Source organism: Pseudozobellia sp. WGM2, assembly GCF_017810075.1.
In the GTDB taxonomy this organism is placed as follows: Bacteria; Bacteroidota; Bacteroidia; order Flavobacteriales; family Flavobacteriaceae; genus JADNYK01.
Window position 1 is genome coordinate 1 of the sequence record NZ_JADNYK010000010.1, and the last position, 57671, is coordinate 57671.

53 protein-coding genes (1 of these 53 running past the window's edge) are annotated in these 57671 nt (G+C 37.7%); 21 read left to right on the forward strand and 32 right to left on the reverse strand.

What is annotated here, in order from left to right:
* Window positions 1–102 precede the first annotated feature (102 nt).
* Window positions 103–1020: an SMP-30/gluconolactonase/LRE family protein gene (locus tag IV512_RS18020; protein ID WP_209405914.1), complete on the reverse strand. Its 918-nt coding sequence runs from the start codon at window positions 1018–1020 to the stop codon at window positions 103–105.
* A 38-nt stretch (window positions 1021–1058) separates the two neighbouring features.
* On the reverse strand, window positions 1059–1892 hold the full coding sequence (locus IV512_RS18025; RefSeq protein WP_209405916.1) for a sugar phosphate isomerase/epimerase: 834 nt from the start codon (window positions 1890–1892) through the stop codon (window positions 1059–1061).
* Between the two features lie 136 nt (window positions 1893–2028).
* Here IV512_RS18025 and IV512_RS18030 point away from each other — a divergent pair, with 136 nt between their 5' ends.
* From IV512_RS18030 to IV512_RS18055, 6 genes are all read left to right on the forward strand, one after another.
* Window positions 2029–3090, forward strand: coding sequence for a putative zinc-binding metallopeptidase (locus IV512_RS18030; RefSeq protein WP_209405918.1), 1062 nt, complete (start codon window positions 2029–2031; stop codon window positions 3088–3090).
* Between the two features lie 66 nt (window positions 3091–3156).
* A complete protein-coding gene (mazG, locus tag IV512_RS18035; protein ID WP_209405920.1) occupies window positions 3157–3966 on the forward strand; it encodes a nucleoside triphosphate pyrophosphohydrolase in 810 nt (269 codons plus the stop codon).
* A 45-nt stretch (window positions 3967–4011) separates the two neighbouring features.
* A complete protein-coding gene (locus IV512_RS18040) occupies window positions 4012–5388 on the forward strand; it encodes an MATE family efflux transporter (RefSeq protein ID WP_209405922.1) in 1377 nt (458 codons plus the stop codon).
* 49 nt (window positions 5389–5437) lie between these two features.
* Window positions 5438–5665: a hypothetical protein gene (locus tag IV512_RS18045; RefSeq protein ID WP_100869189.1), complete on the forward strand. Its 228-nt coding sequence runs from the start codon at window positions 5438–5440 to the stop codon at window positions 5663–5665.
* 12 nt (window positions 5666–5677) lie between these two features.
* Window positions 5678–6247, forward strand: coding sequence for a phosphatase PAP2 family protein (locus IV512_RS18050; RefSeq protein WP_209405924.1), 570 nt, complete (start codon window positions 5678–5680; stop codon window positions 6245–6247).
* Window positions 6244–7893 carry a glycosyltransferase family 39 protein gene (locus IV512_RS18055; protein WP_209405926.1) on the forward strand — a complete coding sequence of 550 codons (1650 nt, stop codon included), beginning with the start codon at window positions 6244–6246 and terminating at the stop codon, window positions 7891–7893. The genes IV512_RS18050 and IV512_RS18055 overlap by 4 nt, the downstream gene beginning before the upstream one ends.
* Here IV512_RS18055 and IV512_RS18060 read toward each other — a convergent pair.
* The 4 genes from IV512_RS18060 to IV512_RS18075 all read right to left on the reverse strand — a co-directional run bounded on the left by IV512_RS18060 (window position 7890) and on the right by IV512_RS18075 (window position 11409).
* Window positions 7890–8756, reverse strand: coding sequence for a lysylphosphatidylglycerol synthase transmembrane domain-containing protein (locus tag IV512_RS18060; RefSeq protein ID WP_209405928.1), 867 nt, complete (start codon window positions 8754–8756; stop codon window positions 7890–7892). The two genes, IV512_RS18055 and IV512_RS18060, sit on opposite strands and share 4 nt — an antisense overlap.
* Window positions 8740–9699 carry a glycosyltransferase family 2 protein gene (locus tag IV512_RS18065; RefSeq protein WP_209405930.1) on the reverse strand — a complete coding sequence of 320 codons (960 nt, stop codon included), beginning with the start codon at window positions 9697–9699 and terminating at the stop codon, window positions 8740–8742. Before IV512_RS18065 ends, IV512_RS18060 begins: the two co-directional genes overlap by 17 nt.
* A 109-nt stretch (window positions 9700–9808) precedes the next feature.
* Window positions 9809–10852: a methylmalonyl Co-A mutase-associated GTPase MeaB gene (meaB, locus tag IV512_RS18070; protein WP_209406072.1), complete on the reverse strand. Its 1044-nt coding sequence runs from the start codon at window positions 10850–10852 to the stop codon at window positions 9809–9811.
* Window positions 10849–11409 (reverse strand): DUF2911 domain-containing protein, encoded by a 561-nt coding sequence (locus tag IV512_RS18075; RefSeq protein ID WP_209405931.1) that lies wholly within the window; start codon window positions 11407–11409, stop codon window positions 10849–10851. Before IV512_RS18075 ends, meaB begins: the two co-directional genes overlap by 4 nt.
* 211 nt (window positions 11410–11620) lie before the next feature.
* Here IV512_RS18075 and IV512_RS18080 point away from each other — a divergent pair, with 211 nt between their 5' ends.
* Window positions 11621–12046 (forward strand): organic hydroperoxide resistance protein, encoded by a 426-nt coding sequence (locus IV512_RS18080; protein ID WP_209405933.1) that lies wholly within the window; start codon window positions 11621–11623, stop codon window positions 12044–12046.
* 53 nt (window positions 12047–12099) lie between these two features.
* Here the strand turns inward: IV512_RS18080 and IV512_RS18085 are convergent, their stop codons facing one another.
* The gene (locus IV512_RS18085) at window positions 12100–13002 is read right to left on the reverse strand and encodes an aldose epimerase family protein (RefSeq protein ID WP_209405936.1); all 903 of its coding nucleotides are present in this window, start codon (window positions 13000–13002) and stop codon (window positions 12100–12102) included.
* A 119-nt stretch (window positions 13003–13121) separates the two neighbouring features.
* On the opposite strand from IV512_RS18085, the gene IV512_RS18090 reads away from it, so the two are divergent.
* The 3 genes from IV512_RS18090 to IV512_RS18100 are packed head-to-tail and all read left to right on the forward strand — an operon-like array spanning window position 13122 to window position 15586.
* On the forward strand, window positions 13122–13670 hold the full coding sequence (locus tag IV512_RS18090; RefSeq protein ID WP_209405938.1) for an RNA polymerase sigma factor: 549 nt from the start codon (window positions 13122–13124) through the stop codon (window positions 13668–13670).
* Window positions 13654–14238, forward strand: coding sequence for a hypothetical protein (locus IV512_RS18095; RefSeq protein ID WP_209405939.1), 585 nt, complete (start codon window positions 13654–13656; stop codon window positions 14236–14238). The genes IV512_RS18090 and IV512_RS18095 overlap by 17 nt, the downstream gene beginning before the upstream one ends.
* Window positions 14210–15586 (forward strand): hypothetical protein, encoded by a 1377-nt coding sequence (locus IV512_RS18100; RefSeq protein ID WP_209405941.1) that lies wholly within the window; start codon window positions 14210–14212, stop codon window positions 15584–15586. The genes IV512_RS18095 and IV512_RS18100 overlap by 29 nt, the downstream gene beginning before the upstream one ends.
* Before the next feature lie 48 nt (window positions 15587–15634).
* Here the strand turns inward: IV512_RS18100 and msrA are convergent, their stop codons facing one another.
* Window positions 15635–16321 carry a peptide-methionine (S)-S-oxide reductase MsrA gene (msrA, locus tag IV512_RS18105; protein WP_209405943.1) on the reverse strand — a complete coding sequence of 229 codons (687 nt, stop codon included), beginning with the start codon at window positions 16319–16321 and terminating at the stop codon, window positions 15635–15637.
* Window positions 16322–16448: 127 nt separating this feature from the next.
* Window positions 16449–17474 carry a malectin domain-containing carbohydrate-binding protein gene (locus IV512_RS18110; protein WP_209405945.1) on the reverse strand — a complete coding sequence of 342 codons (1026 nt, stop codon included), beginning with the start codon at window positions 17472–17474 and terminating at the stop codon, window positions 16449–16451.
* A 282-nt stretch (window positions 17475–17756) separates the two neighbouring features.
* On the opposite strand from IV512_RS18110, the gene IV512_RS18115 reads away from it, so the two are divergent.
* Window positions 17757–18404, forward strand: coding sequence for a peptidoglycan DD-metalloendopeptidase family protein (locus IV512_RS18115; protein WP_245224939.1), 648 nt, complete (start codon window positions 17757–17759; stop codon window positions 18402–18404).
* Between the two features lie 71 nt (window positions 18405–18475).
* Here IV512_RS18115 and IV512_RS18120 read toward each other — a convergent pair whose 3' ends face one another.
* On the reverse strand, window positions 18476–19177 hold the full coding sequence (locus IV512_RS18120) for an arylesterase (protein WP_209405947.1): 702 nt from the start codon (window positions 19175–19177) through the stop codon (window positions 18476–18478).
* A gap of 95 nt (window positions 19178–19272) precedes the next feature.
* On the opposite strand from IV512_RS18120, the gene IV512_RS18125 reads away from it, so the two are divergent.
* Both IV512_RS18125 and IV512_RS18130 read left to right on the forward strand, forming a co-directional pair.
* Window positions 19273–19962, forward strand: a complete 690-nt coding sequence (locus tag IV512_RS18125; RefSeq protein WP_209405949.1) for an ABC transporter ATP-binding protein — start codon at window positions 19273–19275, stop codon at window positions 19960–19962.
* Window position 19963: 1 nt separating this feature from the next.
* Complete coding sequence (locus IV512_RS18130) at window positions 19964–22513, forward strand: ABC transporter permease (RefSeq protein ID WP_245224941.1); 2550 nt, start codon at window positions 19964–19966, stop codon at window positions 22511–22513.
* A gap of 70 nt (window positions 22514–22583) precedes the next feature.
* Here IV512_RS18130 and IV512_RS18135 read toward each other — a convergent pair whose 3' ends face one another.
* Entirely contained in the window at window positions 22584–22769 is a 186-nt protein-coding gene (locus IV512_RS18135) for a hypothetical protein (protein WP_100869172.1), read from the reverse strand.
* A 269-nt stretch (window positions 22770–23038) separates the two neighbouring features.
* On the opposite strand from IV512_RS18135, the gene IV512_RS18140 reads away from it, so the two are divergent.
* Window positions 23039–23278, forward strand: coding sequence for a hypothetical protein (locus IV512_RS18140; RefSeq protein WP_209405951.1), 240 nt, complete (start codon window positions 23039–23041; stop codon window positions 23276–23278).
* An 8-nt stretch (window positions 23279–23286) separates the two neighbouring features.
* On the opposite strand, the gene IV512_RS18145 is transcribed toward IV512_RS18140, so the two are convergent.
* Complete coding sequence (locus IV512_RS18145) at window positions 23287–25044, reverse strand: FAD/NAD(P)-binding protein (protein ID WP_209405953.1); 1758 nt, start codon at window positions 25042–25044, stop codon at window positions 23287–23289.
* Between the two features lie 245 nt (window positions 25045–25289).
* Here IV512_RS18145 and IV512_RS18150 point away from each other — a divergent pair, with 245 nt between their 5' ends.
* The gene (locus tag IV512_RS18150; protein WP_209405955.1) at window positions 25290–25529 is read left to right on the forward strand and encodes a hypothetical protein; all 240 of its coding nucleotides are present in this window, start codon (window positions 25290–25292) and stop codon (window positions 25527–25529) included.
* A 308-nt stretch (window positions 25530–25837) separates the two neighbouring features.
* Window positions 25838–26092 carry a hypothetical protein gene (locus IV512_RS18155; protein ID WP_209405957.1) on the forward strand — a complete coding sequence of 85 codons (255 nt, stop codon included), beginning with the start codon at window positions 25838–25840 and terminating at the stop codon, window positions 26090–26092.
* A 193-nt stretch (window positions 26093–26285) separates the two neighbouring features.
* Here the strand turns inward: IV512_RS18155 and IV512_RS18160 are convergent, their stop codons facing one another.
* The 10 genes from IV512_RS18160 to IV512_RS18205 all read right to left on the reverse strand — a co-directional run bounded on the left by IV512_RS18160 (window position 26286) and on the right by IV512_RS18205 (window position 40458).
* On the reverse strand, window positions 26286–27506 hold the full coding sequence (locus IV512_RS18160) for a sensor histidine kinase (protein ID WP_209405959.1): 1221 nt from the start codon (window positions 27504–27506) through the stop codon (window positions 26286–26288).
* 135 nt (window positions 27507–27641) lie between these two features.
* Window positions 27642–29036: a Gfo/Idh/MocA family protein gene (locus IV512_RS18165; protein WP_209405961.1), complete on the reverse strand. Its 1395-nt coding sequence runs from the start codon at window positions 29034–29036 to the stop codon at window positions 27642–27644.
* 79 nt (window positions 29037–29115) lie between these two features.
* A complete protein-coding gene (locus IV512_RS18170; RefSeq protein WP_245224943.1) occupies window positions 29116–29934 on the reverse strand; it encodes a sensor histidine kinase in 819 nt (272 codons plus the stop codon).
* Window positions 29935–30618: 684 nt separating this feature from the next.
* Entirely contained in the window at window positions 30619–31836 is a 1218-nt protein-coding gene (locus IV512_RS18175; protein ID WP_209405965.1) for a sensor histidine kinase, read from the reverse strand.
* Window positions 31837–31997: 161 nt separating this feature from the next.
* Entirely contained in the window at window positions 31998–35360 is a 3363-nt protein-coding gene (gene secA, locus IV512_RS18180) for a preprotein translocase subunit SecA (RefSeq protein ID WP_209405967.1), read from the reverse strand.
* Window positions 35361–35653: 293 nt separating this feature from the next.
* A complete protein-coding gene (locus IV512_RS18185; protein WP_013994285.1) occupies window positions 35654–35878 on the reverse strand; it encodes a DUF2795 domain-containing protein in 225 nt (74 codons plus the stop codon).
* 193 nt (window positions 35879–36071) lie between these two features.
* Window positions 36072–36635: a cob(I)yrinic acid a,c-diamide adenosyltransferase gene (locus IV512_RS18190; protein WP_209405969.1), complete on the reverse strand. Its 564-nt coding sequence runs from the start codon at window positions 36633–36635 to the stop codon at window positions 36072–36074.
* 251 nt (window positions 36636–36886) lie between these two features.
* A complete protein-coding gene (locus tag IV512_RS18195) occupies window positions 36887–37387 on the reverse strand; it encodes a hypothetical protein (protein ID WP_209405970.1) in 501 nt (166 codons plus the stop codon).
* Between the two features lie 11 nt (window positions 37388–37398).
* On the reverse strand, window positions 37399–39276 hold the full coding sequence (locus tag IV512_RS18200; protein ID WP_209405972.1) for an ABC-F family ATP-binding cassette domain-containing protein: 1878 nt from the start codon (window positions 39274–39276) through the stop codon (window positions 37399–37401).
* A gap of 3 nt (window positions 39277–39279) precedes the next feature.
* A complete protein-coding gene (locus tag IV512_RS18205) occupies window positions 39280–40458 on the reverse strand; it encodes a DUF4105 domain-containing protein (RefSeq protein ID WP_209405974.1) in 1179 nt (392 codons plus the stop codon).
* Between the two features lie 103 nt (window positions 40459–40561).
* Between IV512_RS18205 and IV512_RS18210 the strand changes: the two genes are divergently transcribed.
* On the forward strand, window positions 40562–41314 hold the full coding sequence (locus tag IV512_RS18210) for a phosphatidylcholine/phosphatidylserine synthase (RefSeq protein ID WP_209405975.1): 753 nt from the start codon (window positions 40562–40564) through the stop codon (window positions 41312–41314).
* On the opposite strand, the gene lptB is transcribed toward IV512_RS18210, so the two are convergent.
* The 3 genes from lptB to IV512_RS18225 form a co-directional block, all read right to left on the reverse strand.
* On the reverse strand, window positions 41311–42051 hold the full coding sequence (gene lptB, locus IV512_RS18215; protein ID WP_100869159.1) for an LPS export ABC transporter ATP-binding protein: 741 nt from the start codon (window positions 42049–42051) through the stop codon (window positions 41311–41313). The two genes, IV512_RS18210 and lptB, sit on opposite strands and share 4 nt — an antisense overlap.
* Window positions 42052–42142: 91 nt before the next feature.
* Window positions 42143–42985, reverse strand: coding sequence for a twin-arginine translocase subunit TatC (gene tatC / locus IV512_RS18220; RefSeq protein ID WP_209405977.1), 843 nt, complete (start codon window positions 42983–42985; stop codon window positions 42143–42145).
* Window positions 42985–43950 (reverse strand): SIS domain-containing protein, encoded by a 966-nt coding sequence (locus IV512_RS18225; RefSeq protein WP_209405979.1) that lies wholly within the window; start codon window positions 43948–43950, stop codon window positions 42985–42987. Before IV512_RS18225 ends, tatC begins: the two co-directional genes overlap by 1 nt.
* Window positions 43951–44204: 254 nt before the next feature.
* Here IV512_RS18225 and recQ point away from each other — a divergent pair, with 254 nt between their 5' ends.
* On the forward strand, window positions 44205–46415 hold the full coding sequence (gene recQ, locus IV512_RS18230; RefSeq protein WP_209405981.1) for a DNA helicase RecQ: 2211 nt from the start codon (window positions 44205–44207) through the stop codon (window positions 46413–46415).
* A gap of 6 nt (window positions 46416–46421) precedes the next feature.
* On the opposite strand, the gene IV512_RS18235 is transcribed toward recQ, so the two are convergent.
* The 7 genes from IV512_RS18235 to IV512_RS18265 form a co-directional block, all read right to left on the reverse strand.
* On the reverse strand, window positions 46422–47471 hold the full coding sequence (locus IV512_RS18235; RefSeq protein ID WP_209405983.1) for an LD-carboxypeptidase: 1050 nt from the start codon (window positions 47469–47471) through the stop codon (window positions 46422–46424).
* An 89-nt stretch (window positions 47472–47560) separates the two neighbouring features.
* On the reverse strand, window positions 47561–48892 hold the full coding sequence (locus IV512_RS18240; RefSeq protein WP_209405985.1) for a carboxypeptidase-like regulatory domain-containing protein: 1332 nt from the start codon (window positions 48890–48892) through the stop codon (window positions 47561–47563).
* A gap of 161 nt (window positions 48893–49053) precedes the next feature.
* The gene (gene rluF, locus IV512_RS18245; RefSeq protein WP_209405987.1) at window positions 49054–49785 is read right to left on the reverse strand and encodes a 23S rRNA pseudouridine(2604) synthase RluF; all 732 of its coding nucleotides are present in this window, start codon (window positions 49783–49785) and stop codon (window positions 49054–49056) included.
* A 54-nt stretch (window positions 49786–49839) separates the two neighbouring features.
* Window positions 49840–51075 carry a DUF3999 family protein gene (locus IV512_RS18250; protein ID WP_209405989.1) on the reverse strand — a complete coding sequence of 412 codons (1236 nt, stop codon included), beginning with the start codon at window positions 51073–51075 and terminating at the stop codon, window positions 49840–49842.
* Window positions 51072–53450, reverse strand: coding sequence for a DUF2339 domain-containing protein (locus IV512_RS18255; RefSeq protein WP_209405991.1), 2379 nt, complete (start codon window positions 53448–53450; stop codon window positions 51072–51074). Before IV512_RS18255 ends, IV512_RS18250 begins: the two co-directional genes overlap by 4 nt.
* Window positions 53451–53560: 110 nt before the next feature.
* The gene (locus IV512_RS18260) at window positions 53561–54694 is read right to left on the reverse strand and encodes a serine hydrolase (protein ID WP_209405993.1); all 1134 of its coding nucleotides are present in this window, start codon (window positions 54692–54694) and stop codon (window positions 53561–53563) included.
* Between the two features lie 9 nt (window positions 54695–54703).
* Window positions 54704–54940, reverse strand: coding sequence for a hypothetical protein (locus tag IV512_RS18265; protein ID WP_209405994.1), 237 nt, complete (start codon window positions 54938–54940; stop codon window positions 54704–54706).
* A gap of 190 nt (window positions 54941–55130) precedes the next feature.
* On the opposite strand from IV512_RS18265, the gene IV512_RS18270 reads away from it, so the two are divergent.
* The 3 genes in view from IV512_RS18270 to IV512_RS18280 are tightly spaced (at most 4 nt apart) and all read left to right on the forward strand, a layout consistent with a single transcriptional unit that may run on beyond the window.
* The gene (locus IV512_RS18270) at window positions 55131–56021 is read left to right on the forward strand and encodes a peptidyl-prolyl cis-trans isomerase (protein ID WP_209405996.1); all 891 of its coding nucleotides are present in this window, start codon (window positions 55131–55133) and stop codon (window positions 56019–56021) included.
* Window positions 56014–57453 carry a peptidylprolyl isomerase gene (locus IV512_RS18275; RefSeq protein WP_209405998.1) on the forward strand — a complete coding sequence of 480 codons (1440 nt, stop codon included), beginning with the start codon at window positions 56014–56016 and terminating at the stop codon, window positions 57451–57453. Before IV512_RS18270 ends, IV512_RS18275 begins: the two co-directional genes overlap by 8 nt.
* Window positions 57454–57457: 4 nt before the next feature.
* Window positions 57458–57671, forward strand: partial view of a MoxR family ATPase gene (locus IV512_RS18280; protein WP_209406000.1) — the 5' end (the start) only. 740 nt of this gene lie beyond the right edge of the window; the window shows 214 of its 954 coding nt (coding positions 1–214); its start codon is at window positions 57458–57460; the stop codon falls past the right edge of the window.

Below are 57671 nucleotides of genomic sequence, written 5' to 3' on the forward strand. Positions count from 1 at the left end.
ATAAGCTTCAATAGGTCCGTAGATAATTCCAAGGTCGGTCGTTTTTACGCAAAGATCGGACTCCTATATCAATCCGCACACAACTTTTGAGATTGATCCATTTTACCACCGTACGCCATGAACTGCCATGTCTAGCGTGTAAACTGAATCCATTGCGGTTATGAACAATATATTTTGATCAGGGCCGGCAAAGGTCACATTGGCCGTCCATTTTTCGGGTACGTCGATATGTTCTATTTTCTCTCCCTTTGAGTTGAAGACGGTTACTCCGTCTCCGGTCAAATACACATTGCCTAAGTTGTCAACGGTCATACCATCACTACCCATATCGGCAAAAAGTCTTTTATTACTTAGGCTTCCATCTTTTTCAATGGTATAGACATATGTTTTTTTTGCGCCATTATCAGAGACATATAGTGTTTTGCCATCTGCTGATCCAATTATGCCATTGGGCTGTTCATAATTATCATCGATGACAATTCTGGGTGAAGAGCTGTTCAGTTCTAGATAATAAACGCGTCTGGCAGATTGTTCTGGTTCTGTATGTTTCCACCAAGGTCGTTTATAGAAAGGGTCGGTGAAGTAAATACCACCTGACTTGTCGCTCCACAGGTCATTTGGACCATTGAATTTCTTATCCTTAAAATTTTTAAGAAGAACGGTTACTTCTTTGTTCTTGTCAATACGCCAAAGTTCATTTTTTTCATCTGCGGCAGCCAAAAGGTTGCCATCATGATCGATGTAAAGTCCGTTTGAGCGCCCTGCAGGTTTCATATAATCAGTGACCGTATTATTTTTTGAATTCCATTTTACAATACGGTCGTTAGGTTGATCGGTAAAATAAACGTCTCCATTTTTATCGGATGCCGGACCTTCGGTAAATTCAAAAGTGTCAGCCACTAAATTAAGTTCGGCACCTTTGGCAATTATAGAATTAGATTTTATTTGAGCTTTACACGATATGTTTAATGATAATGCTAAAATTAATGCGAAAGCGGGTGCTTTAAAATGGTTTTTCATAATGTTCGTTTAGCCCTGACACTTTTGTTTTCTAAGCGTTATATTTTTTTCAGGAATTTCATATTGTGTTTCATGCTTTCTAGAGGTGTGCTTGCGTATTCTTCTTGTTCTATAAAAATGTGCTTTACCCCTGATGCTTTCTGATTGTTCATCATGGTTTTTATGTCAAGTACGCCTTTACCGAATTCAGTACTTTCTTTTTCATGCATGTTCATGTCTTTCAAATGCCAAAGTGGAAAACGCCCGGGGTATTTTTCAAAATAATCTAGTGGGTCTTTACCAGCAACGACTACCCAACCAAGATCAAGCTCCATATGAACTAGGTCAGGCTCGGTTTGGTCCATTAAAACATCATAAAGTACATGACCATTGTCAGATTCGAATTCATATCCATGATTGTGATACCCAAACTTTAATCCCAATTTTTTGCAAGACTCTCCTGCTTTGTTAAATGCTTCCGCTACTTTCTTATAATTGTCGATCGTTTGACCTTTACTGGGCAGCGAAGAACAAATAAGATATTCTTGCCCAGAGGCTACAGCTTGTTCCATAGTTTTTTCAAAATCATCATCTAAAGCGACGTGTCCACTGGTCAATTGCATTCCTAAATCTTCACATGTTTTTTTCATTCCTTCTGGTGATAGCCCATAGTAAAGACCCTTATTGCTTCTTGCCGACTCTATTTTTTTGATGCCTATATCAGCAATTTGTTCGAGAGTGGCTTTCGCATCCTTCAACATATCATCCCTAAAAGAGTATAATTGAACACCGTATCGGGGCTGATTAGGTGTATTAAAAGAAAATGAGGGTATTAGCAGGGTAGAGGCACCGGCAATCGAGGTTCGTTTAACGAATTGTCTTCTTGAAATCATTATATAGAAATTTATAAGATCAAGATAGCGAAATAGAATGAAAACTAGTTTTCAAATACGTTCAAAATAAATGTGAAAATTGTATTTGAATGCTGAGGCTTGGTATATATTTGAGTATGTTGTTATTTAAATCGCTATGAAAATTTTTAGCTGTCAAAACTGTAGAAACCCCTTGTATTTTGAAAACACGGTTTGTTTGGTCTGCGGTAGTCAAGTCGGATACCTTGAGGAAACCTTTTCTTTGGTCAATTTGACCCAAGCTCATTCAGGTTTCAGTCTGGGCACTAATAACGGTAAGTTCTATCGATATTGTCAAAATGCACAATATGACGCTTGTAACTGGTTGGTCGACATGAGTAGTTCAAGCACGTTCTGCACTGCTTGCTCATTGAATAAGACCATACCTAGTCTGGAAATAGAAAAAAACTTGACGGAGTGGCGAAAAATAGAAATTGCCAAGCATCGATTAGTCTATGCTTTATTGCGTTTTGGTCTACCGGTTGTAGATAAAGATTGGGCGCCCGATGAAGGTCTGGCCTTTAACTTTCTTTCCGATACATCTCATGGTAACAATAATGCACCTGTACGAACGGGCCACCTGAACGGCTTGATTACGATTAATATTGCAGAGGCCGATAGCGTACACCGTGAATACATGCGCAAGCAAATGGCCGAGCCCTATAGAACTTTGATAGGTCATTTTCGACACGAAGTAGGGCATTATTACTGGGAGCGTTTAATACGCAATAATTTTCAGGAAGAACAAAATTTTCGAGCCGTATTTGGTGACGAACGTGCTGACTATGGTCAAGCATTAGAAAAGCATTACGCTCAAGGGGCGCCCAAAAACTGGAATTACAACTACATTAGTGCCTATGCCGCATCTCACCCGTGGGAAGATTGGGCCGAAACTTGGGCGCATTATCTTCACCTAATAGATATGCTAGAGACTGCCTTTTATTTCGGCATTAAGATTGGGGACGATTTTGGCAATACCGCACCAATAAAAATGGAAGCAGTTTTCGACCCTTATACCCAACCTGACTTTGAAGCGATAATCGAATCTTTCTTACCATTAACGTTTGCCCTTAATAGCCTCAATAGAAGTATGGGCCAACCTGATATTTACCCGTTTGTAATACCGGATAATGTCATTGGCAAGTTGAGATATGTGCATCAACTTCTGCACAAGAAATAAATTATTTTGTCTTCGTCAAGTTAGAATTAGCTATATGAGATGCTTACTTTTGTGAAAAGTTAGGCAATGAATTCTAGAAAGAAACAACTTCAAGCATTTGATCGGTTACTGACTATTATGGATGAGCTTCGAGCCCAATGCCCATGGGATAAGAAGCAGACCATGCAGACCTTGAGACATTTGACCATTGAAGAAACCTATGAGTTGGGTGATGCCATTTTAGATAATGATTTAGAGGAAGTGAAAAAAGAACTTGGTGATGTTCTTTTGCATATTGTTTTCTATTCGAAAATAGGTTCAGAAACCAAAGATTTTGACATTGCCGATGTCTGTAATACTATATGTGATAAGCTTATCAACAGGCATCCTCATATTTATGGTGATGTAAAGGTTGAAGATGAAGAAGACGTAAAGAGAAATTGGGAGAACATCAAGCTCAAAGAAGGCAAAAAAAGCGTTTTAGAAGGTGTGCCGAACGGGTTGCCATCTTTGGTAAAGGCTAATCGAATTCAAGATAAAGTCGCAGGTGTAGGTTTTGACTGGGAAAAACCGGAACAAGTCTGGGAAAAGGTTCAGGAAGAACTATCTGAGTTTCAAGATGAAGTTGCTGCTGGCGATAAGAATCAAATGGAATCGGAATTCGGCGATGTGATGTTTTCTATGGTCAATTACGCCCGATTTTTAGAGATCAATCCGGAAAACGCGTTGGAGCGCACCAACAAAAAATTCATGGCCCGATTTCAGTATTTAGAGAAGAAAGCAAAGCACATTGGCAAGTCACTAAAAGAAATGACCCTTGAAGAAATGGATGTATTCTGGGAAGAGGCCAAACGGGTTCAAAGCAATGGTCTAAAGTCAGAGACAGAAACCGAATAATAAGACCACTTTCTTCTTTGAGGTCAATCGCTAATTTACATCGCTTTGTTTGAACAATACACGAAAGAATTTAGATATAATATAAAACTCTCTGTACCAGTGATCATGGGTATGTTGGGCCATACTTTTGTACAATTGGCCGATAACATTATGGTGGGGCAATTGGGTACCGCTCAATTGGCGGCCGTTTCATTAGGTAACAGTTTTGTTTTTATAGCGATGTCTATCGGAATAGGTTTTTCTACTGCGATTACACCCTTGGTCGCCGAAGCCGATGGTGCCGGTAATAAGGCCGACGCCAAGAGCGCTTTAAAACATGGCCTGGCCCTATGTACGGTTATAGGGCTTTCTCTTTTCGGCATCATATTACTGGCCAAACCGCTGATGTATATGATGGAGCAGCCCCCTGAAGTTGTGGAGTTGGCCATTCCATATCTTGATTTGGTAGCTTTTTCGTTGGTTCCGCTCATTGTCTTTCAGGCATTCAAACAATTTTCTGAAGGGCTTTCTCAAACGAGATACCCGATGTATGCTACTATAATTGCCAACATAGTGAACATTGTTCTTAACTACCTGTTGATATTTGGGGCATTCGGTTTTCCTGAAATGGGCATCGTCGGTGCGGCGATTGGTACTCTTGTTTCCCGATTTGTCATGGTATTTTATCTTTGGTTTTTGTTGAAGCGTAAAAAGAAATTTCACGACTATGTAACCGGATTTAATTTCCGTAATCTCGAAAGAAAAGTAATCGATAAGATTATTAGCTTAGGTTTTCCCTCAGCGCTGCAAATGCTGTTTGAAGTAGCGATTTTCACGGCAGCTATATGGCTTAGTGGAGTTTTGGGTAAAAATGCCCAAGCCGCCAATCAAATAGCCCTAAACTTGAGTAGTATGACATTCATGTTCGGGATGGGACTTGGTGTGGCCGCTATGATTCGAGTGGGCAATCAAAAAGGCCTTAAGAATTTTACAGAGTTGAGACGTATCGGGCAATCAATATTTTTTCTGACCTTTTTATTGGAAATCGTCTTTGCTCTTTTATTCTTATGGGGCCGCCACTGGTTTCCCACCCTTTACCTCGATGTTGATGATGTAATCAATATGGCTGACAATACCCAAGTGATTGCACTGGCCGCTGAATTACTTTTGGTCGCTGCGGTTTTTCAAATTTCCGATGGGGTACAAGTAGTTGTTTTAGGTGCTTTGCGTGGTATGCAAGATGTGAAGATTCCGACCCTTCTCACATTCATTGCTTATTGGGTTATTGGTTTTCCCCTAAGTTATTATTTAGGCCTTCATACCGACTTTGAAAGTACCGGAATATGGATCGGACTTCTGGTAGGGCTTACCGCATCAGGTATTATGTTGTATATTCGATTTAATTATTTAACCAAAAAAATGATTGCTGAGACATCCCATTAAATTGTATGATGATGGATGTTTTCCAATTTAAAAGTATATTATAAACGAAATGGAATTTCCAAAATTTTTACTAGGGGATAATACCGATTACCCAACCGCAATATTCGTCGTTCACACTGAGTACCCGAGGTTTATCATTAATCTTGAAAATGATGAAGTCGAATGGTTAGAAGATTTTACTTCGGAAGATGAAAAGGAGCTAGAAGCGGAAGCGGAAAACCTTATCGAACAGGCCAATTCATTTTATGACAGAGAGATTTCTAGATACGAAGACTAGAAAGCAGAAAGTATGTGGGAAGAATTGATTCAATACGATAAAGAACTTTTTCTTTTACTGAATAATTTAGGAAACCCAAGTTGGGATGCCTTTTGGATGTTTATCACCAACAAACTTTCCGCAATACCTCTGTATATAGTTCTTCTATTTTTAACTTATAAACAGTTCGGAATTAAGAAAACCGTACTTTTTGTAGTCGCGGTCGCTTTGATGATATTGGTAACCGACCAGTTGTCTAACTTTTTTAAATATGGAGTTCAACGCTTGCGGCCTTGTTACGATTCTGATTTAGACGGTCTGGTCAGACTGGTGAAAAAATCGTGTGGAGGTAAATTCGGATATTTTTCTGCACATGCGGCCAATAATTTTGCGGTAGCCTTTTTCTTTACATTCTTGTTGAGGTCAAAATACCGTTACCTAGGAATTTTCTTGATATTCTGGGCGATTTTGGTTTCCTATAGTCGAATTTATATCGGGGTACATTTTCCTTTAGATGTATTCTCAGGCGCTTTAATCGGACTGGTTTTTAGCTGGTTATTTACAAAGTTGGTTATATTTGCAGTCGACAAAATACCTATATGATATCTAACTCTAGATATTGGTTTTTAGTGTTCTTGGTTATTCTGGTGTACTTCGCCGGTATGTTCGTAACCCTTTTCGAAAATGACTCTGCGCAATTTGCTGTTATGGCCATGCGAATGGTTCAGGAAAATGATTTTTTGAACCTTTTTAAGGGTACTGAAGAATATTTAGATAAACCACACCTACATTATTGGCTTGCCGCTTTTTCATACCTCGTTTTTGGTATTGAAGATTGGGCATACCGCATACCCGGTATTTTGGCTTTGTTGTTAGGGGCCTATAGTAGCTATGGGCTAGGCAAATTATTATACTCTAAAGATATTGGTAAGATTTCGGCCCTTATTTTTATGACGGCCCAGACCATAGTTCTTGCAGCTATCGATGTTAGAACTGATGCTGTTTTGACCGGCTTTGTCATTTTGTCGATTTGGCAACTTGCCACCTATATCAATACACGATCTTTAAAGGCGCTTCTGCTGGGCTCTATAGGTGCCGGATTGGCATTTTCGTCCAAAGGGCAACTGGCGATATTGGTTATTGGTCTGGCAATACTCAGTCATTTGGCCTATCGAAGAGATTGGAAAGCACTAGTGAATTGGAAAGTGGTTCTTGGTTTGCTTGCTTTTGCAATAACCATTGCTCCTATGCTTTACGCATATTATCATCAATTTGATGTGCATCCTGAGAAAATTATTAGGGAAAAGAGTAATCGCAGTGGTATCTTCTTTATTTTTTGGGAACAAAGCTTTGAAAGACTCAGTGGTGAGGGTATGGGTAGCAATAGTAGTGACTACTTTTTCTTTTTTCATACCTATTTATGGGTGTTCTTACCATGGACGTTCTTGGGCATTATGGCCTATGTCAAAAAAATCAAGACACTTTTTAAATTGAAGTTTAAATACGTAGAAGGTCAAGAGTTTTTGACTTTGGGCGGTATAACTTTTTTCTTTCTCATAGCGAGCTTTTCCCAGTTCAAATTACCACATTACTTAAATAGCATAATCCCGCTATTTGCGGTTTTGACGGCATCTTACCTATACAAGGTAAGTGAAAGGAAAACTTTGAGAACACTCTTAGGTATTCAGTACTTCGTGCTGAGCGTAGTTTTTATGGCTACGGTACTACTTTGTTTTTTAGTTTTTGAATTTGAGAATATTTTTGCCTTAGCGTTTCTTTTGATTTTTCTTTTGGTCATTATTTATTTCTGCCTCAAGAGGGAAGGCTATACACGACGTTTGGTTACAATTTCGGTGTACTCATCGCTGCTTTTGAACGCTACACTGAACCTCCATTTTTATCCAAATCTTTTAACTTATCAAGCAGGTTCAAGTATGGCTGAAGTTGTACATGAAATGGAAATTCCTACGGACAAGATTTACAAAATAGGTGATTATCATACCTGGTCTTTAGATTTCTACAACAAGAAGCCTGTGAAAATTACTTCCTACGAAGCTATTAAGAATAAGAAAGATATTTGGATTTATGCCAATGATGATCAACTTCGTGAACTTCAAGACCGTGATTTTGACTGGAATATTCAATATACACGGGCGCAATTTAGAATTACCCGTTTGAGCTTAAAGTTTTTAAATCCTTCGAAACGAAAAAAGACTTTGAAAAAAATGCATTTGGTGCATATTTACTAAACGGTATGTAGTTGCGGTTTCTTGAAGTGATAGACTATCCCCATAAGAGAAGTCAGTGCGGTAATCAAGAAGAAAACCATGCTTATGGTTATAGATATATCTTGCTCAAGACCCAGCCAAATCGAAAAATAGTAAAAGGTTACTTCTCTACTACCTATACCACCAACCGTTAACGGTAAAACTGCTACAATCGAAGAAATCAAGAATACAAAAAGATACGAAGTGGTTTCGATTGAAATACCCATAGCGAGAAGTATGAACCATACACTAACCAACTGCGCTAGTTGAACCATGGCCGAAAATGCTGTAGATTTCCAGAATACGGGAAAAACAAACTTGAAAAAGCTGCGATTTAACCACCAGAATATTAGAACACTAAGTACTATCAATGGAATAACTAAAAAGCGGTAAGAAACGAAAATTTGATGTTGTAAAAGCAGGGCAAGAATGCAAGCGTAAACGAATAAAAGCAATAAACCGCTCAACCTATCTAAAAGTAAAACGGAAACTACTTTTTTTGTTTTCAATTGAAATGTTTTCTTGATTAGATAGCCTTTATAGGCATCGCCACCTATACCCCCAGGTAGAAATAGATTATAGAACATACCCAAGAGGTATAGTTTTATATTGCTTACGTGCGAGAGTGGAATTGCTAACTCGTGAAAATAAAGGTTCAACCGAAAAGCAGAGAGTAATTTAGATATAATGAAGAAAACTAGGGCAGCCGTTAGAAAAATGGGGTCGATACTTTTTAAAATTCCCCAAACTTCGACAAAGTCGACTTTGGTAAAGACCAAATAAATCAAGAGTGCACTGAAGGCTATCTTCAGAGCGGTGATTACCTTTTTACGCAGATTTGCCACCTACGGATACTTTTTTGATTCGATATGGTCTCTTCTGTTGCGACTCGTAGTAGGTTCGTATCAAAAGTTCCATAACAATACCGATAGTGAACAATTGTATACCTGCAAGAATGAACATTAATCCGAAGATCAATAAGGGTCGGGTTCCGATATCTTCACCGAACCCAAATTTGACCACTAACAGATAGGCGTTTATAATTAACCCGAGAAGAATTAATAATACCCCGAATATTCCGAATAAATGAATAGGTCGCTGAAAATATTTTCTAATGAATAGCAGCAACATCATGTCGGCAATCACCTTGAAGACACGCTCTAGCCCATATTTAGAGACGCCTGCATGACGCGCATGATGTTTGACGGGCACTTGTTTGATTTGGGCTCCTTCAAGGTAGGCGAGCAAAGTTATAAATCGATGCATTTCGCCATACAGGTTGAGGTCTTTGGCGATATCTCTCGAAAAAACCTTTAGAGCACAACCATTATCTTTAATGTCAAGGTTGGTTACGCGTCTCACTAAAAAGTTAGCGATTTTAGAAGGTATTTTTTTGACTAATGAGTCTTTTCTTTTCTGGCGGATACCGGTGACCAAGTCGTATTCTCCATTTACCGCATATTCTAACATTTGCGGAATATCGGTCGGGTCATTTTGAAGGTCCCCATCCATAGTAATAATATATTCTCCTTCGGCATAATCAATACCTGCTGCCAAGGCCAGACTTTGACCATAATTCTTTTTGAGGGCTATGAGGTGCACCTTCTCATCATTCATCTTGTTAACGATTTGACGTGTGCCATCAGATGAGAAGTCGTCGACATATATAATCTGATAGTCGTAGCCTTGTAAGCTTTCGTGAATTTTTTGTGTCAAAAGACTAACATTGTCCGCCTCATTGTATAGAGGCACTACTATAGAAAGCAAAGAATCGGTAACAGGACTCATTTAGTAAGAATGATTTTCGGCAAATTTAGGGTTTTATTGAATAGTGGCAGTTTTAAACAATAGGGTATGTGAAAATGCCTTGCGATGTAATTACAAAATGGCTTATAAATCAATCTTCTTCAGAAAGTTTTAGAAGTTCTTCAGCAGCCTTAAAGGGCGAAATTTCTTTGTCAATCACCTTTGCTATATAAGAATTTAAAGCCGCGATAACCTTTTTATTATCATAAAAATTAATCTTGAGTTGCTCTTCAATAGTTTCTAAAAGCCAATTTTTATTCTGTAGCTCTCTTTTTTTGTAGAGCAGAGACGTTTGTTTCATCGCTTTGACATAGTCTTCAATAATTTTCCAGATAGAAAGAACACTTTTGCTATCTAAAGAGGAGCAAGTAGCGACCTTAGGTTTCCACCCATCCATTTTTAAAGGGTAAAGGTCAAGGGCTCTTCTAAATTCTATTGCTGCTAATTTGGTGTTTTTAATATTCTTACCATCCGACTTATTTATGACTATGGCATCGGCCATTTCTATTATACCTCGTTTTATACCCTGTAATTCATCACCTGCACCTGCAATCTTCAACAATAGAAAAAAGTCTGTCATGCCATGAACAGCTATTTCACTTTGACCTACGCCTACGGTTTCTATTAGAACAATATTGTAGCCTGCAGCTTCACAAAGTATAATTGCTTCCCTGGTTTTACGGGCAACTCCTCCTAAAGATTTGCTTGACGGTGAGGGCCGTATAAAGGCATTTTTTTCTCGAACCAAACTCTCCATTCGAGTTTTGTCACCTAAAATACTTCCTTTACTTTGGTTACTCGTAGGATCTACAGCTAAAACAGCTACTTTATTACCGCTCTCGATTAGTTGTTTACCCAAAGTTTCGATAAAAGTGCTTTTACCAACACCGGGCACACCGGTAATACCCACGCGAATGCTGTTATTTTTCTTTTTCAGGCATTGTTCCAAGACCTCATTTCCTTTTTCAATATCGGATTTCAAAGTACTTTCGATCAGGGTAATGGTCTTAGAAAGTAGTGTCGTATTGCCACTTAGTACTCCCCTGACCAAGTCTTTGACCTGATATTCGTTTTTTCTAATTTTACGAATATTGATTTTTTCTCTTCTGCCTGATTTATCGATGCCTGATTTTATTTATTGATTGGTATTTTGACCTTTGTTCTATCCCAAGCGAAAAACATAAAAAGTTCGCCATTATCTTCAAAGTCGATAGTGAATTTTTCGATGGTATTACGAAGCTCCTCTTTGGGTACTTCAACGGTTAGAACATCATCTTCAGGTCTACGACTGGTTTCTTTACCACCACTTAGTACGGTCACGCCCCAGTCGGGTATATTCTTGTTAAAAATAACACTCCACGTGTCCTCACCAGGTATTGTCCATAAAGAATAAGTGCCGGCAGGTAAACTTTTCTCTGCGATTCTAATGTTTGTTTCGGTTGCAAAGGTAGTAGGTTCATTGGCACCTGTGCGCCATACCATACCATAGGGCACTAAATTCCCGAAAATTTCCCTTTCTTTTTTCGACGGACTCGAATAGTTAACTGAAATATTGAATTCATTTTTTTGGTAGGTTCTGGTTACCTCTGGACTATGCGTTTTCGTTTGCTCCTTCATGTACGGCTCTAGAACAAAGACAAAAAGAAGTCCTAAAATCACCGATATTAATAATGTCCATTTAAGAATTTTCATGGTAAATCTGATTATTTATATTTTATCAAAATTAAATTAAAATCCAATTTGAACAGTAAAATGCAGAACTAAAGCATCAAACTTTATATTGAAATTCTTTTAATAAAATTTCGCAGCTCAAAAATTGCGTTTTCACACTAATTTAATATTTCATTTTATGTTTTTGTTTTATTGGTACGTATCTTAATTGAATAATCAAAATAGAAAGAAAATGAAAACTATTTTCAAAACAAGAGCTACTAACAGTGGAGGTAGAGATGGGCATGTAAAAAGTGAAGATGGGGCAATTGATTTAGGCATAAAAATGCCAAATGCTCAAGGAGAGACAGACGGGAAGTCGACAAACCCTGAACAATTATTTGCAGCTGCTTACTCAACCTGCTTCGCAGGAGCGATACAGGCTATTGCCAAGGATCATGATGTAGATGATTTGGGAGATTTTAATGTTACTGCCGTGGTAGGTTTCAATAAAGATGAAGACGGATTTTTTATTGATGCCACCTTAGACTGTTGGTTGCCGACCGTTGATAAAAAGAAAGGTGAAGATTTAATTAATGCAGCCCATGAAATATGCCCTTACAGCAAGGCGACTAGAGACAATATTACTGTTGAATTGAATCTATTGGTCGAAGCATAAGATTTATAAGTATGCAGATAAACGAGGGGGTTTCTTAACAGGATACCCCCTTTTTAGTTTTTTGAAAACCTGAACTCCGAAATATTACGATACCGTTCTTTTGGTCGTAAGATGCAATTGGGGAAATGGCTGTGATTAGGTGCGTCGGGCACATTTTGGGTTTCAAAACAAATAGCAGCAAAATCCTGAGGGGTGTATACGACCATTGACGGTTGATTTGTGGCAACCTGCATAGTGATGCCTGATTTTTTTGAACTACATTCAGCAGCAATAGTAGACTTGGCGTCGATTACAAAAGGGGTATCAAAGTTTACTTTGGCAATGGGCTTAGCGGTAGAGAAATCGAAATGCGAGTCTTTCGTTGCTAAAACCCTACCTGTCGGTAAGAGATTGTTTTTAGTCTCTAAGTATTGGGGGCAATTGAGTTTTAGACGATAATCGCTTACCGAATTTTCAGTATCCAAACGAAAATATGAATGATTGGTCAAGTTTACTATAGTTGTGCGATCGGTAGTCGGTTCATGTATAATTCTTAAAGCATTTTGTTTCAATACATACGTGACAGTGGTTTTCAAGTTGCCTGGGTAGCCTTCTTCTAGATGTGGGCTGAGATAAGAAAGTTTGACATAAGGTTCTTCACCTTTATGCACTTTTTCGAATTTCCAATATTTCTTACCAAAACCCTCTTTCCCTCCATGAAGATGTACGCCCTTTTCATTATATAACGGGTAGGTCTCTCGGTCTAGAACGAATTCTTTCGAAATACGGCCCGCAAATCGACCAATACAAGCTCCTAAAAACTTTTCATCATCTAGGTAATGGCTGGGGTACTCATAACCGACAACAACATTAGTAAAACTACCATCACTATTTCTTAGCATGAGCTTTTGAAGGGTAGCGCCATAGTCAAGAACAACTAAAATGATATTCCCGTTTTGAATTGTAACTTGTTTCAATAGGTTTATTTAAAAAATTCACTCAAAATTACTCGTTTTTTGCAACATCCAAATATTTGTTTCGTCTTTAAAACAAGACCATACTATTGAGTCAACTGAAACCGACAACTATCTGACCCATGTTTCATATTGATATAGTACAAAAGTGCAAAGCCAATAATAGAAAGGCTCAAATAAAACTGTACCGGCAGTATTGTGAGGGTATGTTCAGAGTGGCGATGCGCTATATAAAAAACAGAGATGATGCAGAAGATATGGTTCAAGAATCATTTATAAAAGCATTTCAGAGAATTGAGCAGTTTAGCGGAGATGTCACATTTGGTGCTTGGTTAAAGAGAATTGTCATCAACCAGTGCATTGACTTTCTGAAAGCTAAGAAGCATGAGTTTACGTCTTATGAAGAAGAACATATGAAAGTGATAATAGATGAAGACGAAAATTGGTTTGTAGCTGATAACGTGACCATAGACGAGGTTAGAAACGCAATGAAGAATTTACCAGAAAAATATAGGTTCGTCGTAATGATGTATTTATTGGAAGGTTATGACCATAGTGAAATTGCAGAAGTCTTACAATTAACCGAAACCACCAGTAGAACCCGTTTAATGCGGGGCAAGGTTTATTTAAAAAAATTATTGAAAGAAAAAGAGCATGTCAAAAGATATTAGGAAACTTTTTGAAGAGGTGCATGTACCCGACGAACCTAAAATAAAGTCGGGCCATGAAAAACGATTTTTAGAGCGTTTGGAGAAAGAATTACCTGAGCAACGTAAAAATTATGGACAGCAAATCGCCATGGTAGCTTCGATTATTGTCTTACTTGGTGTGTCGATATTGTATTTCTCAGACCACCAGAATATCCCAGAAAATGAGACGGTTGTGAATAAGATGGAAAAACCGGGCAAGCCTCAGAGTATTTCATTAGGCGATTTATCACCTGATTTAAATAAGCTTGAAAATTATTACGTGGCGAATATCAACCTAGAACTTTCAAAATTGGAAGTGTCTGAAAAGAATAAAATTATTGTTGAGAGTTTTATGGGCCAACTAAATGAGCTAAACGATGAGTATAGCGAGCTGAATAGAGAGCTTAACGAAATGGGCCCCAATGACCAAACGATTACTGCAATGATTAAAAACTTACAATTGCGATTGCAGTTAATGCGAAAATTGAAAGAGAAAACAAAAAAATTAAAAACATCAAAAAATGAAGCAGTTACAAAAACTAATATTTAAGCCCTTACTGGCATCCCTATGCCTCATCAGCATAGGGGGTTTCGGGCAAAGTGAATCGAAAACTTTCTCGGAAGACTTTAATGTGGAAGATGATGTGGTTATCGATATTAATACAAGTTATACGGATATAGAATTCGAAACTTGGAATAAGGATAAGGTGGTAATAGAGGTCACTATTACTTGGGAAGGTAGTTTAAAAAATGACGTTTCGAACTATTTTGAAAATAGCGGTTTTGAAATTATGGGGAACAGTAGACGGGTTACAATCGCAAGCAAGGGTACTTCAATAAGCCCAATTCACCTTTCGAACGAAATCGATTTTGATATTGAACTTACTGAACTTCCTGACTTGGAATCTTTTAAATTTAATCTATCAGAAATGGAAGATTTACCTGTAATGCCACCTGTACCTTCACCAAAATTTGATTACGAGGAATACGAGAAAAAAGGTGAAAAATACCTAAAAGACTGGCAAAAGGATTTTGAAGAAAATTTTGGGGAACCATATCGAGAGAGAATGGAAAAATGGCATCAAAAAATAGGAGAGAAACAACGAAAGGTTCATGAGAAGAGACAAGAAGCGCACGATAAGATGGCTGAAGCAAGGGCGGAACAAGCTTTAGAACGGGCTGAGCTAAACCAGAGAAGAATGGTTGAACGACAAGCCAGAATAGGAGCTCAAAAATCTGTTCATAGCCAACCAAATATCTTTTATAAAGATAATGACGGCAGAAGTAAGAAGTACGAGGTCAAAAGGAGTATTAAAATTAGAATGCCAAAATCAGCTAGAATTAAGATGAATGTTCGTCATGGTGAGGTAAAACTTGCAGAGCGCACAAATAACTTGGAAGCCTCCCTTTCTTATGCAAAACTTTCTGCTAGAGCTATTGAGGGTAATAAAACTATGGTAATGGCTTCATACTCCCCAATAGAGGTTGAAAACTGGTTTCAAGGCGAATTGCGAACCAATTTCTCTGAGTATACCGACTTAAAAAACGTTACAAATATTAAATTGAGTTCTAAGTCTTCCGAAGTAACCATTACCAATCTAACCAAAAATGCCGATATCAAAAATAGCTTCGGTCCTATTTATATTAGCTCCATATCCGATGATTTTGAAGCTTTGAAAGTTGTTTTAGAGTATTCGGAAATGGTCTGCGAATTGCCCAAAACAGCATATGCTCTTTCGGTTAGTGAAATCGCTTCAGAAATTATATTTCCTGAAAGAGTACAAATGATTGCAATTAAAAATAATCAGGGAGTAGCTTACTCGGGGTTTAATATGGAAGAAAATTCCAGAAAATCAGTTTCGATTACTTCTAAATACGGAGAAGTTGTACTGAAATGACAAAAAAAGCGACTTGAAGAAGTCGCTTATAAAACCGTTATATTACTTCTAGTGATTTGAATCTTCTTTCAAATAATCGGTGAAATTTTCCTTGAACCGATTTAAGCGGGGTATGGATACATTTCTGATGTAAGAATTATTCGGGTTCTTTCTCTCATAATCTTGATGATAAGCTTCGGCATCGTAAAACTTTTCAAACTCTATAACCTGAGTGGTTATGGTTCGTCCGTTGTAAACATCATTCTCTTCTAAAGCTTTAATATAGCTCTCGATTGTTTTCTTTTCATTTTCATTTTTATAAAATGCGATAGAACGATATTGTGGACCATGATCTGGCCCCTGACTATTGAGTGTCGTAGGGTCATGAGAACCAAAAAACACCTGAACCAATGCTGTGAAAGAAATTACTTCAGGGTCATAATACACTTTTACCGCCTCTGCGTGATTAGTTTTACCTGCGGCTACTTGCTCATATTTTGGGTTCTTTTTAGTGCCACCCGAATATCCGGAAACAACTTCTTTTACCCCTTTAATACTTTCAAATATGGCCTCGACGCACCAAAAACAGCCACTTGCAAAATATGCAGTTTCATAATTATCAAGTTCTTGCACACTCAGTTTAACTATTTCTTTCTTTTTCTGTGTTTCTCGAACAGGCGATTCTGTTTTTTTGGTATTTGATTGACAAGATGTACCAAATAAGAGAGATATAGCTACAATTATTACTTTAAGCATTATTCAATTTTTAACTAATTAGTGTAGTTTATCTACGATACCTTACATCAAAAGGTTCAAAAAAAATAGGTCTTCGAAGAAAAGTTCTTCAAAGACCTAGATAATTATAAGTAAAAACTTACAACCTTTATTCAGAACCGATTGTTCCTGTTCCGAAAACTTCGATAGCAGATATTTTAGGTTTGTTCGTAGAAGCTTCTAAGGTAATAGTTAATTCTCCATCAGTCACCTCAATATCATACATTTTAGAACCAGCGGTTCCGGCACCATGCTCTTTAAAGAGGTCGTAGCCTGTGAAAATCTGAGTATCTTCCATAGAAATATTAAAAATTCTACTGCCCTCGCCACCTTCTAACATTTGTGGATTGTCTACACCCCAATAAATTTCAGCAAAATACAGTTTTACTGTGTAAGTACCATTTGTTGCTGGAATACTGTAGGAAAATGGGCCTTTGGCATTTTGATTATCCGTAATTCTCTCAGTTAAGAAAATTTCATCCATCTCAGTGTCTTCGATTTCAGTGACACTTGGATTAGTGTAAGAAATCGTAGGACCTTCAAAGAATTGATCTTCTAAAAATGTGATATCACCGTAAGTGATTTCAGGTCCTCCACAGTTAATTCTCAGAAGTGTAGGTCCTACAGGTTCAGTCGATTGAGTGACTTCTTGTGCAGGGTTAGATTCATCAGGATTAAATGTTATGGCTGCTGTATCGGTAATGTCTACACCGTCAAGTGCACCAGAAACAGTGATTGTTTCCTCATCATTACCAGTCACGGTGGCTGTGTAAGTACCATCACCATTATCAGTTACATCAGAAACATTTGCTGAACCGGTAACGGATAGAGTTACAGTTCCTCCACTTGAATTTAAAGAGTTTCCGTCAGCATCAGCGAGTTCGACCGTTACTGTAGCGGTACCTGTTCCGTCGATCAATTCAGGCTCAGTAGCTTCTATAATTGTATTTTCATTAGTCGGATCAGCCACTTGCTCCGGCTCCGGCTCTGGCTCGGGTTCTGGCTCTGGATCAGGATCAGGAGTTTGTTCTGTATCCGACCCTCCATCATCACTGCTACAGGCTACGGGTACCATTACAAATGAAACAAGAAGTAAACTTAGCAGGAAAAGTTTGGTAATATTGATACGCTTCATAATTCAAATTTTTAGTAAATAATTCATTTTCCTTTTCAAAATATCTATGCAAATTATTCAAATACTGTTCATGCTGCAATATTTTTTTTACTTTATCGATAAAATACTAAAGTTATCGACAGGTTATTCATAGCTTGATATCATATATTAAATATTGTACTCCAAACAATTATATACCTATAATCTATACCCAAATGCAGAGCTGTCATTGTCAAAAAATAACATTTGGTGCTTTACCTTTACGGAATGAAAATGACTCCTAATTTTTATACTCCTTTTTCAATGGAATCTATTCCTATTTTGGATGTAAGTCTCAATAAATATACCGCGATAAATTTATCTTTTGATAATCAAGAGCTTAAGGGTTTTGATTTTGAGGATTTAGAAGAATGTCAAAATTATATTGATAAGGTCTTGAAAAATAACAATGCTACAGTTGCCTATGGCGGATATCTCGAACAAAGAAATTTGTACCAATGCAAATCTATTTTTTCTGGTATGGGTCAACCCCAACGAAATATTCACTTGGGGCTAGATTTTTGGTGTAAGGCGGGTACTAAGGTTATAGCCCCTTTGAATGGCGAAGTACATAGTTTTAGAAATAATCATGCCACTGGAGATTATGGGCCGACAATTATTCTTGAGCACAAAAATAAATCAAAGGTGTTTTATTCTTTGTACGGACACTTATCCGTCACTTCTCTAATAGATCTCTATAAGGGCAAATCATTTTGTAAAGGAGACATATTGGGCGAGTTAGGTACGCCTGAAGAAAACGTAAACTATGCTCCCCATCTACACTTTCAACTCATAAATGATATAGGTGACTATATCGGAGATTATCCAGGGGTATGTGCCAAAGAGGATTTAGATTTTTATTCAAAGAATTGTCCCAATCCTAGTTTACTTTTAAATCTAGAAACTTGCTAATCTGTTAATAATACGTCAACAATTAGCAATCAAATTTTGAACTAATGATTAAAACACCAAAATCTGTGTGATTACTGGTTTACAAAACTTTTATTCATAAGTTCTTCGATAATTTCCCAAACATTTTCCATGACAATTTTCTGACCTTCCGCAGTGGGGTGAATACCATCCTCTAAATTTAATTCAGGGTTCCCGGCCACACCCTCCAATAGAAAAGGTATAAGGCTCACGTCGTTCGCTTCGGCCAACTCTGGAAATATGGTTTTGAATTCAGAGGTGTACGCTTGTCCCATATTAGGCGGAATTTCCATACCGGCGAGAACTATTTTGGTTTCAGGATTCTTACTCTTTACTAAATCGATCATTGCTTGAAGATTTTTTCGGGTTTCGTCTAACGGAACGCCTCGAAGACCATCGTTGGCTCCTAGTTCAAGTACGAAAATATCAACCTTTTGAGTCAGCACCCATTGCAATCTGTTGAGTCCGCCAGAAGTAGTTTCACCACTTAATCCTGAATTGATGGTGATGTAGTTAAGCTCAAGAGAGTCTAAACGGTTTTGAATCAAGGCGGGAAACGCTTCCTCTGTATCTAGACCGTAACCGGCAGTCAGACTGTTTCCGAAAAAGAGAATAACTTTTTCATCTGTTTCATTTATTTTTTGGTTTTTGGATGTTTTCTCTGAATCTTCCGAAGATTCTTTTTTAGGTGCCTCCCCACATGAAATCAAAAGAAAGACCGATAAAAAATAACTAAATTTTAAGATGTTCTGCATGGCCAAAAGGTCTCGAAATATAAATCTATTGCTTATTTTTCCAAAAGTCGTGTGTATCAACACTGATACAATGAATACGAAATAATTATACATTAATGACAAAGATATTAAACGTTCACCAGCTGGGGAAAAGCTATAATAGCGGTTCTAAAAAACTGACGGTTTTAGATGATATATCATTCCAAATTAATGAGGGAGAAACTTTTGCAATTGTCGGTCCCTCGGGCAGCGGTAAAACAACACTGCTAGGCTTAGCGGCCGGTCTTGACTACCCTGATTTAGGAACCATTGAGTTATGCGGAGTCGATTTAGATAATTTAGATGAGGATGAGAGAGCTCTTTTACGAAACAGTAATGTGGGTTTTATATTCCAGAACTTTCAATTGTTACCAACATTAACTGCCCTTGAGAACGTGATAGTACCCCTCGAACTGCAGGGTAAGACGAACGTTGAGAAAATCGGAAAAGATTTATTGAGCAAAGTTGGGCTAAGCGATCGAATAGACCACTATCCATCTCAACTTTCCGGTGGTGAACAACAGCGGGTAGCGCTAGCTCGTGCTTTTTCGAGTCGTCCATCTATTCTATTTGCAGATGAACCAACTGGTAATTTAGATGAAGAGACTGGTGAAAAAGTCGTTCAGTTGCTATTCGATTTGAACAAAGAAGCCGGAACAACTTTAGTGATAGTTACACATGATTTAGATTTGGCGCGAAAATGCAAAAGGATTTTACGCCTAAAGGGTGGGCGAGTGCTTGCCGATACCCATAGCGAACAATTATAGTATGAGCCAAAACAAAATTACTAAGGCAGGTTTTAAATGGTTGTTGAAAATGGCATGGCGAGATGGTAAGGCCAGTGGTAACCGCCTTCTTTTATTTATGGCGTCAATAGTTCTTGGTATTGCCGCTGTAGTCTCGATACAATCTTTTAGTGAGAACCTTAAAGAAAATATTTCACTCCAGTCAAAGGAATTAATGGGGGCTGATTTCATTATTGATAGTAAGCAACCCCCGAATGAAAGGGTTCAGCAAATAATCGATTCTTTAGGTGGTGCCGATGCCAAAGGGGTGAATTTTCCTTCAATGGCCGTTTTTGGTAAAAGCAAGGCTACAAAGCTGGTCAAGGTTCAGGGGGTCGAAGGGGGATTTCCGTTTTATGGGGAATTAGAAACAAGTCCGGCGAATGCAGCGAAAACATATCAAGAAAGCGGTGGTGCTTTGGTAGATGCAACTTTAATGCTTCAATATGGGTTGGTACATGGTGATTCTATTGCTATAGGAAAAGTTAAACTTCCGGTGGTGGGCACCTTAATTTCGATGCCGGGCAGTAGTGGCGTTTCGGCCCAAGTGGCGCCACCGGTACTTATACCGTATGACATGATAGACGCTACCGGTCTGATACAAGTTGGTAGTAGAATCGATTACGATTACTTTTTTGTTGCTGAACCCAATCAAGATTTAGAGAAACTCGATGAAAAAATCGACCCTCAACTCGATGCCGAAAGTGCAGATTTAGATACACATTTATCTACAGGTCAACGGTTGGGCAGGCGCTACGATAATTTTGGTAAATTTTTGAATCTTGTTGCATTTATCGCCCTTCTTTTGGGTTGTGTAGGTGTGGCAAGTTCGGTACACATTTATATTAAGGAAAAATTACGATCGGTTGCGGTGCTTAAGTGTATGGGTGCCACACGAAAGCAAACCTTCTATATTTTTTTGATTCAGATTTCGGCTATGGGATTGCTCGGGGGGCTTATAGGGTCGTTCTTAGGCTTGTCGCTTCAGCAATTCTTTCCCTTGCTTATCGAAGGGTTCTTACCTTTCGAAATAGAAATTACATTTTCTTTCGAGCCTATATTAATGGGGCTGTTATTAGGTGTATTTATGTCTGTTCTGTTTGCATTGTCACCTTTGCTGGCTACATGGTATGTATCGCCATTAGAGGTTTTACGTGTGCAAAAAGAAAGTTCGTCAAAGTCTAGACGAGCCAACTTTATTGTTATGTTGGCCATACTATTCTTCATTTTGATATTTGCACAATTTCTATTGGATAATTGGAAATATGCATTCTCGTTCGTAGGTGTAATTCTTGCGGTTTTCGCGATTCTTTCGGGTGTATCGATTCTCTTTATGAAGATTATAAAAAACAACTTTCCATACTCTTGGGGGTTCTCGGCTAGACAGAGTCTATTGAACCTTTTCAGACCCAACAATCAGACCTTGGTTTTAATTTTGGCCATTGGGGTCGGTACATTCTTAATCAGTACATTATATTTCTCTAAGGATATTCTTCTCGTAAAAGCGAATTTGGAAAACAATGAGGAATCGCCTAACCTTATTCTTCTAGATGTTCAAACGGAAGACAAGCAAATGGCAGCGGAGCGCATTGAGGAGTTGGGTCTTCCCGTTTTAAATAATATACCTATCGTGACCATGCGTGTTCAAAAAATCAAGAATCGTCAAGTTAACGATATTCGAAATGATACCACATCCACAATAAACAATTGGGTTTTGAACCATGAATTTCGGGTTACTTATCGGGATTCGTTAATCGCTTCAGAAAACTCTACGGGAGGTAGTTGGCCCGTTGACTATAATAGGGATGATGTAATTCCTATTTCACTGTCAGATAATGTGGCACGCGATGCACAGGTAGAACTAGGTGATAAACTCACTTTTAATGTGCAAGGCGTTTTAATGGAAACCGAAATTGCGAACATAAGGGAAATCGATTGGGGGCGAATGCAATTGAATTTTAACGTGCTATTTCCTGCGAAGGTATTGGAGAATGCGCCTCAGTTTCATGTGTTAACGACTCATGCGCCTGACGAAACTAAATCTGCTGAGGTTCAGCGAGCCCTGGTCAGTAAATTTCCAACAGTATCGATAATCGATTTACGACAGGTGTTGACGGTAGTAGAAGGTATCTTAGATAAGATTTCGTGGGTTATTAATTTTATGGCCTTCTTTAGTATTTTAACAGGTATAATAGTTTTGATAGGTTCCGTTCGTACGAGTAAATACCAACGTATAAAAGAAAGTGTACTATTGCGAACATTGGGTGCAAAGGGCAAGCAAATTTCTAGAATCGCAGTTTTAGAATATCTTTACTTAGGCCTACTTGGTACTTCGACCGGTGTACTTCTGGCATTGGTAAGCAGCATTTTATTGGCTGTTTTTGTTTTCAAAGCGACATTTATACCCTCTTGGGTACCCTTTGTAATTGTAATACCTTTTATAACAGGTCTAGTGGTGATTATTGGGGTGCTGAACAACAGAGAGGTACTTCGCAGTCCACCTTTAGAAATACTTCGAAAAGAAGTGTCTTAGAAAATATAATGACATGATTTAATGGGAGGCTGGTATTATCCCTCAATGAAAATGATTCTCTTAGAAGTTTCTACGACTTGCCAGATGTATTTCGTACGAGACCAACACCTGAAAAAAAGAAGATTGCCCCAAGAACGCCATAGACTATTAAAGTTTTTGTAGTGCCCGATTCGTTGGCAAAGAGAATAGCTGTGTAAATTAAACCACCAATACCTAAGAGTGTAAGTACTGTTCCGAAAATTTTCTTCAAATCCATGGGGTTAAAAATAGAAAAAAATGTGTTACGTGAAGAAAGTTTGTTTGTTCTTACCATAAAGTTCGAGTCTAAATGTAGAAACCTTTCTAAAAATCGGGTTCAAATGCATCTAATCTCGATAAGCGGTTTTTAGGGTTCATTACGCTTATCGGAAGTTTTTTGCACTTTATCCCAAGTTGGGTCATTTAACGAGTTTTTAATCTCGTTGAACGAAGCGAAACCCTGTAAAATAGGGTCTGTAGAGTTTTATATATGTAAAACATACAGTCATGAAAACTATCGCTACTTTAATCTTTGTTCTTTTTATCGGAGTTACTGCACAAGCACAGAAAGCTACTGAAGAAGTAAAAGTAGAGACAGTCGAAATGACGATTACAACTGAAATTACAGTTGAAGAAACAACTCTTGAAAATAAGGCTGAGGTAGCTCGTTTGTACAAGCGAGATAACTACAGAGTAAAGAAAGCGCTTTCTTTTACTACGAAAAGAAACCGCTCTAAAATGGCTTAATTTTTTATTTATTTTGAAGTTAGGCGAGAAACAGCTCCTTCGGCCCAATTGGTAATTCTTTCTCCAAAACATTCTAAAATAGCATCAACCCCGACCACGCTGCCTTTAGCTAATCTTCCTAAAATTGCTAGGGGGATTAGTTCACTTTTTTCCGACGATTTGATAAGTCCGTTCGCATTGGTTTCAATACCTAATTCTGAATGTATAGGCTCGAGGTAATCTTGCCTTAAAAGATGAATGATAATAGGTGAGATAACCTTTAATAGTCTAGGTGCGTCAAGCACACTGTTGATCATAATAGTAGCAGTTACTGCATTATCATTCTTTTTTATAAGCCACCCGTCTTGTGTGATGTGTATCTCTGGGTCTGACAAAAAATCTAAATCAAGTACATCTGCTCGAATCAATGCTAATATTTGCTGCATGCTTTCTACTGGTGGTCCGTAAGAAAATCGTTTTAAACGTTCGTGCAGGGCAATTGTTTTGGCAATATTATCATCGTTCATATCAGCATGGGAAAACGCTTCGTACCAGCTGGGTTGGCAATGATGCCATATCTGACCGATGCAATAATCTAATGATATGGGAGTGAGATTGAGTGCCATATTAACGTAACGTTCAATAATATCTATTGTTTCCATCTTTGTGGAAAGCAGTGTCTTGTGCTGAAAATGCTCATCATCTAACCAGTTTATTACCACTTCTTTGAGTTCTTCGATATCCGTGCCCATATCGTAACGGCTAGCTCCCAAATCGTTATAGACACGCGCTGCTATCTTTGCAATGGCGTTTTTCAGAAAATCATTACCGGAAACGTTTCTTTTTCCAGAAGCAGCCTCTGAAACTATTTGCTTGAAATTTATGATTTCTTGCTCGGTAGGCTTATAAAGTTCGTCTATTTCTGAAGAGAAAGGTTTTGGAGCGAGTGGTAATCCATCCAAAGAAAAAGGCACAATCTTTCTAGGAGTTGATTCGCTAGGGGCGTAATTACACGCAAGAGTTTTCTCGTCTAGAGTTTTAAATGAACCCCCTCTTTCAATCGTAAGTGCTCTCATTACATCTATCATCGCAAGTCCGAACCCTCTAATCGCTACAATACTTTCACTAGAGATTTGGCTATTTTCAATAATGCGGGTTACAGGGTATGGTTCATCATAAAACACGATTTGCGGCTTATTTTGACTATGCTCTTTAAATTTTTTCAGTTGTGAAGATAATTCTGTAGGTTGGTGACCTATAGTTAAAACGACTTCGTCGAAGGTTTCTATAAGACCTTCACGATCATATAATGCAAACTCTTCTTGATTGAAATCTATACGTTCAATTTGTGTTTTTTTTATAGAAATCAAATCATGTGCTAATAGCGGTTTAGCAATGGTATCAAACCTTTCATGTAAGTAACGCCCTAGTTTATTTCTCGGAGGAAAACGATCTGGAGATTTGTTGGGTAATTCTCTTTCATTTTCTGGAAGCCAATGGGTATAGGAAGGAAATGCAGGAATACTAATTTCCTTAATTTTTAATTCGGGACGCCCTTTTAAATTTTGAAGTGCTCGCTCAGAGATATTCAGCCAATTACTATTGGGTTGATTGATATTCCACACACTGCCCGAACCTAGATTTTCGGAAGTTTCGAATAGCGTAGTGGTAATTTTTATTTGATGGTTCCGCTGCACCAAAGTATGATAGAATTGTTCGAGAGCTGAGAGCCCACGAGGGCCTACACCGATTATGGCCAGCTTTTTTTCGGAAGTCTTGGTTACCATTCGAATATTGATAAATGTGATGCAATGTAGTTGTATAATTTAATTGGGAGGGATGCAATCACTTAACATTTCGGTTCAAATGCACCTTAGCTCGGTAAGTGGTTTTTAGGGCTCATAACGTTTATCGGAAGTTTTTTGCACTTTGTCCCAAGTTAGGTCATTTAACGAGTTTTTAAACTCGTTGAACGAAGCGAAACCCCTCAAAATGGGGTCTGTAGGGTTTTATATATATAAAACATACAGTCATGAAAACTATCGCTACTTTAATTTTTGTTCTTTTTACCGGATTTACTGCACAAGCACAGAAAGCTACTGAAGAAGTAAAAGTAGAGACAGTCGAAATGTCAATTGCAATTGAAATTACGGTTGAAGAAACAACTCTTGAAAACAAAGCTGAGGTAGCTCGTTTATACAAGCGTGAAAACTACAGAGTGAAGAAGGCACTTTCTTTTACTACCAAAAGAAACCGCGCTAAAATGGCATAATTTAAGTTCTTTTATTTGCTTATAAATTTTTTTATATCCAATTGATTTCCGCTACTTCCGCATTCAAATAGATATTTACTAGACTTAGTATACATTTCTAGTCTTAGAAATGACAGGTTTCATGAGTAAATGGCTCGTTAAAATACACATTGTCCCGATTTGGAGTATTGGTTATTAAAGACCATTATCGAGAAAAATAATCGGTTTGTCGTGAGATTCGATACCTAACGAATTTAAATGCTTTTGAGCGACCAAATCCTTTAGAAACGGTAGTCTTGGGGTTATTTAGTAAAACCCAAATGTTACTTATGAAAACTGCTGTCACCTTATTGTGTTTTGTGTTATTCAGTGCTATGGCCCTAGCAAATAATGAGATAGATGTTAAGTCTGAATTTATTAAAATGGATATTGTTCTGGTTGATAGCCCTATCAGTGTTGACTCTACTGAGAAAAATGAGACTATTGCACCAAAAAGTATAGCTCGATTGTACAAGTCTAAAAATTCTAGAGTGAAAAAAGCGTTATCATTTTCAACCAAATATAACCGAGCCAAACTGGCATAGATTCATAAACGGTCTTCTATTAATAAACTTGATAAACCTAAAACTTAAATTATGCTGTTAATTTATATCTTGTTAGTTGTCGGCTTTAGAGTTGTGAATGCAATCGTTTTTCCTAAAACCAAAGGTATTCTACGTCCATTGGTAATTCCTGCCAAAAGATAAAATCCACTAGGTTGAAATTAAAGAGCTCTCATTAGGTTGTTGGAGATACTTGATTTCTTATACTCTTAAATCTTACAATATAATGGGTTCCCTTTTTCGAAAAATCACGTTTAATAGAACCTTGTAATTGCCTAACAAGGTTATGTATCAGTTTGAGACCAAGTGAATTTGTTGTTTTATAACTAACTGTTTCTGGAAAGCCTACACCATCATCGCCTATATTGAGTATATATTCGTTTTTTTCGTCTTTACTGAGTTTAATTAATATCTCTCCTTTACTTTCATCTACAATACCATACTTTAAAGCATTAGTGACCGCTTCGTTGATGAGTAAACCCAACGGAATCGCAGTATCTATATTTAGCTTAAGGTCAGGTATATCGATGTCAAGAGTAATGTTGCTGCTCGTACCTTTAATTGAGCGAATGAGATATTCTGCCAACTCTTGAACGTAAGAACGGTATTCAATTCTTGAAAGATCTTCTCTAAGGTAAAGCATTTCATGAACCATTGCCATTGAGATGACCCTATTCTGACTACTCTTTAGAAGACTTTTAACCTCTTTGTCGGCAATATTTCGTGATTGAAGGCTCAATAAGCTCGAAACGGTCTGAAGATTGTTCTTAACTCTATGATGTACTTCTTTAATAAGGGTTTCTTTCTCTATAATTTTCTCTTCCAATTCATTTTTTGTCTTGTACAGATTATGATGTGCATGTAACAGATTTTTGCCAAAAACCCCACCCAATAAATACACGGAAAATAGAATGCTTAAAAGAGCGAAAAGGTTTCTAGAATTTTCAGGTACCACATTATTTACAAAGCTAAAATCAGCTATGCTTTGAGAGTATATAAGTACAATAATCAAAAGGTTGAGATTTAAGTAGATAGAACCATATGATTTGGTGGTAACATAACCTGCAACTACTATAAGGGCAAGTACGAATATAAAAGGACTATTTATGCCGCCACTGTAAAGAGTGATGATGCTCGCCCCTGCAAGTGTCATTATCGATACCGTATTGTAGGTAAGTAAAAGGTTTTTATGGTATTTATAAAGAAAGGTGTTGACTAAATTGAGTATTCCGAACGCTAAAAAAACATACGGAATTACTATTTTGATATCAAGAATATAAAGACAGGTGAAAAAAAACAACAATGAAAAGACTGAGGAAAAGTAATTAACCTTGATAATTAATTTTGCCTTGTCTTTTAACCGTTCTTCTACCTGTCTTTCTTTTTGCCTATGCATAAGGGGAACTTTTATTGGCATTTAAAAAGCGATTCTTTAGGAAAACACTCACGATAAAATGTAAATCTACTTATGTTTTCTCACAAAATCAAACCTTAACAAATAGTATAAAATCTCCCAAAAATTATAATTGCACTAACCTCTTTGAACTTTAGGCTTTAAATCGGTTAAATCTGAAATCTTGATGGGTTGGCCCGATTCTATACTTCGTCGAGCACCAATGCCTATCAATATAGACATTGCACCATCCCGAACACCTGCAGTTCTACCATATTCGTCTACCGTTTCAGGATTTTTGAAAATCTTATCATGTAACCTTTTGTCACCACCACCATGGCCACTCTTTTCTAGCCCAACTTGTATGGTTTCATGTTTGTTCCACAATTTATGAAGAATAACCGGTTCATAGGTTAGTTCTTCTTTACCTGTCTGCGCCATTTCTTTCGCATGTTTTTCAGCTTCATCGATACTGTCGTTTTTAAAATATGGTATATCTTGCCAAGCCTCGATTCTACCTTCTGTACCGTTAATGCCCATTCGCCAACCTTCGTAGGGTGAATAGGTCGTTAGCGAATAATTAAGAACAGTGTTATTGGCATATTTCACTTGGGCCGACATTTTATCGTAGATATCTATATCTTCTCTAAAAAGGCAATTATCACGAATATAGCCATCATGATTTTCATGATTGGCGTAGAGTTTCATCATACGTTCATCTTTAGTAATGTCCCAATGAAATTTGCAGTCATGTTTATGTTCACAAGTACGGCATTTTTCTCCCTTGAAGGGCCCATTTTTTCCGTAAAATTCTAAATCACCATATGCGAAAACCTCACTCGGTTCAGAATCTATCCACCAATTTAATAAATCGAAATGGTGTGTCGATTTATGTACCCAAAGCGATCCGCCACTTTCCATTTCGCCATGCCATCTTCTGAAATATGAGGCACCGTGATAAGTATTTAAATACCAATGAAAATCTACTGAAACCAATTTTCCGATAGCATTGTTCATTATCAATTCTTTAACCTTTGTGGCATACGGGCTCCATCTATAATTGAAACCGACGATTAATTTTTTATCAGATTTTCTCTCTGCATCTAAAATGGCTTGGCATTTAATTTCGTCGGTGGTCAAAGGCTTTTCAGTAAGTACGTCGCACCCCATTTCTAACCCTTTTATAATATACTCATGGTGGGTTGAATCTTTGGTAGTAACAATTACCAGTTCTGGTTTTGTTTTTTTCACCATTTCTTCAAAATCGGTGAAAGTGCGACAAGAAGTACCTATGTACTCTTTACCATACTCTAATCGACCAGGGTTTATATCGCATAGACCAACAAACTCTAGAATATCTGAATATTGATCAACAAGACGTTTTCCCCAGAACGATGTTCCCCTTACCCCAGTACCTACAAGGGCTATTTTGAGTTTTTTGGATTTACCGAAACTGAACGCAGACAAGGGTACAGCCGTGGTTGCTGCCAACATACTGATTGAAGAAATAAATTTGCGACGTGAATTTGTCATTATCTTTAGGTTTAAGGAGTTTAGACTTAAAGATATTGATTTTTATAGAATTGATTTTTTCTGTTTTAAGTCTTGAATATTACGAATGAAATTCTGTGGAGCTTATTTCTTTGAAAGCAATATTATAAGTGGTACCTAGACATGATGGGTCTCGCTCAACGGAACCTTTTAATTGCCTTGCTAGTGTATGAATCAGTTTTAATCCCAAAGATTTTGTGGTTCTTAAATCAATATCTTTCCCATACCCAATACCATTATCGCTAATACTTAAAAAGTAAGTTTTGCCATCTGCCTCTTTGACCAGTTTAATATCAATTTTTCCGTTAATATTTTCGACGAAACCATACTTGAGCGAATTGGTTATTGCTTCGTTGATTAATAAGCCTAGGGGTATTGCCGTATCGATACCCAACTCTATATTAGGTATATCAAGATGAATCTTTACATCTTTATCACCTCCTGCTGAATTTATCAGGTAGTCGCTCAATTCTTCTACATACGATTTGAATTCAATTCTAGATAAATTTTCACGCAGATAAAGCATTTCGTGAATCATTGCCATAGCATTCACTCTATTTTGACTGCTTTGAACAATTTGTTTAATTTTATTATTGCTCGAATTTTTTGATTGAAGATTCAGAAGACTAGAGACAGTTTGTAAATTATTTTTGACACGATGGTGAACAGTACGAAGTAAAACTTCTTTTTCTTCTATTCGTTCTTCAATATGTGTTTTAGATGTTATCATAGAATGATGGGCCTTTAAAAGATCTTTGCCAAATACACCCCCTAAAATATAGACTGAAAAGAGCAAGCTCAATAGGCTAAAGAGCTCTTTTGATGAATCGGGTACCTCATTAATTGACCGATACACTCCCATTTCACTTAACAGGTACATTAAAACAATAACTACAACTATCGTAGTAAGATATATTTTACCAAAGAATCTGGCTGATATGTAACCCCCTAATACGATAATTACTAAAACAAATATGAACGGGCTGTTAATTCCTCCGGATAGAAGTGTTACTGAAGAAGCGCCTATAAAAGACAGTGCTGCCGCTATTACGGCAGATAGCGTTAGTTTTCTATAGAATTGAAGATAGTATAGATTAAGTAAATTGAGTAGGGCAAACCCAAAGAAAATGAATGGTAGAATGCCATTGATGTCGAGAGCGTAAATACAAAATAAGCCGAAAACTATACTTAAGAAGGAAGAATTACAGATAAATTTTTTTAGCAACCGAGTCTGGTTGTTTAATCTAAATTCTATTTTACTGCCTTCGGACATTTATTTGCCAAGTGAATTTGAATATGGCTACGATAATCCCAATTTTGATATTTTTTCGTACCGCTACGATCTGTTTATGATTATGAAACGGTTAAAAATTTTAAAGAGCGTTAGGATATTTCGGCATTAAACTACGACTTTATTACGAAGAATCTCTAGTTATTTATTTAAAAATTTCTGATTATTTGCTTCATTTAGCTGTTTCAAGGGTGAATTAAAGGGATATTGAAATTTTCTATTGAATTATTGTATATTGACTTAATGACCACCAGAATATATAATTAGAGATGTTTAAGAAGTTTTGATAGCGCCTTTTTCAATATCACGAAATGTTACAAGGTAACTGGCTCCTTGTTCTATTTTTATTCTTCTTATAGAACCATGAAGCTGCCTTGCGAGATTATGTATGAGTTTTAGGCCTAACGATTTTGAATTGCTAAAGTCTAAATCATCAGGAAAACCGATTCCATTATCACTTATTCGCAGCGAATAAGTGTTTTGCTCATTTTCTTTTTGTAGACTAATCTTTATACTGCCTTGGTTGCTTTCTACGAAACCATATTTTAATGAATTTGTCACGGCTTCATTGATTAATAAACCCAAGGGAATGGTAGAGTCTACACTCAACTGTATATCAGGTATATCTAAATCGATATGTATGTTTTTTTGTTTAGAGTTAAGTGATTGAACTAAAAAATCGGTTAGTTCATGAACATACAATTTGAACTCTATCTTTGATAAATTCTGTCTCAAATAGAGCATTTCATGAATCATTGCCATTGATAATACCCTATTCTGACTTCCTTTTATCAATTCTTTTATTTGTTGATTATCTGTATTCTTTGATTGAAGATTGAGTAGACTCGAAACAGTCTGTAAATTATTTTTCACTCGGTGGTGTACCTCTCGCAAAAGCGTGTCTTTCTCATCAATTCTTTTCTCTATTTCGGTTTTTGAGTGGTAAAGAGAATGGTGGGTTTCTAATAAGTTTTTTCCAAAGATCCAGCCCAATAAATAAACTGCAAACAATATACTTGCTAAACTGAATAGGTCTTTCGATTTTTCGGGAACGTCATCTGGTATGAAATTTGGGAAGTAGTTGCTCACAAAAAATAATATTATAATACTGGCCAGTACTAGATAAAGATAAATTTGGCCGAAAAGCTGTGTAGAAACATAACCCGCAAGTACGATTATAGCTAGTATGAATATAAATGGGCTAGTAATACCACCACTACATAAGCAAATGACCATGGTACTGGTCCATGATAAAATCGATGTATTAATGGCCATCGTCGTCAAGTTGTTATGATACCTGAACAAGTAGGTATTCAAGAAATTAAGACCTGCATATAGACAAAATACAAAAGGTATAGTGCCATAGACATCGATTATAAATAGGCAGAGTAAGGCAAAAATTAAGCTCAATGTTGAAGAAGTGTAATTAAACTTCCGCAAGAGCTTGAGCTTATTGTCTATTCTATCATGATTAACTGTATTTTTCTTCATACATTATTGCCGATACAGCATTTTTTCGGTAAAAAATCTTAACAGAATAAATCTTCTCAAAAGATACGCAAAACTCTGTATTACAATGCTATGTGATGATGTATAAAATAAAAAACGGCAACTTATTAAGTTGCCGTTTTCCCCAGATAGTTTTTATCTATCTAATTATCGGTCAAGACCCATTCGCCATTATTGATAAGCGGTTCGGCCTGTTTGTATTTGACCGTTTTATTCTCACCTGTCATTACATTTTTTATGGTAACCCTATCGTTACGACCAATTTTCGGGCGCTCTCTAGTTATCGTTTCGGTCACCTGAGGCCTTTGACCCTGTGTCTCGCCAGCTGAGCGATTTCGGGCTGCTAATTCGTCGCTATTCGGTATCTCTTCTTTAGAGGTTTGTAGGTTCTCTTTAGGTCTACGAACATTTCTGGCTTCTTGAATTTCACTTGGGTTACCGCTAGGTAGTTCTCCCTTAAATAAGAATGCAACCACTTCTTTGTTTACTTTGTCAATCATACCTTTAAAAAGTTCAAATGCTTCAAACTTGTAAATCAACAGAGGGTCTTTTTGCTCATGTACCGCTAACTGAACCGATTGTTTCAACTCATCCATTTTACGCAAATGGGTTTTCCATGAATCATCGATAATGGCCAAAGTAATGTTCTTTTCAAAATCATTGACCAACTGTCTACCCTCAGTCTCATAAGCACCTTGTAAATCGGTAACTACATTCAAGGTTTTGATTCCATCGGTGAACGGCACTACGATGCGTTCAAACTTGTTGCTGCTATCTTCGTAAACTTTTTTGATTACAGGAAGAGCGGTTGCCGCATTACGTTCCATTTTTTCAAGATAATGCTTGTATGCCGAGTCATACACCTTCATAGCAACATCTTGTACGCTCAATCTCGCGAAATCATTTTCTGAAATAGGGGAGGTGATGGAGAAATACTTGATTAATTCAAATTCAAAATTTTTGTAGTCACTAGCGGCTTTATTGGTATCGACAATTACCTCACAGGTGTCATAGACCATATTGGCAATATCTACCTTGAGACGTTCCCCCTGAAGGGCGTGTCTTCTTCTCTTATAGACTACCTCACGCTGGGCGTTCATCACATCATCATACTCAAGCAAACGCTTTCTTACTCCAAAATTGTTTTCCTCAACCTTTTTCTGTGCTCTTTCGATAGATTTGGTCATCATCGAATGCTGAATGACTTCACCTTCTTCCAAGCCCATTTTATCCATCATCTTAGCAACTCGGTCAGACCCGAACAAGCGCATTAGATTGTCTTCTAGAGACACATAAAACTGAGAGCTTCCAGGATCCCCCTGACGACCTGAACGACCTCTCAACTGTCTGTCGACACGTCGAGAATCATGCCTTTCAGTACCGATGATCGCAAGACCACCTGCACCTTTTACTTCGTTGGTCAATTTAATATCGGTACCACGACCCGCCATATTGGTTGCAATCGTTACAACCCCTGGGTTACCTGCTTCTGCAACAACATCTGCTTCTTTCTTGTGTAATTTAGCATTCAGCACATTGTGCGGAACTTTTCTAATGTTCAACATGCGCGATAACAATTCTGATATTTCTACGGATGTTGTACCGATCAATATTGGTCTACCTGCTTGTGAGAGCTTTGTTACCTCATCAATAATAGCATTATATTTCTCACGCTTTGTTTTGTAAATCAAATCGTTTCTATCGTCTCTGGCAATAGGTCGGTTGGTCGGTATCTCCATAACGTCCAACTTATATATTTCCCAGAATTCACCTGCCTCTGTGACCGCTGTACCTGTCATACCGGCCAGCTTATTGTACATTCTAAAATAGTTCTGTAACGTAACGGTGGCAAAAGTCTGCGTAAGGGCCTCGATTTTGACGTTCTCTTTGGCCTCGATAGCTTGGTGTAATCCATCGGAGTAACGACGACCATCCATAATACGGCCGGTTTGCTCATCAACAATCATAACCTTATTGTCCATGACCACATACTCCACATCTTTTTCGAATAAGGTGTATGCTTTCAGTAATTGGGTCATGGTATGAATACGTTCGCTTTTCACCCCAAATTCTTTGAAAAGCTCTTCTTTAAGTTCGGCCTCTTTTTCAACCTCTAGATTTTGATTCTCGATTTTGGCAATTTCACCGCCTATATCGGGCATAACGAAGAAGTCACGATCCTGTGCGCCAGAGATATGGTCTACACCTTTATCGGTCAATTCTATTTGATTGTTTTTCTCATCGATTACAAACAATAAATCTTCATCAACAACAGGCATTTCCCTATTGTTGTCTTGCATATAATAACTTTCTGTTTTTTGAAGCAATTGCTTGATGCCTTCTTCACTAAGGTATTTGATGAGAGCTTTGTTCTTCGGAAGGCCTCGGTGAACTCTCAATAATAGAAACCCACCTTCTTTGGTATCGCCGGCGGCAATCAATTTTTTGGCCTCTGCCAATACACCTGTTAGGTGGTGTCGTTGTTTGTTTACGATATCACCAACCTTCGGCTTCAGTTCATTGAATTCATGTCTGTCACCTTCTGGTACGGGCCCAGAAATAATCAAAGGAGTACGGGCGTCATCGATTAAAACCGAATCTACCTCATCTACGATGGCATAATGGTGTGGGCGCTGTACAAGATCTTTTGGGGTATGGGCCATGTTATCTCGCAAGTAGTCAAAACCAAATTCATTATTGGTACCATAAGTGATATCTGCATTATAAGCAGCTCTTCTACCTTCTGAATTAGGTCTGTGATAATCTATACAATCGACTGAAAGACCATGAAATTCAAAAATTGGAGCCATCCAGGCGCTATCCCTTTTGGCCAAGTAATCATTGACCGTTACCAAATGAGCGCCATGACCGGCCAAAGCATTAAGATACAAAGGAAGAGTAGCCACCAAAGTTTTACCTTCTCCGGTCTGCATTTCTGCAATTTTACCTTGATGCAGGGCGATACCACCAATAAGCTGTACATCGTAATGAACCATATCCCAAGTGACCTCTTTGCCGGCGGCATCCCAAGAGTTGCTCCAAATTGCCTTTTCTCCATCGAGGGAAACATAGCTTTTTGTAGCTGAAATTTGCCTGTCGAATTCTGAGGCCGAAACTGAAATTTTTTCGTTGTTGGCAAACCTTTTTGCAGTTTCTTTGACTACTGCAAAAGCCACCGGTAATATTTCGTTCAGAGTTTTTTCGGTGATAGCATAAGCTTCTTCTCTAAGCTTGTCTATTTCGGCATAAGTTTCTTCATTTTTGTCAATATCGGTCGAAGTTTTAACTTCTTCTTCCAATGACTCTATTTTAGCAGTAATTTCGCTGATGTCTTCTGCAATCTTCAATTTAAAGGTGTTGGTCTTATCCCGAAGTTCGTCATTGCTTAAACCTTCTAGCTGGCTTTCAAAAGATTTAATCTGTTTTACAAGAGGTTGAAGTTCTTTGACGTCTTTCTCTGACTTATCGCCAACGAATACCTTTAATACTGAATTTAAAAAACTCATGCTGTTTTTTTTATAATTGAAACATCATTTGACACCAATGATGTTATATTTTCTTTTACTGTTTCAAGACTTCAAAAGGTGTTCCAGTAATACTTTTTACTGTAAAACAACTTATTGACTGCCAAAATTACAGAGAACTAAACAATGGTCGTTATAATCAGGGGCGAATTTAACACTTTGCCGCGTAAGATTATCTATTTTTCTTGCGCGAGAAGAATAGAGGGGGTTAAATTATAAAGGAGAACAAAAAAAGCCCCTGATGGGGCTTTTCTAAAATAGTTTTTTGACATATATCAATACTCGTCCTCATTCCAGAGGTAGTCTTCTTCAGTTGGATAATCAGGCCAGATCTCTTCGATAGATTCGTAAATTTCCCCACCTTCCTCTTCCATGGACTGTAAGTTTTCGACGACCTCTAAGGGCGCACCCGTACGAATAGAGTAATCAATCAATTCGTCTTTCGTCGCCGGCCATGGTGCATCACTCAAATAAGATGCTAGTTCTAATGTCCAATACATTTTTGTAAATCGGTTTTAAATTTTTGCAAAAATAAATTTTCTGTTTATATAGCCAAGGATAAATGGCTAATTTATCAGCATTATTTTTGTTTTAATAGTTTGATAACGAAGAATTAATCAAATTATTAGAGAATTGCAAATAATTACCCTTCTTTATTCCTTAACCATGATTTAGATACTAATTCTGAGGTTTTTAAGGAATCCATTTGACTTCTTCTACATTCAATTCTTGTGACAATTTTCGTGCCAGTACAAAAAGGTAGTCGGAAAGTCTATTCAAAAATGACAAGATCAAGATATTAAATGACTCCTTTTCGTGAAGGAGGGTACAAATGCGTTCTGCCCTTCTACAGACTGTGCGGGCCAGGTGACAGTATGACACTGTAGTGTGCCCACCCGGAAGGATAAAATGGGTCATCGGTGCAAGTGATTCGTTCATGGTATCGATTTCATTTTCTATAGATTCAATGATATCGTTGTTTAAATCTGGGAGATTTAATCTCTTTTTTCCGTTTTTTAGCACGGCTTTATCGGGATCGGTGGCCAATACGGCACTAATATCGAAAAGTTGTTTTTGTAACCCGCTGATGAAAATTCTATGGGTTTCAGCTATATCTTGATCTCGAATAAGGCCTAGCCAAGAATTAAGTTCATCTAATGTGCCATAACTTTCAATACGAATATGGTGTTTTTTGACTCTTGTACCGCCAATTAAGGCGGTTGTGCCCTTATCACCTGTTTTTGTATATATTTTCATAAGTAATGACTTGCGCCTTCGGGTTTGCCAAGCGGGTAAATTATTGATTCATTTAAAAGGCTATATAGTATCATCCTCATTTTTCGACTTTCGTTTTCTTTGGTGGCCATCGAGGAATTTTCTCGTCTTTCTGTTTCTAGATTGTCTTCTATTGGTCATCGTAATAAACAAGTATATAACTACAACTACTCCTAAAACGATATAAATGGTATTTTCTCCCATAATTTAGAAATTAGTTTAAAGTTAGCAGTTTAAACTCGAATCTTGAAATGCTCTTTTTCTTGTTCTTTCCTAAAGAAAACGGCGCCACAGTAAAACATATCAATGGTAACTGAAACCCTATTATTATTTTTTAAGTCGTTCCAGATATTTTTATGTTCAGCATCTAAATAAATATTATCTATTAGTAAAATGCAATCGTTGCTTATCGAATTGGTGGATGAGAATATTTGAGTTAATAAGCGCTTTTCTGGCTTTTTCAAAAATATCAAATCTGCTTTACTTTCAATGATATTAACTTTTGGATAATGTTCTTTAATCATCTGAGATATCGCCTCACTATCATTAGTTCGAACTCTTTCAACGTTGAAATAATCGATACTTTTTAATAGTATGTTGAGGGTCTTTCTTTTGTGAAAGCGACTTTTGGTATACAGACATTTCGTTAGGTAAGAATAGACGAAAGGGGAGTGTACACCATGTTGATTGGTTGCTTTCAATAGAAATTTCACATGTTGAAAAAACTTGTACAAAACGTATTTGTTTACTCTTCTAACATGGCTGACAGTTCAAACCATCTTTCAGTTTTTTTATCGATTGTATCGATTACTTCTTGTAGTTTAATAGATAACAGATCTATTTCTTCACCAGAAAGCGAAGAGTCTGCAAATTGCTGTTGCAAATCGATTTTACGCTTCTCTAGATTTTGAATTTCTTTCTCGAGGTTACGATACTCTTTTTGTTCTAAGTAGGAGAGAGAAGCTTTGGTGTTTTTGGAGTGATTTTCAGGAGTCTTAGTACTTTTCTCAGTGGCCGCTTTTTCTTCGCGCTCTTCTATGACCTTGCTGTCTTCATAAGCCCTGAAATCAGAATAGTTGCCTGGAAAATCTTCAACCACCGCATCTCCTCTGAATACAAAGAGGTGGTCTACGATTTTATCCATAAAATATCGGTCATGGGAAACGACGAGCAAACAACCTGGAAAATCCAACAAAAAGCTCTCTAGCACATTAAGGGTAACAATGTCAAGGTCGTTAGTAGGCTCATCGAGAATCAAAAAGTTAGGATTCTGTATCAAAATAGTACATAAATAAAGTCTCTTGCGCTCACCACCGCTAAGCTTATCTACAAAATCGTATTGTTTTTTCCGGTCAAAAAGAAAACGCTCTAAAAGTTGTTGTGCAGATATTTGTTTTCCTTTTTTTAGCGGAATGAAATCACCAACATCCCTAATGACATCAATAACTTTTTGCCCTTCTTTAATATTGATACCCTTTTGGGTATAATAGCCAAACTTTATAGTATCGCCAACGACAACCTTACCGGCGTCTGGCTGGTCGCTACCTGATAAAATATTTAAGAATGTTGATTTTCCGGTCCCGTTTTTACCGATAATTCCTATTCGCTCACCTTTGGTGAAGCTGTAATCAAATTTATCTAGTATGGGTTTTTCAGGATAGGACTTGGTGATTTTATGCAGCTCAATGATTTTACTGCCCATACGCTCCATGTTGATCTCTAGCTGAACTTCATGTTCTTTTCGGCGTTGGCTAGCTTTTTCTTTAATGGCGCTAAAGTCATCTATACGCGATTTTGATTTGGTAGTTCGCGCCTTGGGTTGCCTGCGCATCCAGTCCAATTCTTTTTTGAATAATCTTTGCGATTTATGGTGTTCAACGGCTTCTTGTTCTATACGGGCCTCCTTCTTTTCTAAGTAATACGAATAACTGCCCTTGTAAGGGTAGAGCTGGCCATTATCAAGTTCTAATATTTCGTTACATACCCTTTCTAGAAAATAACGATCATGGGTTACCATGAACAAACTCATATTTTCTTTTGCAAAATACTCTTCCAACCATTCGATCATTTCTAGATCTAAGTGGTTGGTCGGCTCATCTAAGACCAAGAGGTCGGGCTTATTGATTAGGGCATCTGCCAAGGCTAAACGTTTTTTTTGCCCCCCGGATAACAAGCCGACCTTTGCGTCTAAATTATCAAGCTTTAACTTAAAAAGAATTTGCTTGTAAAGGGTTTCGAAATCCCAGGCATTGAAACGCTCCATGGCCTCAAAAGCAGTTTGGTAACTATCGGCATCTTCTGGGTTTTGAAGCGCTCTTTCATAATTGTGAATTACTTTGAGTATTTCATTGTCAGAAGCGAAAATAGTTTCTTCAACCGTGAGTTTTGGGTCTAAATCCGGCTCTTGATCAAGAAACGAAACCCGAATATCTTTTCTGTAATTGACCTGACCTGAATCAGCGGAATCTTGACCTGACATGATATTTAATATCGATGTTTTTCCGGTTCCATTTTTAGCGATCAAGGCAATTTTTTGCCCTTTATTGATACCAAAAGAAAGGTTTTCGAAGAGCACACGCTCCCCATATGATTTTGATATATTTTCTACGGTCAGTAAATTCATTGGTTAAGTAAGTTTAGGTTTTTGATAAGACCAGAATAAGAAGAAGTACCGAATGGCCAATGCTAACCAAACCAATATTATCAATGGTGAAAAGATTTGAATATGAAAAAGATATATTAAAGCGGAAACTGTTATAAGACCTAAAGAAAATAAGGCATATCGAGCCACCCAATTGGGCCCACGTTTTCTTGCTACTATGAAAGCTACTATTATATGAAACGGAAAGGCCCAAATTAAATTGAAATTACTGGCAGTCTCAGTATGATCTGTCAAAAACCACAGAAATATAATTACCAACCCGATAATCCCAGGAATAAAAAACAGCATGAAATCTAACCAGCGCCTTCTTGTATTATTTCTAAAGTCTATGAAAGTTAGGGCTAGAACCATAATCAAAAATAAGGTGAGCCAAAATGCTGGAGATAGAAAAAAACTATCTGATGATGACGACTTTCTAACCTCATAAAGAGGTGTTTCCTCTTTGGTGAGGGCTTGATTATCTAGACTCGTGACGCTCAACTGCTTCATGTTGTAAGCGGGCAGAAACATATGTTCTTTAGCGGTAGCCACATCATCGATGACAGAACCCAAGGCTAAATCGATACCGAAACCAAGCCAACTGTTGATCGGTACATTTTGTCGAATGAGTTCTCGATGTGTGAATAACTTGTCTAAATAGTTTTCATTAAAGCGTAGCTTACCTCCGTAAGTTTCCTGAAGAACATCCCAAATCTTTGTAGAGCAGTTATTGAAGAAGAAATCGTATTTATAATCGCGGTTCTCGGGTAGATAATTATTTTCAAGGTAATCGAAAAGCTCTTGTCTTTGTGTTATCGATAGGTCAAGAACCTGCTCTTTGACCCAACGATTTTCTTCTTCGTAGCTCAATAAAAAATAAGGAAAACTCTGTCTGGCCAGGGTGTAATCTAATTTGCCACGAGCAAATTTTAACGTAAAGTTCGGGGTAGTAAAATCAAAGGTGCCATAATTGTAGACCACATCTATGCCTTGAGAACTATCGTTTACCCTAAAGGCGCTGTGGCCAAAAGCAGAATATATCTGGTCTCCAGGGCCACAGGTGATGATGCTTATTTTAGATTGCGGGGTCAGTGTCACCTCTTGTGAATAACCTAAAAAACATGTTGCGGCAATTAGAATAAATAATCCCTTTTTCAATAGCATTCTTGACTTTTACTATAATTAGCAGGGCAAATATCCGAATAAAATATGGTCTGACATGATTGAAAATAAATTGTCTTACTTTTACTGAAATCAAAGCTTTCGAATGAAGAAATTTATACCAAACCTGATTACACTATTAAATGTTTTTTGTGGTTGTGTCGCAGCCGTATTTGCTGTGTTAAATCACTTGGAAATGGCTGCTATATTTGTGTTTTTGGGTATTTTTTTCGATTTTTTTGATGGACTTGCCGCCCGGCTGCTTAATGTACAAAGCGAGTTGGGGGTTCAGTTAGACTCATTGGCTGATATGATTACGAGCGGACTAGTGCCCGGTATCGTTATGTATCAATTGCTAGGAATGTCGATGACCGGAGGTTGGAATGCAGGTATGGAGTCGACCGACACCTCGAGTATATCTGCTGTTCTACAACCATTGCCATTGTTGGGCTTTATAATTACCATGGCTTCTGCTTACAGATTGGCAAAATTTAATATAGATGAAAATCAAGTGTCTTCGTTCATCGGTTTGCCTACTCCCGCGAACACACTTTTGATACTTTCACTTCCGTTAATTCTCTTTAACAACAATAATGATATTTTGAACGATATTATTCTTAATCAGTGGTTCTTAATAGGTCTAACTTTCTTAAGCGCATACCTACTTAATTCGAATATTGAACTTTTCGCCTTAAAATTTAAAAACTGGGGTTTTAAAGACAACGCAGTACGTTACGTCTTCATTATTGTCAGTCTGGTATCGTTGGTTACACTTGGCTTCTTGGCGATACCTTTTATAATTCTGTTTTATATTTTGATTTCGATAGGGGTAAGGGTAACAGGGCAGAAAGCAGATTAAAAATCAAGTTTTTTCTTTCTTAGTTCGAAATTCTGACCTAAATAAACCTTTCTTACCATTTCATCGGCCGCCAAGTCTTCCGGAAGCCCCGACTTTAAGATTCCACCTTCGAACATAAGGTATGAGCGTTCGGTAATGGCCAAGGTTTCTTGTACGTTATGATCGGTTATAAGAATACCAATGTTTTTATTTTTTAATTGAGCTACGATACGTTGAATATCTTCAACCGCCACAGGGTCTACACCAGCAAAAGGTTCATCTAATAAAATGAATTTCGGGTCAGTGGCCAATGCCCGTGCTATTTCAGTACGACGTCTTTCCCCACCTGAAAGCAGGTCTCCACGACTCTTTCGAATATGGCCAAGGCTAAACTCATCGATCAGTGACTCCATCTTCATCAACTGTTCTTTTTTACTGAGCTTCGTTAGTTGTAGCACACTTAAAATGTTCTTCTCTATGCTTAATTTTCTAAAAACGGAAGCTTCTTGCGCTAGGTACCCAATACCATTTTGGGCCCTTTTATACATCGGGTAGTTGGTGATTTCTGTTCCGTCAAGAAAAATTTTACCACCATTTGGTTTAACCAGACCGACAATCATGTAGAATGAAGTTGTTTTTCCTGCACCGTTCGGGCCCAAAAGACCAATGATTTCCCCTTGATTGACTTCAAGTGAAATACCCTTGACCACCTTTCGGCCTCGATAAGATTTCATTATATTTTCAGCGCGCAACTTCATAAAAACAGTTACTTTTTGTCAGTAAATTTACTTTCAGTAGGGTGTCAAAGTAACGGTAAACTTTTGGCATACCCTTGGGTTTACATTTTCTTTAACCCTTTTTTCTCAGTTTTTGCTCTTTTTTAGCTTCCTTTCGCAAAACAAATCCGGAAATATAGATGCTCACCTGATACAATATTATTACAGGTACGGCAACTATAATTTGGCTTGTTACATCCGGAGGAGTGATGACCGCGGAAAGTATCAACACGACCACTAGGGCGATTTTTCGATATTTTTTGAGGATTTCAGGGGTGACAATGCCGACCTTAGTCAAAAAGAAAATGATTATCGGCAGTTCGAACAACACACCGCAGGCAATGACGGCAGTTCTTACCGTGCCAATATAAGAATCGATATCAAATTCGTTGAGTATAAGTTCACTGACTTGGTAGGTACCTAAGAAGTTAATAGACAACGGAGCCACAACATAATATCCGAAGAGAACACCTGAGAAAAACAACAAGGATGCTATGAGAATAAAACCTCTGGAGTTCTGACGTTCCTTCTCATATAGCCCCGGACTGATAAACTTCCATATTTCGTATAGAATATATGGGAAGCCTAATATAAATCCTGCCCAAATAGACGTCCAAATATGCATGGAAAACTGCGCCCCCATCTGCCGGCTCTGAATGCTGAAGGGAAGTTTATCGGCGCAAAAATCAGATTCAAAACCCATCCAGGTGGCAATATCACAAAATAAACGATAGGTGGGAAAGTCCATTCTAGACGGCCCGAAGATGACCGTGTCGAAAATAAAATTTTTCATTAAAAAGGCGCCACTGCCTATGATGACCACGGCAACAACTGACCGTATCAGGTGCCAGCGTAGTTCTTCTAAGTGATCGAGAAACGACATTTCGTCGGGGGTCTTCTTATTTTGCTTCGCCATTATAGTATGCCTTCGTTTATCAAATTGTGCAAATGTACAACACCGATGTATTTATTACCATCTACACCCAATAATTGTGAGATTCCATTGTTTTGCATGAGCTCTAAAGCCTCTATAGCGAGAACATTCACAGCAATTGTTTTTGGATTGGAAGTCATAATATCTCTTGCGGTCAGGCCGCTAATATTGTCATACTTGTTAAGCATTCTTCTAATGTCACCATCTGTAATAATGCCGACCAGTTTGCCCTTATCGGTTACAGCCGTAACCCCGAGCATTTTTTGCGATATTTCGACAATAGCCTCCTTTACCCCCGTATTTATAGTTACTTCAGGCTTCTGATTGTTGCGAACTATATCTGAAACCGTCAAGTAAAGTCGTTTGCCCAAAGCACCACCAGGATGGTATTTTGCAAAATCTTTACTGGTGAAACCTTTCACTTCTAAAAGTGAGATGGCCAAAGCATCGCCCACTACCATTTGTGCCGTAGTACTGGTTGTCGGCGCAAGATTATTGGGGCATGCCTCTTTCTCTACGTGTGTGTTGAGAATATAATCGGCTTCGGAAGCTAAGTAAGAATCGAGGTTGCCGGTCATGGCGATGAGCTTATTGTTTCCTCTTTTAATCAATGGAATCAACATTTTAATTTCTGCTGTGTTTCCGCTGTTAGATAAACAGATGACCACATCATTCTCTTGAATAGTGCCCAAATCGCCGTGAATGGCATCTGCGGCATGCATAAAAATAGCCGGAGTTCCCGTAGAATTTAGGGTGGCCACAATTTTTGAAGCTATTATGGCGCTTTTGCCTATGCCCGAAACGATTACCCTGCCCTTGGCGGCAATAATGCAATTGACCGCATCAGAAAAATCGTCGTTGAGCAGATTTGCAAGATTTAAGATTGCGGCACTTTCCGTTTCTATCGTTTTCTTTGCAATGGAAAGAATTGCTTTCGTATCAATCAAATTATTATCAATGTTAGAAGGTTGTTAACTTTGTGCGCTAAATAGAGCAAAAAAGGGTACTTGTCCTAAAACTATCCAAAAACAAAGGAGTTTAGAAAAGATTGTTTTATATTTAAGATTACAAAATTACAAAACTTAAAATAGGGTATTCGATTACCCCTTAAATTTTATTTTGATTACAAGATATTCCCCCACATTCGGAAAAATGAATTCTCGAAAATTGTTTTTCAAATCTCAATACATTACAGCTTATTATGGCAAAAGATAAGCCCGTTATAAATGATACGGAACTACATGCCGCGCTAAAAAAATATTTTGGTTTTGCGGAATTTAAAGGTTTGCAACAAGACGTTGTTACCAGCATTCTTAGCGGTATTAATACATTTGCCATAATGCCTACTGGCGGCGGCAAATCACTTTGTTATCAACTACCGGCCCTGATGCAAGAGGGTACGGCAATCGTAGTATCTCCGCTGATTGCGCTCATGAAAAATCAGGTCGATGCCATTCGTGGTATTTCAGACCAAAATGGCATAGCACACGTATTGAACTCTTCGTTGACCAAAACCGAAGTTCGACAGGTGAAGCAAGATATCGTTGACGGTGTTACAAAACTGTTATACGTAGCACCTGAATCGTTGACCAAAGAAGATTATGTAGAATTCTTACAGAGCGTCAAATTATCTTTTGTAGCGGTTGACGAAGCACATTGCATCTCAGAATGGGGCCATGACTTCAGACCTGAATATAGAAACCTGCGTTCTATTGTAAACCGTCTTGATGATAGTATTTCGGTCATAGCGCTAACTGCTACGGCAACACCGAAGGTTCAAGAAGATATAATTAAAAATCTGGGTATTACGGGTGCAAGAACCTTTAAGGCCTCATTTAATAGGGCCAATCTCTTTTATGAAGTAAGGCCGAAGACCGCAAACGTAGATTCAGATATTATCCGTTTTGTCAAGAAAAATTCTGGCAAATCCGGTATCATCTATTGTTTAAGCCGAAAACGGGTCGAAGAACTTGCTCAAGTATTACAAGTTAACGGTGTGAGTGCTGTACCCTATCATGCTGGTTTCGATGCAAAAACGAGGTCTAAATACCAAGACATGTTCTTGATGGAAGATGTTGATGTAGTCGTTGCGACCATCGCATTCGGTATGGGTATAGATAAACCAGATGTGCGATTCGTAATTCATCATGATATTCCGAAAAGTATAGAGAGCTATTATCAAGAGACCGGTCGTGCGGGAAGGGATGATGGAGAAGGGCATTGCTTGGCTTTTTATGCTTACAAAGACATTGAGAAGCTTGAAAAGTTCATGTCTAATAAACCTGTTGCAGAACAAGAGATAGGTAATGCACTTTTGCAAGAAGTCGTAGCCTACGCGGAGACTTCGATGTCTAGAAGAAAATTCATGCTCCACTATTTTGGGGAAGAATTTGATGAGGTAAATGGCGCCGGAGCCGATATGGATGATAATGCCCGAAACCCTAAAGAAAAGGTTGAAGCTAAAGATGATGTTGTTAAAGTCTTAAAAGTGGTATTGGGTACCAATGAAAAGTTCAAGTCTAAAGAAGTGGTGAGAACCCTTGTGGGCAAAATCAACGCTTTAATAACTTCGCATAAGACCAACGAAAAAGACGTTTTTGGTATTGGTTCAGATAAGGATAAAGGTCATTGGATGGCGCTAATACGTCAAATGTTAGTAGCGGGTCTGGTTAAGAAAGAGATAGAACAATACGGTATTCTTCGTGTAACGGATAAGGGGAAAGCGTTTCTAAACAGCCCTGAATCTTTTATGATGACCAAAGATCATACCTATACCGGTGAAGAAAGTGATGCCATTGTGAGTTCGGGCAAAGGTGCCGTAGCAGACGATAAACTTCTAAAGCAGCTTAAAGACTTAAGAAAATCTCAAGCAAAAAAATTAGGAGTACCGCCATTTGTGGTCTTTCAAGACCCGTCTTTAGAAGATATGGCGATGAAGTATCCTGTGACCGTAAAAGAACTTATTAATATTAACGGAGTAGGAGAAGGAAAAGCTAAAAAATATGGTAAGGCCTTTATTGAGTTTATTGCCGCTTATGTTGAGGAAAACGATATCTTAAGACCCGATGATCTAGTCGTAAAAAGTACTGGTGCTAATTCAGCACTTAAACTTTATATCATTCAGAATGTAGACCGAAAGCTTCCATTGAGCGATATTGCCGATGCCAAGGGGCTTGAAATTCCAGATTTAATCAAAGAGATGGAGCAAATAGTCTATAGCGGAACAAAACTCAATATAAATTATTGGATCGATGAAATTCTAGACGAGGATCAACAGGAAGAAATTCACGATTATTTCTTGGAGGCAGAAACCGATAACCTTGATGAGGCTATGAAAGAATTCGATGGAGATTATGAAGACGAAGAGCTTCGACTCTATAGGTTAAAATTCTTTAGCGAAGTGGCTAATTGAAAACTTCTATAGTACCACTTTTTCAAGCAACTCTAAACTCTGTTTTTCGGTGTTAAATCTGCCATTGATACCAATCGGGAATGTGAAATTGTTTTCTACGTGGCCAAAACTCATACCATAAAATGCGGGTATGCCGAGGGGCTTAATACGGTCTATAATTACTTCCTTTAAGGTGAACGAAAGTGAATGGTTAGATGCATTGCAACCTGCACAAACCCCAAAAATAATACCGGCAGCTTTTGAAAAGGTTTTACCTTCAATAAGTTGCGTTAACATACGGTCTATGCGGTAAGGTGCTTCCTCAACGTCTTCAATACAGACGATGCAATTGGTGAAATCGATTTCATGAGCCGTGCCGATTAAAGCATTAATCAATGTAAGGCTACCACCTACGATTTTTCCTGTGGCGGTACCGGATGTGATGGTGTATCGCTCATATTCTGGGTCGAGTTTTTTCTCTGCGTCAAGTTCGACATTAACGATGTATTGTTCATCTTCTGACCTCATTAGAACATTTTTCATGAGTTGAATACTGTAGACATCGTTCAAAGTGCTGCCTACCGGACCGTGAAAAGTCACTAAGCCGGTTTCTTTAAAAATACCATTAAGAAGTGCGGTTACATCGCTGAAGCCAATTAAGACTTTCGGATTGTTTTTGATATTCTGATAGTCTATTTGAGACATAATTCGTGTACAGCCATAGCCGCCCCGTGCACATAGAATACCATCAATCTCCGGATTTGCGAACATTTCGTTCAAATCTTTTGCGCGCTCCTCATCAGTATTACTAAAGTAACCATGATTGCCAATTATGCGTTGGGTATGATATGTTTTAAAACCTAACTTATGTAGTGTTTCAATGGCCTCTTGTAATATGTCGGCCTTTACGGCATAACCCGGTGCAATCAACCCAATAGTATCGCCTGTTTTTAGACGTTTTGGGAGTACTTTCGGTGTAGATTGACTCTTAAATGCTTGTGCAGTATTTAATTGAGGGATTAAAAATGTTCCCGCAGCACCTAAGGTATTCCCAATAAATTTTCTTCTGTTGTTCATGAGTAGCAAATCTTCTTAGGGTGAAAATAAGAAGAAATAAAAAATCGGCCACAATGGGCCGATTTAAAACACTTAAATTTTGCTTTTTTCTAAGGAATGGAGGTGCCACCACTTGAATTGGCCCTTCTCAATTGACGTTGTATTTTTTTTATGGCCGATTCAATAGATTTTTCAGGTTCAATAATATTGTATTCACCCCAGAAGTCGGGATCTGCAAAGCCGATTGCTTCATCACTTAAAATAATCGAGGTTTTAATTCGGTCACGTATTTTCGGGTAATCTGCTGCCATATTTTTTTTCCAATCGGTAACGGCCATTTCACATGTCATGGTATAGACTGAGTTGAAAAGGCGCCGATCCCAATCAATCTTGAACTCTAACAGTACATTGCTATACCCGTAATACCATTTACCATTCTTCTCACGATAATCTACACGGTAGGCTACTTCGTTGGGCCAAACTCTGGCATTTCTAGGTTTTTTGCGCACAAATAATCTTGAGGCCAAATCCTTATCCGTGATATTTAGATGATATATGGCGCTAGTAAGAATTTTATTCTCTGCATCAATATAAAGTTTTCCCTCATATAAAGGGTCTAGTATCGATTCTTTTTGTGAAAAAGTGACTACATAAATCAAGCGGTCATTTACACGGGTAGAACGATCAAATTTAAAATTGTAGTTGCTTATTGATTCCTTTGAAAAGATATACTCCGGGTATTTCATTATATCTACGAACAAAGCATTGAAGGGCCCACCTTGAAGTTTAAGGGCTACCGTATCTAACTTGTCATAGTCAGTACTTTTTCTAGCCTTGTAGAGTTTGACACCATCTTGTTTCAGTGAAGTATAGGGTGTTTTGTATATGTTTACAACCGCTTCGGAGAGGGATACATTTTTTCTTCTTTTTTTAATGGTTTCCCTGTAAAAAGCAGTCATTAAAGTGGGGTCTTCAAAATAGTTCTCTCCCTTCTTTTTTAGGGTTTCCCTAACTAAAAGCTCGGCATCTTTCGGTATACTAATATTTATTTCTGGAAGTTCGGTAATCGAAACATCCATCATGATTCGATTTTTGCCATTTTTTAATTGGGCAAGGGGTATCGTTTTGGTTTTGTACCCTAGAAAAGAAACAATGATATTGGCATTCGATATATCACCTGGAATCTTTATGGAAAATTCTCCTTCAGTATTTGTAATGGTACTAATATTCGTTTTCTCGACCATCAACGATGCGAATACCAATGGTTTATTGCTATCAGAATCGATAACTTCACCTTTATAAAGATTAAAATTAGATTCTTGGCGTGTTTCTTCTTGAAAAAAAGCATTGGCTTTTTCGATGCCAATGACCAAAGTGAACAACACCAAAAATAGTGTCGAAACTATGGTTTTGTTTGAGTTAATATTGAGTTTTAGAATCATGATAGAAAGAATATGAGTAGTTAAGTTATACTTTCTAAGTTAATGATTTTTAGCGATGTATGGTGTTAAATTATCATCTTTGTTCGATAATTATCGACTAAACTCTTTGTGGGTTGTATAATTTTTAATGCCTAAGTGAATTTTTAATCCGCTTAATTCTATCAAGAATGGGTTTTAGAAGAGTCGGCTACCAATCGATTTATCTCTTTTAATTCTGCAGGGGTCAAGTCGCGCCATTTTCCTACGGGTATATCTAGAGAAATATTCATGATACGAATTCTCTTTAGCTTTTTGACCCGATAGCCCAAGTGTTCGCACATTCTTCGAATTTGTCTATTCAAGCCTTGGGTCAAAATAATCTTGAACTCAAAGCGGCCTATTTGTTCAACTTCACATTTACGAGTTATGGTATCTAATATGGGAACCCCATTTTTCATACGCTCAATAAAATCAGGTGTAATCGGCTTATCGATAGCGACCAGATATTCTTTTTCATGATGGTTTCGGGCACGCAAAATTTTATTTACGATATCTCCATCATTGGTCAAAAAAATAAGTCCCTCACTAGGTTTGTCAAGTCTTCCTATGGGGAAAATACGTTTTGGATAATTGATAAAATCGATGATATTATCTTTTTCAACTCTGGTGTCAGTGGTGCAGACAATGCCTATCGGCTTATTGAAAGCTAGATAGATGGGTTTTTCTTGTGGTTCTTCAATAAGATGTCCATCTACCCGAACTTCATCTCCTTCGTTTATTTTTGTACCCATTTCGGGTACTACTCCATTAATGGTAACCCTACCTTGGTCTATAAGCTTGTCAGCAGCTCTGCGAGAGCAGTAACCTGCTTCGCTAAGATATTTGTTTATTCGAGTTTGTTTTGGCTTTTGCACACTTGTAAATTTACTAGTGCAAATTTAGAGGTTTCTTTTATATCGTAAGTGGCACTAAATATCTTCTTTACGCAACATTTTGATAGTGAACCAACCCAATATTATTATTATCATGCCCATAATGCCCCACAGCCAAAATTTGTTCTGAAAAAGAGCATTTGCAGGTACATCTTTTTTCTTGGATATGCCTTCAACCTTGCCAAGGTTTAATTCAATAAGATTTTCAGGAATGATGGTTGCGGCCTGAACGATATCGTAGTAAGGTTTTTGAACATTCTTATTACCATACACGAGAAAGTACTGCGCAGGTTCGATAAAACGTGCAACAAGCGAGTAGACATAGCCTTTTGCTTCTGCGCTTTCAATTTGAAGCGCTGTATTATCATGGTTTTGAATAGTGATTCTAAGTTTTTGTGCCAGTGTAGAGGCAAAGGTGAAGCCTTTTTTCTCCAAAGAAGTCAATGTGCCCGAGTAGAGATTACTGTATTGGTATTGCCAACCTTTTTCAGTTTCAACACTATCTGAGATATATTCAATGGTAACAGGTCGATAGTAATCTATTTGATCGGAAACGTTGATTTTAAGATAGCTCAGCGGCAAGCGTCTTTTCATGTCGATATCTATAATGCTGTTCTTCTCTTGTTGTACGATATTCATGAACGTCACCGGAAAATTGGTGTAATCGGCTTCCGATTGCTCATCTAAATTTATTTCTGAAGATACTAGATTCGGATTTTTATCCGATTTAATAAGCAATCGATAGTAATGATAATTGGAAGGTGAAAAATGTAGATCGGTAAATGTATACTTGGTCTGATTATTATCAATGCCTAAAATGCGGTAGTCGTTTAAAACGGTAAACCATTCATTTTGGTCGTGGCTACCTTCCAAGACCACTTTATAGTCAAAGTTAGACTCGTCGAACTCTAAATGTATCTGATTTATGGTCTCATCTGTTGGGATTTCGTATGTGAAATAATAGCCTTTGGCATTCGCCACAGCATTTACTTTTGTGAAGGTGATACTTCTTTGGGTTTGCTGTTCGGAGCTCACTTTTAAAATGTAAGGTGCCCCAATCGTGTCATTCTTGGCAATGCCATAAATTCTGATGTCAGATAGGTCAGAAGCCACATGTTGAAATACAGAATCGGGTATGGGCAGGCTATGCCATTGTTCCGAAATTCCATTAATCTCTCGTTTATAATCATAATCGATCATTTGAGAAATGGCTAAGGTGCTATACAATCCGAATTTTAGACACAAAATGATATTTTTATAAATCAGCTTCATAATAATTCATTTTTCTCTGGCTTTGATTCAGTTTTGTCTTCAGCAATCAAGTTCTTATACTTGTTGTACAAAAACGATATAATCAACAGTAAAATGCCCAAAGAAACAAATACTATAGTTTTTGAAATGGTATTAAGAGATGCGATATCATAAAAGAAAAGTTTGAGCAGGGTAATAGCAAATAGGCCCATAGCGGAGTAACGAAGGTATTTTTTTCGTTTCCATATGCCCAAACCAATTAAAATTAAAGAATATAAGCCCCAAAGAATACTAAGCCCTAGTTTGTAGATTTGATTCGACCCAAAAATATCCATCCAATTTAACAGTTCACTGCTTAGCACCCATAAAATTGAAGTATGCATAAGAAGCTCAAATGGCACTTTTAAATCAGTTTTCATGAAAGGCTGCAAAATGATTTTTTTGATAGCTAACAAGAGTAATGCAAAAAATGCTATAGAGACATAGCGGATAGTTACGTTGAAGAAACTTATCTCAAAGTGTTCAGCGAGTATTCCGTTAAGATAGCTTTCTCTAAGTTCACTTAGTATGTATAGGCCTCCGCTTAAAAAAGCAAAGCAGGCCAGCAGCCCTACGAATAAGGTGCAAATACCTAAATTTCGGTTTTTTATTTTTTTCATGTTAATGAAAGCCAATGCAGCTACAAAGCCGAGGCTGTAATTAAGAGACCAAATATCCCCGAAATTAATTAGATCATAATTGTTTTTTGAAAGTAGTTCTATTTCAGACTCAATATAAGCTCTATGCCAATAGTAATCGATCTCTAGATAGAAGGCAGAATAGAGAATCAACAAAAATAGGCTGGGAATGGCATAGTCAACTATTCTTGATAATTTTGAATTTTGCCCATGTAGTATATTTCCACTGAATTTGGTATTCACCCAGTTGATAAAAGCCAAACTAACTAAAAATAAGAACGAAGTAAGCAGATATACGTTGAGTACGGGTGTTATTGCCGATGCTTCTAGATAGCCCTTGGCATACCCTTGTCCCCAGTCATGATTGAGACTAATGAAAGCTAAAAATAGTAGGGGATAAGAGAGAAATTCGTAAAATAGAACCTTTTTGGTTCGGCCGAACCAAAATAAAAGAGCACCGATCATTACCCATAATAACGTGACCCAATTGCCGTCTAATTGAACGGGTATTGCAATAGTCACGAATACCAAAACCAGGCCTGCCACCAAATGGAAAAGATTACGATCGGCCAATTTTTTAGTGAATAGTATAATACTGACCGCAAAATGTACAATAGCATTAGCGAGCGTGAACAAACCAAGATATTCTTTACCTATTTCGTGCCCATTTAATAAATAGTAACCTAAGGCGTAAAAAACGAATGAGTTGAGAAGTAACAGAACGATGTCAGAACGTAAGAATTTTTCGGTATTGATTAATTTGTTACTTAAGAAAGTGGCATAGAATATTATGAAGAACAGAATTGTAAATAGCAAGGCCAAGCTAAAATGCTCTTCGGTTTTAAAAGTGAATATCAACCAAGAGGCAAAAATGAGCCAAGTAAATCCAAAAGCCGCATAGAATAGAGGTTTCCAATACTTTTTAATTGAGATGACCAATATTCCAATATTGATGATGGTCATATAGCTGAAAAGAATAGAAGCCTTGCCAGAGCCATCACTCAATAAAAAAGGCACTGCGTAGGCGCCTACGAGCCCTATATGCGCAATGATTTGTTTATTATAATTTAAAGAGGCGACCACGCCAAAAATGGTAAACAGCACCATAAGTGCAAAAGTGACCAATTGTAGGTAGAGCCCATAAAAACTGTATGCGGCGAAAGTGATAAAGTACAAAATAGCAAGAGCACCACTGGTAAGCACTGCACTGTAGTTCTCATACTTTTGTTTTAATTTAATAGCGAAACCTAGAAGCCCCAAACCGGTCAAATTACCCAATATAATTCGTGTCAGGGGACTTATCAACTCGTTTTCGATAGAATATTTAGCACCGATCGCGACCCCAATGACAGTTATGACAATACCAATTTTATTGATGAGGTTCTCACCAATAAATTTTTCGAGATTTGATTTTTGCCCTGGTTGTTTTGATAGACGATTTTTTACGGTTTTCGATTCAATTTGGGTTTGGTGCTCTTCTTGCTCAAAAATTGACTCCGTTTCTACTTTCTTGGCCGTTTGAGGTTCAAGGGTCTTGGGTATTTCTTTCGATGATATTGAAGAAGGCTTTTCTTCAATTGCCTCATTCGTATTTTGAGCTTTTAAATCTTCAATCTCTTTATACAAGACCATAAGTTCCTTTGCGAAACTCTCCTGTTTGCTTAACAAAAGCTCTAGTTTTTTATTAAGCTCTTCAATACGAAATTGATGGTTCGGCATGCAGCAATTTTAATGGTAAATTGGTCCTCAGTACAATGACACAAATCTATTTGTTATAACGAGATAACAGTGTTTTTATTGGTTCACTGTCGGAGACTACGACTTTAGGTCTATTTCGACCTGTTGAGTTCGAAATTGTATAATTCTCTACCTAGTTCAGCCAAAAAAGGAATGCCAACTTCTTCATATTCGTAAGTGTTGTCATTGAAAACTCCATTTTCATTGACCAGTAGTGTTGCTGTTAGCATGAACTCCACACCGTTTTCGTGGTCGGTTATGTAGGCGCAATCCGTAAGTGTTCCATATGCAAAGCCAACTTTGTTGTAAATTTTAATATGCGATGGAATGTTCTCTTTTGAATCTCCGAACATAAAAAATTTACAGTAGCCATCATAGTAAATACTTGGGTCGTGGCCCGCATCTCTTGGCACTATCTGCATGGCTTTCAGAAGTTTTTCTCGTTGGTCTTTACTGATATTGAATTGTTCTTTATCGGAAAACAATTCTGGAAATATTATCCGTTTCAGTACATTGTGCTGTGTGTTGATCGGATAATAGTTTTTGAGACTAAAGTCAAAAGCTTGTTCTACCAGACTTTCATCTTCGTAGTAGCCTATACCTTTTTCAATACTTTTTAGTTTAAGCGGTTCTGGTGAGGTGTTTGTGCCGCCTTCGATAACGAATGTGGTGCTATCATTCATATAAATAATTAAAGGTTTGGTGGCCAGGTCTTCTGAATGAAAACCCAAACGATGCGCTATTCGTACAGGGCCAACCCCTTTCGCCTGCAGACGCACATTTATTTCATCTTGGCCTAAAAATTCTACCAATCTATTATTGGCGTTGTTATCGCTAACCGCAAAAATTTCGGTAATTGTTTTGGCAAATGTGGTTTCTACTGTGTCTCCCTCCACATAAAAACGGGTGTTGATATTTATAGAATCGATGGCATTTACTTTTTCAAGCGCCAGAGCTGCTATTGGAAATTTAACGGTACTAGCAGGATAGAAATAGAGAGAGTCATCTACTTGAAAGTCAAAATCAGTGAAAGTAATGCCCTCGTTTGTGCGATTTATTTGAGTGTACCTAATCTGTACTTGGTGCTTTGTGACACTATCCATTACCCTCTTTATATTCAAGTTGTTAGATGCGAGAACATGTTTTAGCGGGTCTGTAATTAGTTGACGTTGCTGGCATGACCCCAGCATTAAAGACCAGAATAATAAGGTGAGGGTTCTGAACATGGCTAGAGGTTATTCATAAAGTTCACCTCTGTGAGGCTTTAGGGCATCTCGATGTTTTATCATTTCAGTTTCGGTTACTACCATAAAAGCAAAACTTTGCATATCGTTTAGGTGTTGAAAACCTGTGATATCCAGTTCCGCTCTTTCCATTTGAATATATTCTTTTAAATGTTTTTCATGATGCTCTGCAGTTTTGGCCGCTGCAGGCCCTCGAAAATCCCAAACGAGTTTAATTTTTTTGCCCATTATTATATTGTTTTATAAAATAATTTTAATTGGTAGTCTTCAATATTTGAGTAAATCCGTTTTTTGGACGGCAATCTTTTCTATTGAATAATTTTTGGTAAAGTACTACATTCTCAACAAGGCTTCCAAAAATCTGTTAAGTAATACCTTATAGCTTTGTGCGCCATTTAGGTTTTGTTATTTTTGCTGGATGAAATTTTTAAAATTCTCCGGAATTCATAGAGTGAGCGGCCATGTCGTTCTTCTATCGCTGATAGTGTTGACGGGTTGTGGGTCTATTTTTAACAAAGAAAAGCCTGAATTTTTGGCGCGGGTAGGAGAAAGCTATCTTTATCGCGAAGATATTGCGCATCTTTTGCCAAATGGAGTGTCTAAAGGAGACAGTGCTTCTTTCGTAACGAACTATATAAATAATTGGGCTTCAAAACAATTGTTGTTATCAAAGGCCAAAATCAACTTACCGGAAGAGAAACTTGCCGAGTACGACGAATTGGTCTCAGACTATCGTGCCGACCTATACACAAGGGCGTATAAAGAGGCTTTGGTACGTCAGGGTAGTGATACACTTATCAGCCCATCACAGCTCAAAGCATTCTATGAGTCTGAGAAAGAGAATTTTAAACTTAAAGAAAAGGTAGTTCAATTACGTTTTGTAGAGCTGCCAAAACAATTTTTGAACAAAAAAACAGTTACTGATAAGTTGAAGCGTTTTAAAGAAGATGATAGAGAGTATCTCGACTCGATCGGTGTTCAGTTCAGAAAATTAAATTTTAATGATTCGCTATGGGTCAGTGCATCTAGAGTAGTCGAAGAGATACCACCTTTAACTTTTGAAAACGCCGATAAACACCTAAAAAAATCACAATTTTTTGAATTGGAGGATGATAACGGGGTATATTTGGCTAAAATAGTGGATGTCAAAAACGAAAATGATATTGCACCACTTTCTTATATCGAGCCTCGGATCAAACAAGTGCTCTTAAGCCGAAGAAAACTAAACTTTCTACGTAAGTTGGAAACTGAGATTTTAGATGAGGCAATCAAAAAAAACGAATTCGAAATTTATGCTAAAGATGAATAAAGTACTAGCACTATTTTTGTCTCTTTTTTGCTTGACCCTTGGTCATGCACAAGAGAACGAACCTGCCCAAGAAACAGCTGCTGAAGTTGATATGGCGGTCAATACTACTGCCGAAGCGGAAAATGACACCATAAGAAACTTTAAAAGAGTAAAGCTAGATGGCATTGCCGCGGTCGTTGGCGATTATGTGATATTGGATTCCGATATTGAAAAGACGCTTATCGATTTGAAGAGTCAAGGTGTATCTACCGAAGATGTTACCCGTTGCGGACTTTTAGGCAAATTGATGGAAGATAGGCTGTATGCCCATCAGGCCGTTCAAGATAGCTTACTTGTTTCAGATGATGAAGTAACCGCTACTACCGATAGGCAGATTCAGGGTTTTGTGCAGCAAATTGGTTCTATGGAGAAATTGCTGAAATTCTACAAAAAGGAAGATGAGGCCAGTTTAAGGGAAGATATTAGCAAAATTAATAAGTTAAGAATGCTTTCTGAAAAAATGCAGGGTAGCATTGTTGAAGAAATTGAGATAACGCCTGAGGAGGTTAGACAGTTTTACAATAAAATTCCCGAAGATGAACGCCCGGTTTTCGGTGCTGAAATGGAAATTGCACAAATTACTAAGGCTCCAGAGCCTAGTGAAGAAGAAAAACAAAATGTTATCGACAAATTGAATGCCATTAAAGCTGATGTTGAAGATAACGACGCAAGTTTTAGCGTAAAGGCCATTCTTTACTCTCAAGATCCCGGTTCAAAATCTAAAGGGGGGTTTTATAGTATTACAAAAGAGACGGGTTTCGACAAGACTTTCAAAGATGTTGCTTTTAGTTTAAAGGAAGGGGAGGTTTCAGAACCCTTTGAAACTATTTTCGGATACCATATTATATTTATTGAGAAAATTAGAGGGCAAGAGTTAGATTTGCGACATATTTTAATGCAGCCTGAAATTTCAGAAAAAGCCTTGAACGAGGTGAAATCTGAATTAGATACGATTAGAAAGCATATCATGGAAGGTAAATATACCTTTGCACAAGCCGCACTTAATTTCTCCGATGAGAAAGAGACAAAGTTCGATGGGGGCCTCTTGAGAAACCCTTCTACATTTGATTCTCGGTTCGAGTTGACCAAAATGGATCCAACACTTTACAATCAAGTACGTAACTTGAAAGATGATGAAATCTCATATCCCATTTTAGAGGAAGACCCCAGAGGTGGTAGTCCGAAATACAAAATATTAAAAATCACCAACCGCTATGACGAGCACGTTGCAGATTTTGCCAAAGATTATTTGAAAATACAGCAATTGGCGAAAACAGAAAAGCAATATAATGCTATCAAAAAGTGGATGGACGAGCATATCGATGAAACTTACATCAGTGTAAACCAGTCTAACCAAGATTGCGATTTTGCCAACAACTGGACCAAAGAGTAATTTCATGTCAGATGTATCGGCCATTGATAACCTTGTACAAAAACACCAATCCCTCAAGCAAGAAATAGCTAAGGTCATTGTTGGCCAAAACGAGGTGATCGACCAAATTTTGCTGAGTATCTACACAGGGGGGCACTCGTTATTGATCGGTGTTCCTGGCTTGGCAAAGACGTTAATGGTCAATACTATTGCCCAGACTTTGGGCCTTGATTTCAAAC

Bases quoted from the DNA above. Each gene is read 5' to 3' on its own strand.
- IV512_RS18020 (WP_209405914.1), bottom strand. From the start codon at position 1,020: ATGAAAAACCATTTTAAAGCACCCGCTTTCGCATTAATTTTAGCATTA.
- IV512_RS18025 (WP_209405916.1), bottom strand. From the start codon at position 1,892: ATGATTTCAAGAAGACAATTCGTTAAACGAACCTCGATTGCCGGTGCC.
- IV512_RS18030 (WP_209405918.1), top strand. From the start codon at position 2,029: ATGAAAATTTTTAGCTGTCAAAACTGTAGAAACCCCTTGTATTTTGAA.
- mazG (WP_209405920.1), top strand. From the start codon at position 3,157: ATGAATTCTAGAAAGAAACAACTTCAAGCATTTGATCGGTTACTGACT.
- IV512_RS18045 (WP_100869189.1), top strand. From the start codon at position 5,438: ATGGAATTTCCAAAATTTTTACTAGGGGATAATACCGATTACCCAACC.
- IV512_RS18050 (WP_209405924.1), top strand. From the start codon at position 5,678: ATGTGGGAAGAATTGATTCAATACGATAAAGAACTTTTTCTTTTACTG.
- IV512_RS18055 (WP_209405926.1), top strand. From the start codon at position 6,244: ATGATATCTAACTCTAGATATTGGTTTTTAGTGTTCTTGGTTATTCTG.
- IV512_RS18065 (WP_209405930.1), bottom strand. From the start codon at position 9,699: ATGAGTCCTGTTACCGATTCTTTGCTTTCTATAGTAGTGCCTCTATAC.
- IV512_RS18075 (WP_209405931.1), bottom strand. From the start codon at position 11,409: ATGAAAATTCTTAAATGGACATTATTAATATCGGTGATTTTAGGACTT.
- IV512_RS18080 (WP_209405933.1), top strand. From the start codon at position 11,621: ATGAAAACTATTTTCAAAACAAGAGCTACTAACAGTGGAGGTAGAGAT.
- IV512_RS18090 (WP_209405938.1), top strand. From the start codon at position 13,122: ATGTTTCATATTGATATAGTACAAAAGTGCAAAGCCAATAATAGAAAG.
- IV512_RS18095 (WP_209405939.1), top strand. From the start codon at position 13,654: ATGTCAAAAGATATTAGGAAACTTTTTGAAGAGGTGCATGTACCCGAC.
- IV512_RS18100 (WP_209405941.1), top strand. From the start codon at position 14,210: ATGAAGCAGTTACAAAAACTAATATTTAAGCCCTTACTGGCATCCCTA.
- msrA (WP_209405943.1), bottom strand. From the start codon at position 16,321: ATGCTTAAAGTAATAATTGTAGCTATATCTCTCTTATTTGGTACATCT.
- IV512_RS18110 (WP_209405945.1), bottom strand. From the start codon at position 17,474: ATGAAGCGTATCAATATTACCAAACTTTTCCTGCTAAGTTTACTTCTT.
- IV512_RS18115 (WP_245224939.1), top strand. From the start codon at position 17,757: ATGGAATCTATTCCTATTTTGGATGTAAGTCTCAATAAATATACCGCG.
- IV512_RS18120 (WP_209405947.1), bottom strand. From the start codon at position 19,177: ATGCAGAACATCTTAAAATTTAGTTATTTTTTATCGGTCTTTCTTTTG.
- IV512_RS18125 (WP_209405949.1), top strand. From the start codon at position 19,273: ATGACAAAGATATTAAACGTTCACCAGCTGGGGAAAAGCTATAATAGC.
- IV512_RS18130 (WP_245224941.1), top strand. From the start codon at position 19,964: ATGAGCCAAAACAAAATTACTAAGGCAGGTTTTAAATGGTTGTTGAAA.
- IV512_RS18135 (WP_100869172.1), bottom strand. From the start codon at position 22,769: ATGGATTTGAAGAAAATTTTCGGAACAGTACTTACACTCTTAGGTATT.
- IV512_RS18140 (WP_209405951.1), top strand. From the start codon at position 23,039: ATGAAAACTATCGCTACTTTAATCTTTGTTCTTTTTATCGGAGTTACT.
- IV512_RS18145 (WP_209405953.1), bottom strand. From the start codon at position 25,044: ATGGTAACCAAGACTTCCGAAAAAAAGCTGGCCATAATCGGTGTAGGC.
- IV512_RS18150 (WP_209405955.1), top strand. From the start codon at position 25,290: ATGAAAACTATCGCTACTTTAATTTTTGTTCTTTTTACCGGATTTACT.
- IV512_RS18155 (WP_209405957.1), top strand. From the start codon at position 25,838: ATGAAAACTGCTGTCACCTTATTGTGTTTTGTGTTATTCAGTGCTATG.
- IV512_RS18160 (WP_209405959.1), bottom strand. From the start codon at position 27,506: ATGCATAGGCAAAAAGAAAGACAGGTAGAAGAACGGTTAAAAGACAAG.
- IV512_RS18165 (WP_209405961.1), bottom strand. From the start codon at position 29,036: ATGACAAATTCACGTCGCAAATTTATTTCTTCAATCAGTATGTTGGCA.
- IV512_RS18170 (WP_245224943.1), bottom strand. From the start codon at position 29,934: ATGTACCTGTTAAGTGAAATGGGAGTGTATCGGTCAATTAATGAGGTA.
- IV512_RS18175 (WP_209405965.1), bottom strand. From the start codon at position 31,836: ATGAAGAAAAATACAGTTAATCATGATAGAATAGACAATAAGCTCAAG.
- secA (WP_209405967.1), bottom strand. From the start codon at position 35,360: ATGAGTTTTTTAAATTCAGTATTAAAGGTATTCGTTGGCGATAAGTCA.
- IV512_RS18185 (WP_013994285.1), bottom strand. From the start codon at position 35,878: ATGTATTGGACATTAGAACTAGCATCTTATTTGAGTGATGCACCATGG.
- IV512_RS18190 (WP_209405969.1), bottom strand. From the start codon at position 36,635: ATGAAAATATATACAAAAACAGGTGATAAGGGCACAACCGCCTTAATT.
- IV512_RS18200 (WP_209405972.1), bottom strand. From the start codon at position 39,276: ATGAATTTACTGACCGTAGAAAATATATCAAAATCATATGGGGAGCGT.
- IV512_RS18205 (WP_209405974.1), bottom strand. From the start codon at position 40,458: ATGCTATTGAAAAAGGGATTATTTATTCTAATTGCCGCAACATGTTTT.
- IV512_RS18210 (WP_209405975.1), top strand. From the start codon at position 40,562: ATGAAGAAATTTATACCAAACCTGATTACACTATTAAATGTTTTTTGT.
- lptB (WP_100869159.1), bottom strand. From the start codon at position 42,051: ATGAAGTTGCGCGCTGAAAATATAATGAAATCTTATCGAGGCCGAAAG.
- tatC (WP_209405977.1), bottom strand. From the start codon at position 42,985: ATGGCGAAGCAAAATAAGAAGACCCCCGACGAAATGTCGTTTCTCGAT.
- recQ (WP_209405981.1), top strand. From the start codon at position 44,205: ATGGCAAAAGATAAGCCCGTTATAAATGATACGGAACTACATGCCGCG.
- IV512_RS18235 (WP_209405983.1), bottom strand. From the start codon at position 47,471: ATGAACAACAGAAGAAAATTTATTGGGAATACCTTAGGTGCTGCGGGA.
- IV512_RS18240 (WP_209405985.1), bottom strand. From the start codon at position 48,892: ATGATTCTAAAACTCAATATTAACTCAAACAAAACCATAGTTTCGACA.
- IV512_RS18250 (WP_209405989.1), bottom strand. From the start codon at position 51,075: ATGAAGCTGATTTATAAAAATATCATTTTGTGTCTAAAATTCGGATTG.
- IV512_RS18255 (WP_209405991.1), bottom strand. From the start codon at position 53,450: ATGCCGAACCATCAATTTCGTATTGAAGAGCTTAATAAAAAACTAGAG.
- IV512_RS18260 (WP_209405993.1), bottom strand. From the start codon at position 54,694: ATGTTCAGAACCCTCACCTTATTATTCTGGTCTTTAATGCTGGGGTCA.
- IV512_RS18265 (WP_209405994.1), bottom strand. From the start codon at position 54,940: ATGGGCAAAAAAATTAAACTCGTTTGGGATTTTCGAGGGCCTGCAGCG.
- IV512_RS18270 (WP_209405996.1), top strand. From the start codon at position 55,131: ATGAAATTTTTAAAATTCTCCGGAATTCATAGAGTGAGCGGCCATGTC.
- IV512_RS18275 (WP_209405998.1), top strand. From the start codon at position 56,014: ATGAATAAAGTACTAGCACTATTTTTGTCTCTTTTTTGCTTGACCCTT.